At 63.0% G+C, this 56,805-nt stretch carries 53 protein-coding genes and 1 riboswitch (2 of these 54 cut by a window edge); of the genes, 28 read left to right on the top strand and 25 right to left on the bottom strand.

Going from position 1 to position 56,805, the window contains the following annotated elements; genetic code table 11:
* From MRBLMU1_RS04620 to MRBLMU1_RS04600, 5 genes are all read right to left on the bottom strand, one after another.
* Nucleotides 1-193: the 5' portion of a GTPase-associated system all-helical protein GASH gene (locus MRBLMU1_RS04620; RefSeq protein ID WP_363497688.1), read on the bottom strand. It extends 914 nt beyond the left edge of the window; the window shows 193 of its 1,107 coding nt (coding positions 1-193); its start codon is at nt 191-193; the stop codon falls past the left edge of the window.
* A 7-nt stretch (nt 194-200) separates the two neighbouring features.
* The gene (locus MRBLMU1_RS04615) at nt 201-1,496 is read right to left on the bottom strand and encodes a metallophosphoesterase (RefSeq protein ID WP_363497686.1); all 1,296 of its coding nucleotides are present in this window, start codon (nt 1,494-1,496) and stop codon (nt 201-203) included.
* A gap of 237 nt (nt 1,497-1,733) precedes the next feature.
* Nucleotides 1,734-1,976, bottom strand: a complete 243-nt coding sequence (locus MRBLMU1_RS04610) for a hypothetical protein (protein WP_363497683.1) — start codon at nt 1,974-1,976, stop codon at nt 1,734-1,736.
* 51 nt (nt 1,977-2,027) lie between these two features.
* Complete coding sequence (locus tag MRBLMU1_RS04605) at nt 2,028-2,624, bottom strand: DUF6088 family protein (protein ID WP_363497680.1); 597 nt, start codon at nt 2,622-2,624, stop codon at nt 2,028-2,030.
* A gap of 162 nt (nt 2,625-2,786) precedes the next feature.
* A complete protein-coding gene (locus tag MRBLMU1_RS04600) occupies nt 2,787-3,686 on the bottom strand; it encodes a LysR family transcriptional regulator (protein WP_363497677.1) in 900 nt (299 codons plus the stop codon).
* A 116-nt stretch (nt 3,687-3,802) separates the two neighbouring features.
* Here MRBLMU1_RS04600 and MRBLMU1_RS04595 point away from each other — a divergent pair, with 116 nt between their 5' ends.
* The 4 genes from MRBLMU1_RS04595 (at nt 3,803) to MRBLMU1_RS04580 (ending at nt 7,613) form a co-directional block, all read left to right on the top strand.
* Complete coding sequence (locus MRBLMU1_RS04595; protein ID WP_363497674.1) at nt 3,803-4,348, top strand: carboxymuconolactone decarboxylase family protein; 546 nt, start codon at nt 3,803-3,805, stop codon at nt 4,346-4,348.
* A gap of 29 nt (nt 4,349-4,377) precedes the next feature.
* On the top strand, nt 4,378-5,349 hold the full coding sequence (locus MRBLMU1_RS04590; RefSeq protein ID WP_363497672.1) for an alpha/beta fold hydrolase: 972 nt from the start codon (nt 4,378-4,380) through the stop codon (nt 5,347-5,349).
* A 23-nt stretch (nt 5,350-5,372) separates the two neighbouring features.
* Nucleotides 5,373-6,932 carry a 2Fe-2S iron-sulfur cluster-binding protein gene (locus MRBLMU1_RS04585; RefSeq protein ID WP_363497670.1) on the top strand — a complete coding sequence of 520 codons (1,560 nt, stop codon included), beginning with the start codon at nt 5,373-5,375 and terminating at the stop codon, nt 6,930-6,932.
* Nucleotides 6,933-7,013: 81 nt separating this feature from the next.
* Nucleotides 7,014-7,613 carry a flavin reductase family protein gene (locus tag MRBLMU1_RS04580; RefSeq protein WP_363497667.1) on the top strand — a complete coding sequence of 200 codons (600 nt, stop codon included), beginning with the start codon at nt 7,014-7,016 and terminating at the stop codon, nt 7,611-7,613.
* Nucleotides 7,614-7,662: 49 nt separating this feature from the next.
* Here MRBLMU1_RS04580 and MRBLMU1_RS04575 read toward each other — a convergent pair whose 3' ends face one another.
* A complete protein-coding gene (locus MRBLMU1_RS04575; protein ID WP_363497825.1) occupies nt 7,663-8,397 on the bottom strand; it encodes a metallophosphoesterase family protein in 735 nt (244 codons plus the stop codon).
* Nucleotides 8,397-8,963 carry a cysteine hydrolase family protein gene (locus MRBLMU1_RS04570; RefSeq protein ID WP_363497665.1) on the bottom strand — a complete coding sequence of 189 codons (567 nt, stop codon included), beginning with the start codon at nt 8,961-8,963 and terminating at the stop codon, nt 8,397-8,399. The genes MRBLMU1_RS04575 and MRBLMU1_RS04570 overlap by 1 nt, the downstream gene beginning before the upstream one ends.
* Nucleotides 8,964-9,133: 170 nt before the next feature.
* Between MRBLMU1_RS04570 and MRBLMU1_RS04565 the strand changes: the two genes are divergently transcribed.
* The 3 genes from MRBLMU1_RS04565 to MRBLMU1_RS04555 all read left to right on the top strand — a co-directional run bounded on the left by MRBLMU1_RS04565 (nt 9,134) and on the right by MRBLMU1_RS04555 (nt 11,000).
* The gene (locus MRBLMU1_RS04565) at nt 9,134-9,943 is read left to right on the top strand and encodes an AraC family transcriptional regulator (RefSeq protein ID WP_363497662.1); all 810 of its coding nucleotides are present in this window, start codon (nt 9,134-9,136) and stop codon (nt 9,941-9,943) included.
* A gap of 79 nt (nt 9,944-10,022) precedes the next feature.
* Entirely contained in the window at nt 10,023-10,415 is a 393-nt protein-coding gene (locus tag MRBLMU1_RS04560; RefSeq protein ID WP_363497659.1) for a cupin domain-containing protein, read from the top strand.
* 12 nt (nt 10,416-10,427) lie between these two features.
* Nucleotides 10,428-11,000 (top strand): hypothetical protein, encoded by a 573-nt coding sequence (locus MRBLMU1_RS04555; RefSeq protein ID WP_363497657.1) that lies wholly within the window; start codon nt 10,428-10,430, stop codon nt 10,998-11,000.
* 54 nt (nt 11,001-11,054) lie between these two features.
* Here the strand turns inward: MRBLMU1_RS04555 and MRBLMU1_RS04550 are convergent, their stop codons facing one another.
* Together MRBLMU1_RS04550 and MRBLMU1_RS04545 are read right to left on the bottom strand one after the other, a co-directional pair.
* On the bottom strand, nt 11,055-11,534 hold the full coding sequence (locus MRBLMU1_RS04550) for an FxDxF family PEP-CTERM protein (RefSeq protein ID WP_363497654.1): 480 nt from the start codon (nt 11,532-11,534) through the stop codon (nt 11,055-11,057).
* 312 nt (nt 11,535-11,846) lie between these two features.
* Nucleotides 11,847-12,449 (bottom strand): PEP-CTERM sorting domain-containing protein, encoded by a 603-nt coding sequence (locus MRBLMU1_RS04545; protein WP_363497651.1) that lies wholly within the window; start codon nt 12,447-12,449, stop codon nt 11,847-11,849.
* A 353-nt stretch (nt 12,450-12,802) separates the two neighbouring features.
* On the opposite strand from MRBLMU1_RS04545, the gene MRBLMU1_RS04540 reads away from it, so the two are divergent.
* Nucleotides 12,803-14,074, top strand: a complete 1,272-nt coding sequence (locus MRBLMU1_RS04540) for an O-acetylhomoserine aminocarboxypropyltransferase/cysteine synthase family protein (RefSeq protein WP_363497648.1) — start codon at nt 12,803-12,805, stop codon at nt 14,072-14,074.
* Between the two features lie 10 nt (nt 14,075-14,084).
* Here MRBLMU1_RS04540 and MRBLMU1_RS04535 read toward each other — a convergent pair whose 3' ends face one another.
* From MRBLMU1_RS04535 to ompA, 5 genes are all read right to left on the bottom strand, one after another.
* Nucleotides 14,085-15,200, bottom strand: a complete 1,116-nt coding sequence (locus MRBLMU1_RS04535; protein ID WP_363497645.1) for a hypothetical protein — start codon at nt 15,198-15,200, stop codon at nt 14,085-14,087.
* Nucleotides 15,201-15,359: 159 nt separating this feature from the next.
* Nucleotides 15,360-16,397: a hypothetical protein gene (locus MRBLMU1_RS04530; RefSeq protein WP_363497642.1), complete on the bottom strand. Its 1,038-nt coding sequence runs from the start codon at nt 16,395-16,397 to the stop codon at nt 15,360-15,362.
* Nucleotides 16,398-16,708: 311 nt separating this feature from the next.
* On the bottom strand, nt 16,709-17,404 hold the full coding sequence (locus MRBLMU1_RS04525) for an HAD family hydrolase (RefSeq protein WP_363497639.1): 696 nt from the start codon (nt 17,402-17,404) through the stop codon (nt 16,709-16,711).
* 10 nt (nt 17,405-17,414) lie between these two features.
* Nucleotides 17,415-18,110, bottom strand: coding sequence for a bifunctional 2-polyprenyl-6-hydroxyphenol methylase/3-demethylubiquinol 3-O-methyltransferase UbiG (gene ubiG, locus MRBLMU1_RS04520; protein ID WP_363497636.1), 696 nt, complete (start codon nt 18,108-18,110; stop codon nt 17,415-17,417).
* A gap of 139 nt (nt 18,111-18,249) precedes the next feature.
* Nucleotides 18,250-18,963 carry an outer membrane protein OmpA gene (gene ompA / locus MRBLMU1_RS04515; protein ID WP_363497633.1) on the bottom strand — a complete coding sequence of 238 codons (714 nt, stop codon included), beginning with the start codon at nt 18,961-18,963 and terminating at the stop codon, nt 18,250-18,252.
* Nucleotides 18,964-19,415: 452 nt separating this feature from the next.
* Here ompA and gyrA point away from each other — a divergent pair, with 452 nt between their 5' ends.
* The 15 genes from gyrA to MRBLMU1_RS04440 all read left to right on the top strand — a co-directional run bounded on the left by gyrA (nt 19,416) and on the right by MRBLMU1_RS04440 (nt 35,962).
* Nucleotides 19,416-22,109: a DNA gyrase subunit A gene (gene gyrA / locus MRBLMU1_RS04510; RefSeq protein WP_363497631.1), complete on the top strand. Its 2,694-nt coding sequence runs from the start codon at nt 19,416-19,418 to the stop codon at nt 22,107-22,109.
* A 115-nt stretch (nt 22,110-22,224) separates the two neighbouring features.
* On the top strand, nt 22,225-22,788 hold the full coding sequence (locus MRBLMU1_RS04505; protein ID WP_363497628.1) for a DUF2059 domain-containing protein: 564 nt from the start codon (nt 22,225-22,227) through the stop codon (nt 22,786-22,788).
* 17 nt (nt 22,789-22,805) lie between these two features.
* On the top strand, nt 22,806-23,927 hold the full coding sequence (gene serC, locus MRBLMU1_RS04500) for a 3-phosphoserine/phosphohydroxythreonine transaminase (protein ID WP_363497625.1): 1,122 nt from the start codon (nt 22,806-22,808) through the stop codon (nt 23,925-23,927).
* Nucleotides 23,924-24,997 carry a prephenate dehydratase gene (pheA, locus tag MRBLMU1_RS04495; RefSeq protein WP_363497622.1) on the top strand — a complete coding sequence of 358 codons (1,074 nt, stop codon included), beginning with the start codon at nt 23,924-23,926 and terminating at the stop codon, nt 24,995-24,997. Before serC ends, pheA begins: the two co-directional genes overlap by 4 nt.
* A 26-nt stretch (nt 24,998-25,023) precedes the next feature.
* Nucleotides 25,024-26,133 (top strand): histidinol-phosphate transaminase, encoded by a 1,110-nt coding sequence (gene hisC / locus MRBLMU1_RS04490; protein ID WP_363497619.1) that lies wholly within the window; start codon nt 25,024-25,026, stop codon nt 26,131-26,133.
* A 17-nt stretch (nt 26,134-26,150) separates the two neighbouring features.
* A complete protein-coding gene (locus MRBLMU1_RS04485) occupies nt 26,151-27,065 on the top strand; it encodes a prephenate dehydrogenase (RefSeq protein ID WP_363497616.1) in 915 nt (304 codons plus the stop codon).
* Nucleotides 27,066-27,085: 20 nt separating this feature from the next.
* Entirely contained in the window at nt 27,086-28,399 is a 1,314-nt protein-coding gene (aroA, locus tag MRBLMU1_RS04480; RefSeq protein ID WP_363497613.1) for a 3-phosphoshikimate 1-carboxyvinyltransferase, read from the top strand.
* A gap of 15 nt (nt 28,400-28,414) precedes the next feature.
* Nucleotides 28,415-29,089: a (d)CMP kinase gene (gene cmk / locus MRBLMU1_RS04475; RefSeq protein ID WP_315216964.1), complete on the top strand. Its 675-nt coding sequence runs from the start codon at nt 28,415-28,417 to the stop codon at nt 29,087-29,089.
* A 126-nt stretch (nt 29,090-29,215) separates the two neighbouring features.
* Entirely contained in the window at nt 29,216-30,895 is a 1,680-nt protein-coding gene (rpsA, locus tag MRBLMU1_RS04470; RefSeq protein ID WP_020705490.1) for a 30S ribosomal protein S1, read from the top strand.
* 10 nt (nt 30,896-30,905) lie between these two features.
* Entirely contained in the window at nt 30,906-31,211 is a 306-nt protein-coding gene (locus MRBLMU1_RS04465; RefSeq protein WP_008446215.1) for an integration host factor subunit beta, read from the top strand.
* 127 nt (nt 31,212-31,338) lie between these two features.
* Nucleotides 31,339-31,641 (top strand): LapA family protein, encoded by a 303-nt coding sequence (locus MRBLMU1_RS04460; RefSeq protein ID WP_209726392.1) that lies wholly within the window; start codon nt 31,339-31,341, stop codon nt 31,639-31,641.
* Nucleotides 31,642-31,668: 27 nt separating this feature from the next.
* Nucleotides 31,669-32,844, top strand: coding sequence for a lipopolysaccharide assembly protein LapB (gene lapB, locus MRBLMU1_RS04455; protein ID WP_363497604.1), 1,176 nt, complete (start codon nt 31,669-31,671; stop codon nt 32,842-32,844).
* A 248-nt stretch (nt 32,845-33,092) separates the two neighbouring features.
* Nucleotides 33,093-34,046, top strand: coding sequence for a D-glycero-beta-D-manno-heptose-7-phosphate kinase (rfaE1, locus tag MRBLMU1_RS04450; RefSeq protein ID WP_363497601.1), 954 nt, complete (start codon nt 33,093-33,095; stop codon nt 34,044-34,046).
* Between the two features lie 148 nt (nt 34,047-34,194).
* On the top strand, nt 34,195-34,545 hold the full coding sequence (locus MRBLMU1_RS04445; protein ID WP_363497598.1) for a ComEA family DNA-binding protein: 351 nt from the start codon (nt 34,195-34,197) through the stop codon (nt 34,543-34,545).
* A 94-nt stretch (nt 34,546-34,639) separates the two neighbouring features.
* Nucleotides 34,640-35,962 carry an MBL fold metallo-hydrolase gene (locus tag MRBLMU1_RS04440; protein ID WP_363497595.1) on the top strand — a complete coding sequence of 441 codons (1,323 nt, stop codon included), beginning with the start codon at nt 34,640-34,642 and terminating at the stop codon, nt 35,960-35,962.
* Here MRBLMU1_RS04440 and MRBLMU1_RS04435 read toward each other — a convergent pair.
* Both MRBLMU1_RS04435 and MRBLMU1_RS04430 read right to left on the bottom strand, forming a co-directional pair.
* Entirely contained in the window at nt 35,959-37,134 is a 1,176-nt protein-coding gene (locus MRBLMU1_RS04435; RefSeq protein WP_363497592.1) for a patatin-like phospholipase family protein, read from the bottom strand. The two genes, MRBLMU1_RS04440 and MRBLMU1_RS04435, sit on opposite strands and share 4 nt — an antisense overlap.
* Complete coding sequence (locus tag MRBLMU1_RS04430; RefSeq protein ID WP_363497589.1) at nt 37,127-37,693, bottom strand: carboxymuconolactone decarboxylase family protein; 567 nt, start codon at nt 37,691-37,693, stop codon at nt 37,127-37,129. Before MRBLMU1_RS04430 ends, MRBLMU1_RS04435 begins: the two co-directional genes overlap by 8 nt.
* A 130-nt stretch (nt 37,694-37,823) precedes the next feature.
* Here MRBLMU1_RS04430 and MRBLMU1_RS04425 point away from each other — a divergent pair, with 130 nt between their 5' ends.
* A complete protein-coding gene (locus MRBLMU1_RS04425; RefSeq protein WP_363497586.1) occupies nt 37,824-38,774 on the top strand; it encodes a polysaccharide deacetylase family protein in 951 nt (316 codons plus the stop codon).
* 3 nt (nt 38,775-38,777) lie between these two features.
* Here MRBLMU1_RS04425 and MRBLMU1_RS04420 read toward each other — a convergent pair whose 3' ends face one another.
* A complete protein-coding gene (locus tag MRBLMU1_RS04420) occupies nt 38,778-40,538 on the bottom strand; it encodes an FAD-dependent oxidoreductase (protein WP_363497583.1) in 1,761 nt (586 codons plus the stop codon).
* 203 nt (nt 40,539-40,741) lie between these two features.
* Between MRBLMU1_RS04420 and cysM the strand changes: the two genes are divergently transcribed.
* The gene (cysM, locus tag MRBLMU1_RS04415; RefSeq protein ID WP_363497580.1) at nt 40,742-41,644 is read left to right on the top strand and encodes a cysteine synthase CysM; all 903 of its coding nucleotides are present in this window, start codon (nt 40,742-40,744) and stop codon (nt 41,642-41,644) included.
* A 92-nt stretch (nt 41,645-41,736) separates the two neighbouring features.
* Here cysM and MRBLMU1_RS04410 read toward each other — a convergent pair whose 3' ends face one another.
* From MRBLMU1_RS04410 to MRBLMU1_RS04390, 5 genes are all read right to left on the bottom strand, one after another.
* The gene (locus MRBLMU1_RS04410; RefSeq protein WP_090315555.1) at nt 41,737-42,075 is read right to left on the bottom strand and encodes a hypothetical protein; all 339 of its coding nucleotides are present in this window, start codon (nt 42,073-42,075) and stop codon (nt 41,737-41,739) included.
* 481 nt (nt 42,076-42,556) lie between these two features.
* Entirely contained in the window at nt 42,557-43,696 is a 1,140-nt protein-coding gene (gene mltB / locus MRBLMU1_RS04405) for a lytic murein transglycosylase B (protein ID WP_363497577.1), read from the bottom strand.
* Nucleotides 43,693-45,726 (bottom strand): transglutaminase TgpA family protein, encoded by a 2,034-nt coding sequence (locus tag MRBLMU1_RS04400; RefSeq protein WP_363497574.1) that lies wholly within the window; start codon nt 45,724-45,726, stop codon nt 43,693-43,695. The genes mltB and MRBLMU1_RS04400 overlap by 4 nt, the downstream gene beginning before the upstream one ends.
* The gene (locus MRBLMU1_RS04395) at nt 45,723-46,718 is read right to left on the bottom strand and encodes a DUF58 domain-containing protein (RefSeq protein WP_363497571.1); all 996 of its coding nucleotides are present in this window, start codon (nt 46,716-46,718) and stop codon (nt 45,723-45,725) included. The genes MRBLMU1_RS04400 and MRBLMU1_RS04395 overlap by 4 nt, the downstream gene beginning before the upstream one ends.
* The gene (locus tag MRBLMU1_RS04390) at nt 46,718-47,638 is read right to left on the bottom strand and encodes an AAA family ATPase (protein WP_363497569.1); all 921 of its coding nucleotides are present in this window, start codon (nt 47,636-47,638) and stop codon (nt 46,718-46,720) included. The genes MRBLMU1_RS04395 and MRBLMU1_RS04390 overlap by 1 nt, the downstream gene beginning before the upstream one ends.
* Nucleotides 47,639-47,781: 143 nt before the next feature.
* On the opposite strand from MRBLMU1_RS04390, the gene MRBLMU1_RS04385 reads away from it, so the two are divergent.
* On the top strand, nt 47,782-48,708 hold the full coding sequence (locus MRBLMU1_RS04385; RefSeq protein WP_363497566.1) for a histone deacetylase family protein: 927 nt from the start codon (nt 47,782-47,784) through the stop codon (nt 48,706-48,708).
* A 33-nt stretch (nt 48,709-48,741) separates the two neighbouring features.
* On the opposite strand, the gene MRBLMU1_RS04380 is transcribed toward MRBLMU1_RS04385, so the two are convergent.
* Nucleotides 48,742-50,754, bottom strand: a complete 2,013-nt coding sequence (locus MRBLMU1_RS04380; protein ID WP_363497563.1) for an alpha/beta hydrolase family protein — start codon at nt 50,752-50,754, stop codon at nt 48,742-48,744.
* A gap of 231 nt (nt 50,755-50,985) precedes the next feature.
* Nucleotides 50,986-52,971, bottom strand: a complete 1,986-nt coding sequence (locus MRBLMU1_RS04375; RefSeq protein WP_363497560.1) for an OPT family oligopeptide transporter — start codon at nt 52,969-52,971, stop codon at nt 50,986-50,988.
* 130 nt (nt 52,972-53,101) lie between these two features.
* On the opposite strand from MRBLMU1_RS04375, the gene ylqF reads away from it, so the two are divergent.
* On the top strand, nt 53,102-54,052 hold the full coding sequence (gene ylqF / locus MRBLMU1_RS04370; RefSeq protein WP_363497557.1) for a ribosome biogenesis GTPase YlqF: 951 nt from the start codon (nt 53,102-53,104) through the stop codon (nt 54,050-54,052).
* 93 nt (nt 54,053-54,145) lie between these two features.
* Here the strand turns inward: ylqF and MRBLMU1_RS04365 are convergent, their stop codons facing one another.
* Complete coding sequence (locus MRBLMU1_RS04365) at nt 54,146-54,952, bottom strand: DODA-type extradiol aromatic ring-opening family dioxygenase (protein WP_363497554.1); 807 nt, start codon at nt 54,950-54,952, stop codon at nt 54,146-54,148.
* A gap of 217 nt (nt 54,953-55,169) precedes the next feature.
* A riboswitch (cobalamin riboswitch) is annotated at nt 55,170-55,363 on the top strand.
* Nucleotides 55,364-55,446: 83 nt separating this feature from the next.
* Between MRBLMU1_RS04365 and MRBLMU1_RS04360 the strand changes: the two genes are divergently transcribed.
* A protein-coding gene (locus tag MRBLMU1_RS04360) for a TonB-dependent receptor (protein WP_363497552.1) crosses the window boundary here: on the top strand, nt 55,447-56,805 show its 5' portion. The gene runs 627 nt beyond the window's last position; only the first 1,359 of its 1,986 coding nucleotides appear in the window; the start codon lies at nt 55,447-55,449; its stop codon lies off the right edge, out of view.

Below are 56,805 nucleotides of genomic sequence, written 5' to 3'. Positions count from 1 at the left end.
CTTCAAAAAACCAGTCCAGGTCGCCATCTGGCACTGCCAAATCGTAGCACACCAAAAGCAATGACATAGCTTGCGGGTAGTCTAATTCTGGTTGAATCTTTTCAATAAAACTGTTTCTTGTTTCGACATCCTGAACAGAAGTAGTCAATTCAAGCTTTTTGTATAACGCTCCGATATAGGCTTTATCTGCCACAGGACCCTCACTTTTCATTCAATAATTGGGAGATTCTATTTTGACTTTTGGCAAAAATCAATGCTCTCTTGATTTGCATAAACTGTGGAAAACCTTTATCTTCCTCCCTCAGCAATCCAAGATTTCGAACAATATCGTATTGCTCAGAAAACTGCATATCGTAGAATTCAGACAATATTTCAGACTCTGATTTTTGAACTTGTGCAGCAACACTTATATTTGTATTTATTGAAGAGTTTATCTGAGTTGCTTTAGGCAACGGCGAAACAAAAGGTTCCGGAACATTATCAACACTTGGCGGCGACCATTTTTCTAAATTTTTCGTATATTCGTGAGAACCATCTTGTCCCTTGCCCTTATAATCTTTGAACTGAGAAGGGTTTTGCTCCTGCCACTCGCGGGAAAATATTTTTACCAACATTTTCCTTGTGGAATTATCATTTGTAACTGAAATTCTTATAAAATTAAACCCAGGAAGCCAGTCACCTTCGTCGCGAACAGGGTTGACAGCACCGGCATACATAACTATTGAACTTCCGCTCTGACTTATCCGAGCTTTATGCTCATGGCCGTATAATTGAATTGCTGCGCGGTCATCTAATTCGTTTACCATCTCACTGCCATCTAACAACCAAGAGGGCGGGTGATGTGCAAACACCAAATATTCGATGCCGTCTTCTCGTTTGAGGTTCCAAGCCGCTCGGCCTATGTATAACTGCCCTTTGACGTCTTGCTGTCCGCACAGTGTAGTAGAATTCAGCCCTCTAATTCTGAGTTTCGAACCATCATCTAGCAACAAATCATGATGCCAAGAATAATTTTCCTTGGTTGCATAAAATGAACAATTATACTGCTGAGAAAAATCATTGTAGTTTTCTAGTGCCCGATAGAACAAATCTCTTGTTGCTTCAACGCCTAAACGACGCAAGAGTTCAGATTCCCGTTTTACATTGGTGGGACTTGCGCGAATTGCCGAGTGTCCATCCTCAATCAGAGGCTGTGCCTTTAATACAGAACGGTCTATATCGTGATTGCCGGGGCATACAATTATTTTGGCGTCGTGCGAGTTTGTACGGGAAAGTATTTCTTTCAACCATTCTTTAGCCAGCGAAAATTCGTCTTTCCTTCCAGCGAAAGCTATGTCACCAGAAACAATAATCGCGTCCAACTTCCCCCATTCCGCCACTTTTTTTTCTAAATCACGAATCATTTCGTCACGCATTTGCTCGTTTGGGTCATGTCCAATCTGATTGGGGCTAACCTTGAAATGGATATCTGATATATGTGCTATGTTGGTCGGCATGTGCTTAATAGGTAGTTTTGAAATTGTGATGTCCCGTCCGGCCAGACAATCGGTTACTTCTGCTGACTGCCAAGGAACTAACACTGGAATCTTAGCAACATTTTCATAGTTTAAGGTGTCTTGACAGTAGATTTATCACTTTTTAATCGTTTTCGTGGCAGATGGCGGCCGCGCTGGCCGTGGAGGTGGTGGCTAACGCATGGAATTCGCCTCTGCGGATTGCATTTTTGCCTGCGCTCATTGGACAGCTACCGTGCCGCCGATGCAAAATATGAGCACAAACGCGGGCGCATGAAATACAATTTCCACATGCCAGCCGATCCCCATCCCGCCCAGTCCACGCATGAAGATGCGCCCGCGCTGACGCCTGCGCAGCTGGTCGATTTGGTCGGCAAGCTGGAACGCGACAACGTCAATTTGTGCCGTCAGATGGCATGGTTCCAGCGCCAGATATTTGGTCAGAAAAGCGAGAAGCGCCATCCTGAACCGGAAGGTGTTCCTTTGGCAATTTCAAAAAAACTCTTGCATGGCTCAATCCTTGTCCTGCGCTATCCGTCGCATGACATCTGCAATCCATACGGGGGCCAGCGATGCATCGGCCAGCAGCACGGCCTTGTCCTCGGCGGTCAATCTGGCTCTGAGCTTAGCGACTACCTGGTCATCGATATGCGCCTGCTTGAAATGTCGCAATGCCTGGATCACCAGACCGCTGATGCGACCGGCCGTTGCCATATTGCGAGGTGTCGTGTGCTTCAGCAGAATGCTCTGATTGCCGATATGCACGGTGCGCGAGACGCCATCGGTCAGGAAGGCCAGCTTCATCGGCACTTGCTCCGTGAGTCCTAATAGATTTGCGGCGTAGGCGCCAGACGGTTGCAGGCGTAAACTCCCTTTGCCGGCAATCGCCTTCGCGATATCGTCGGCCGACGGTAATAGCGGTCCCAGAATCGCGTGCGTGCGTGGGACGTCGTACAGTCCTCTGGCCACTCTTCGAAGTGTCCCAGTGGCTGTTAAACGCGAGAGCACCTTATCGACGGCCGCACGGCTACCCAAGTGGAGAAAATCAACCGGGCTAAAGACTTTTCCCGCTTCGCTCGCCGCTAACTCGGCGCGGATAGCCGCGTCCACGCTGCCTCGAGAAGGCGGCGTTTGCTGAGCGGTTCGGCTTCGGCCGGAGGAGGGGGCATTGGTACGCATGTCAGAAAATATAGAACGTTTTTCTGACAAGGCAATCCTAACGTTAGGATTTCTGGGGTTTGGCGAGTGCAGCGGATGCGCGACACGCCAACCTTAGTTGAAGGCACCCTCGGCCCGCAACATCGCCACCGCGAGGTCTATAAAAGCCCGCACCTTGGGCGTTGACCGGCGTCCCTCGTGGTGGACGACATTTACCGGCACCGGCGCCGACTCGTACTGCGTCAGCACCGTCTTGAGCCTCCCGGCCGCCAGATGCGGCGCCACCATATAGGAAATCACCCGCGTCAGTCCAAATCCCCGCACCACGGCCGCGATGGCGGCGTCATTGCTGGTACTGACGAGGCGCGGACGCACGCGCACGACCAGCGGCTGACGCTCGGACTCAAAGCGCCACTCGGGCGAGGCGGTCAAGGCGCTGGCCAGGACGATGTCGTGCTCGCCGAGCTCCTCCGGCGTGAGCGGTATGCCGCGCGTCTCAAGGTAGGCCGGCGACGCACACACGACCTGCCGCACCTGGCCCACCCGTACCGCCTGATAGCTCGAATCGGGTAGCTGGCCAATACGAATCGCCACGTCGACCCCTTCTTCCATCATGTTGACCACGCGGTCGACAAAGCGGCATTCCACCTCGGTATCCGGATAGCGGCGCAGATACTCGGTCACCACCGGCGTCACATACATATCCCCGAACAGCACCGATGAAGTGATCACCAGCTTGCCGCGCGGCTCGCCATGCGTGCCGGCCGCCGCCTGCTCGGAATCGGCCACGTCGGCCAGGATGCGCCGGCAGTCGGCCGCGTAACGCGCGCCCACGTCGGTGACGCGCACGATCCGCGTGGTTCTGGTCAACAGGCGCACGCCCATCGTTTCCTCCAGCTCCGTCACCGCGCGTGTCACCACCGGCGGCGAGATCCGCAGCTTGCGCGCGGCGGGCGCGAAGCCGCCTTCATCGACCACGGCCAGGAAAATCGACATCGTGTACAGCCGATCCATATTATTCCTCTTTCAGGAATGGTTCATTGTAATTTGTCCATATTCTCATTATCCGGCAAAAGATTCAAACTGCAAGCGCTGAACAACACTTCGCTACCCACCCAAGGAGAAATGCCATGAGCCGCATCACCATCATCGATAGCAGCAACGCCAACGCCGAACAACAAGCCCTGCTCGACGCCATTCAAGGCCAGCTCGGCATGGTGCCGAACTTCCTCAAAGTATTCGCCAACTCGCCCGTCGCCCTGCGCGCCTTCCTGGGCTTGTACGGCGTGGCCAACGACGGCAGCCTGGACCATCAAACCCGCGAGCGCATCGCCCTGGCGCTGGCCCAGCAAAACGGTTGCGAGTACTGCGTCTCGGCGCACACCGCCATCGGCCGTAAAAGCGGGCTGACCGGCGACGAGATCAGCGCCGCCCGCCACGGCACCAGCGAAGACGCGCAAGCGGCCATCGCCGTCAAGTTCGCTACCAGCCTGATGGAGAAGAAGGGCGATGTGAGCGCCATCGAGATCGCCCAAGTGCGCAGCGCCGGCTTCACCGATGCCGACATCGTGGAAATCATCACCCACGTCGGCATGAACTTCCTGACCAACATCCTCGGCAAGGCCAGCAAAGTCGAGATCGATTTCCCGCAAGTCGAACTGAACTTGGCCGCCTGATTCCACCTTCCCACTTAAGGAGCATCACCATGAACTCTTCCTCTTCCGTCTGGGCCCGCCTGGCCGTCACCGCCGGCTTCGTCGCCATCACCGCCAGCGCCGCCGCTGCGCCTGCCGCCCCCGCCGCCTCGACCGCCGTGAGCTATCACACGGCCAGCATCGACGGCGTAAAAGTGTTTTACCGCGAGGCCGGCCCGAAAAACGCGCCGACCCTGTTGCTGCTGCACGGTTTCCCGACCTCGTCGCAGATGTTCCGCAACCTGATTCCGCAACTGGCCGACCGCTACCATGTCATCGCGCCGGACTATCCGGGCTACGGCCAGAGCGACCAGCCGCCGATGGACAAGTTCACCTACAGCTTCGATAACCAGGCCAAGGTGATCGAGAAATTAACCAGCCAGCTCGGCCTGACGAAATACGCGCTGTACGTGCAGGACTACGGCGCGCCGATCGGCTACCGCCTGGCCGCCGCCCATCCGGAAAAGATCACGGCGATCGTGGTGCAAAACGGTAACGCCTACGACGAAGGCCTGGACAACGAGTTCTGGCAGCCGGTCAAGGAGTACTGGAAAGACAAAACGGAAGCCAAGGCCGCCAAGCTGCGTCCGCTGCTGGAGATCGGCGGCACCAAATGGCAATACACCGAAGGCTTCCGCAATCCGGACGCGCGCGTGAGCCCGGACGCCTGGATGCTCGACCAAGCCTATCTGGATCGCCCGGGCAACAAGGACATTCAGATTGAAATGTTCTACAGCTATGGGACCAATCCGCCGCGTTATCCAGAATGGCAAGCCTATTTCCGCAAACACCAGCCGCCAATGCTGATCGTCTGGGGCAAGGGCGACAAGATCTTCCCGGCGGCGGGGGCAACGCCCTACCTGCGCGACCTGCCGAAAGCCGAGCTGCACCTGCTGGACACCGGCCACTTCGCCCTCGAAGAAGAAGGCGACAAGATCGCGAAGCTGATGCGCGAGTTCCTCGGCCGCAAAGTGAAACCTTAATCCACCTTTTTTCAGGAGCCATCATGGGCCGCGCATTTTCCGACATCACCTTTACCCCGAACGTGCGCGCCATGCAGGAACGCATGGGCAGCCGCGAGCAGTACGAAGGCTTCGACGTGATGACCAACCGGGCCGACCGCTTGGGCCGCATGGAGATCGAGTTCATCGCCCAGGCCGACCATTTTTACCAGGCCACGGTGAGCGAGACCGGCTGGCCATACGTGCAGCATCGCGGCGGCCCGGCCGGCTTCCTGAAAATCCTCGATCCGAAGACCGTCGCCTTCGCTGACTTTCGCGGCAACGTGCAATACCTCAGCGTGGGCAACCTGCAAAAGGACGACCGTATTTCCATCATCGTGATGGATTACGCCAATCAGATGCGGCTGAAGCTCATCGGCCGCGTGCGGCTGGTGGAGGCCGCCGACGATGCGGAGCTGATCGAACGGCTGCGCACGCCCGGTTATGCGGCGCGCATCGAACGCGCTTTCGTGATCACCATCGAAGGCTACGACTGGAACTGCCCGCAACACATCACGCCGCGCTTTACCGAGAGCGAAATCAACACCATGACGGCGCCGCTGCACGGCCAGGTCAAGCGCCTCAAGGAGCAGCTGGCCGCGAGCACCGCCAGGCAGCCTTTGAGCGAACTCGGCGATGGCCCGCTGGCGCTGGTGATCAGCGGGGTGCGCCAGCTAACGCCACGGGTGCGCGCCTATGAACTGAAAATCGCCGACGGCGGCAGCTTGCCGGCGGTCCAGGCCGGCGCCCACATCGACGTGCCGGTATTGCTTGCCGACGGCAGCGCCGCCACGCGCAGCTATTCGATCGCCTCCGATCCCGCCCGGCCCGGCGTCTACGAGATCGCCGTTCTGCGAGAGGAAGAGGGCAAGGGCGGCTCGGCCAGCGTGCATGAGGAATACCACCTTGGCATGCTGCTGCGCTGCTCGCTGCCGCGCAACGATTTCGCTTTGCCCGCCGACGGCCCGGTGGTGCTGATCGCCGGCGGCATCGGCATCACGCCGATCAAGGCGATGGCCCATACGCTGATCGCCGAGCAACGCGACTTCGTGCTGCACTATGCCGTGCGGTCGCGCAGGGAGGCGCCGTTCCTCGACCAGCTCGAACGCGAGCTGGGCCAGCGCCTGGTCGTGTACGCCACCGACGAAGGCCGGCGCCTGCCGCTCGACACGGTCATGGCCGGCGGGGGCGTCACCATCGCCTGTGGTCCGGCGCGCCTGCTCGACGATGTGACCGAAACCGGCAAGCGCCTGGGCGTGCGCGTGCTGATCGAACGCTTCGCCGCCGACGCGGGCGCCGTCAACCGGCCCGTCGTCGTGACCTTGAAGCGCAGCCGCAAGGTGATCGAAGTGCCGGCCAGCGCTAGCATTCTCGAAGCGGTGGAAGCGGCAGGCGTCGATGCGCCTTCCTCCTGCCGGGTCGGCAACTGCGGCACCTGCCGCGTCAAGGTGCTGGCCGGCACGCCGGAACACCGTGACAACGCGCTCAGCGACGAAGAGCGCATCGACCACATGTGCATCTGCGTCTCGCGCGCCAGTGGCGACACGCTCGAACTCGACCTGTAAGGAGCCGATGCGCGCCGAGCGGTCGGGTGCGGAAAGCCGATCCGATGCATAATCTCCCGTCGAGTATTATCGGGAGTAAAAATGAACGAACATATGGTGGCGGTGGAGCTGGAGAAGGCGTACCGCTTGCTCAATCACGGTCCGACGGTGCTGGTGTCTGCTACGCACGACGGTGTCGACAATGTCATGGCGGCGGCCTGGTCCTGCGCGCTGGATTTCTCGCCGCCCAAGGTGACGCTGGTGTTGGATAAGGCGACCAGCACGCGCGGCTTGGTGGAGGGCAGCGGCTACTTCGCGTTGCAGGTGCCCAATTTGGGCCAGGTCCAGCTGACCTACGACGTTGGCAATCTCAGCCTGGCCGATGCGCCGGACAAACTGAAAAAATTCGGGGTCGAGTTGTTTCGCGTTGGTGAGCAGGACACGCCGCTGGTCTCCGGCTGCTCGGCCTGGCTCATCTGCAAGGTGATCCCCGAGCCGCACATCCAGCAGACTTACGACTTGTTCATCGGCGAAGTGGTGGCGGCCTGGGCCGACGACCGCGTGTTCCGCAACGGCCACTGGGAATTCGACAAGGCCGATCCGAGCCTGCGCAGCCTGCATTACATTGCCGGTGGACAGTTCTACGCGATCGGGGAGTCGGCGCTTGCCGATACCGGCAAAGCGAGCGATCCGGAAGCATAACCCGCCAGGAACTCAATGTCGGAAAGACCTTTGGCTTTGCAGCCGATGATTACTGCGAGGAGCGTGGCATATAGCCAGTCAACAACGCACACTCCCAGTCGAGCCGTCCGCGCGACTTTGCCAGCGCCGCCATCTCCGCGTGCCTGTAGGGGACGGCGAAAAGGCTCGAACGCCACTGTCCATCGATATGTTCCACGATGCCATACCGGGCATCCGGCGATCCGGACTCGATCACATGGGGATACGGCTGATCATCGGCATAGGCCGGCTGGCCCACGCTGCCCGGGTTGACGATCAACTGCCCGCGTGCGCTACGGACGCTGCGCGGCACATGGGTGTGGCCGCACACTACAAGACCTGCATCGACCCCGCCCAGGCGCGCCTCGATCTCCGCCACGGTGGCCGCCGCGTCGACGGTTTGCAGCAGGCCGGTCACATCGCTGGTTGGCGTGCCATGACATGCCAGCACATCCGGTGTGATCTGCCGTACCGGCAGCAAGCCCGCGATCCATTCCAGCTCTTTCGAGGTCAGCTGCGAGTGGGCATACGTATCGCTGGCGCCCGAACCCGCATGCAGCGTCAAAATCTGGCGCTCATGATTGCCCGCCAGATGTATCCAATCCTGCGCCATCAAAAACCGCGCCGTCTCCAACGGCAGCAGCGGCCCGGACAGGCTGTCGCCGATGTTGACGACCAGATCCGTCCCACGCCGCTTGATGTCCGCGACGACGGCTTCAAGCGCCGGCAAATTGCCGTGGATATCTGAGACGAGGGCGATGCGCATCATGCGGCCTTTGCAAACGCGTCGAGCACATCGCGGGTATGGACGATGGCCGCGTATTCGCCGTCCAGATTGGACAGGGCCATGGCGTGCACGTCCTCGGCGCTCCTTGGCACGTCCGCGTAGTCGACTTTGGCGAACGCGAAACACGCATCCGCAACGACATGTGTGGCGAAACCGAGGTTGCCCGCCGTCCGCGCGCTGGCCTCCACCGAGTTGTTGGTGCTCACGCCGACGATGACCAGTTCACTGATGCCGCGCACGCGCAGCCATCGCTCCAGCCCGGTGTTGATGAAGGCATCGGGTACATTTTTCTCGATCACATAGGCGTCCGGCGACGGCGCGAACCGCTCCTGAAACTCGACCCCGATTTGACCCGGCCAGAACGGCGAGCCTATCGTTCTCGAGATGTGGCGGACATGGACAACCGTGGAACCGGCGGCCCGCCACGCGCGCAGCAAGGCCGAGATGTTTTGTTCCGCCTCGGGATTGTTGCGCGTGCCGGCCGCCGGATCGGCCATGCCTTTTTGCATATCGATGATGACCAGTGCCGCTGTATTTACTTGCATGGTTTGGCTCCAGATGGGTGTGTAGCGCATCGCCCTATGGGGTGAAGCGGATATGCCGATTGTATCCCGAGCATCGTTGTCACGACATCCGGACAGGGTAGAATTCCAGCTTCCACCCCACCCGACGATGGAAACAGGATGAACGTCGCCACTCTCTCGAACCCCGCGCCGTGAGCAAGACCAAGCCTGCCGGCGACTGGATCGTGCGCGCGCCGCCAACGGGGCGCATGGAGCGTATAGAGGCGTTCTTCTCTGGCCATGGCTACGAGCCGCACCGCCACGACACGTATGCGATCGGCCGCACCCTGGCCGGGGTGCAAAGTTTCCATTACAGGGGCGGGCGGCGCCACAGCGTGCCCGGCGCCACCATCGTGTTGCACCCGGACGAGGTGCACGATGGCGAGGCGGGGACCGACGCCGGCTTCCGCTACCGCATGATGTATATCGAACCGGCGCTGATCCAGCAAATCCTCGGCGGCCGGGCGCTGCCGTTCATTCAGCACGGCATCAGTGCAGATCCCCGGCTGTACGCGGCCAGCGAACTGTTGCTGCGCAGCCTGGACGCGCCGCTCGACGCGCTCGAGGAGGACGACGCGCTGTTCGACCTGGCCCACGCGCTGAGCGCGGTGTCGGCGCCGCCGCGTTCAAACCAGCCGTTCGACTACCGCGCCGCCGAGCTCGCGCGCGAGTTCATTCACGGGTCCCTGGAGCGCAGCGTCACGCTGGAGGAGTTGGAGCGCCACAGCGGGCGCGACCGCTGGAGCTTGTCGCGCGATTTCCGGTTGTTGTTCGGCACCTCGCCGTATCGCTACCTGACCATGCGCCGCCTCGACCTGGTGCGCTCGCTGCTGCTTCAGGGCCAGTCGCTGGTGGGTGCCGCCTTGCTCGCCGGCTTTACCGACCAAAGCCATATGACCCGCCATTTCGGCAAGACCTACGGCTTGTCGCCGGCCCGCTGGCTGAAGATGCGCGCCGGCTGACGTCCGCACAATCGTACAAGAAACGACGTCCCGTTTTGGGTACGCTGGGCACTCCTCAATCAGCAACAGGACGAACCCAATGAATACCGAGCAGACGGCGGCGCACGCCATCCACACCATTAATTTCGCGAAGAAATTCAGTTTATTTACCGAGCAGTGGGCACCCAAGGTGGTCGCGGAAATGAACGACTATCAATTCAAGATAGTCAGGCTGCAGGGGGATTTCATCTGGCACGCCCATGCCTCCACCGATGAAACCTTTATCGTGCTGGAAGGGTTGTTGCGCATCGATTTTCGCGACGGCCACGTGCTGGTGTCGCAGGGCGAAATGGTGGTGGTGCCCAAGGGAGTCGAGCACAAGCCGTTCGCCGAAGGTGAAGTAAAACTGCTGTTGATCGAGCCGCGTGGCGTGCTCAACACTGGCGAAGAACAAGCCAGCGAGCTCACCGCCGTCAACGACGTGTGGATCTAGCCAGCCGCGCCGATGGTTGCAGAAACCAACAGCATTGCCTTGCCATATACCCGTGTATATTATCGATCGGACATTGCGGCGAAACGTGCGTCCAAACCTAACCGGGTGATCACAATGAAAAATAAACTAATAGTGTTGTCCGCATTGATGGCAAGCCTGTTCGCATTGACCGCCCACGCCGCGCCGGATTGCGTCGGCGTCAAGGCGCCATTCTTCCAGAAGGCGAAAGACATCAAATGGGTGTGGAACCCGGCACTGAAAGCCGAGGAAAACATGGTCTGCGGCGACGCCACGACACCGGGTAAACCCTTCATTCAAATGCTGAAGTTTCCGCCGAATTATGTTGGCGACCGCCACAACCATCCGATCGACCGGGTGGTGATACTCCAAAGCGGCAAATGGACATCGACCACCTACGACGGTCCCAACGGCGCGGCCGAGGCGCACGTCATGGATAAACCGAACGATTACTATTACGAGTCGGCCAATTACGACCACAGTTTTAAAACCGGCAGCAAAGGCGCGATTATCACGGTATTGGGTTGGGACGGTCCCAACAAGCGCAACGACCCGAATAACAAATGAAAAAGGCCCGGTGCGCTAGCACCGGGCCTTTGGTTTCATGCGGCTAAGCGCGGATTACTTTTGCTTGCGGCGGCGGGCGACCACGCCCATCAGGCCCAGGCCGGCGAGCATCATCGCGTAGGTTTCCGCTTCCGGAACCGGCGTCACAGCGGTGCCGGTCGAGTACAAGGTGGCGTTCGACAGGGACTCGAACTTGGTGGTGAAGCTGTCCAGACCGGCGCCGGCGTCAAAGCGGTAGAAGGCGGTGACGTTGTTCGACTTTGTGCCGAAGGCGTCTTTTACATTGCCGAAGTGGATGCCGACGATGGTGTCGCCGTACAGTTGTTGGGTGAAGTTGATCGTGGTGCCGGTCAGGCCGGAGAGCATCGAGGTCGTTGGCACGGCCGACGTCAGGTTCACGCCCCATACTGCCAGATTCAAGTTGATCTCGGCGAGGCTAGGGTTGTTGCCGTTCAGGTTGCCATCGATGAAGCCGATGCAGCTGGCGCCGGGCACGTCGATATCGGAACCGGAACAGAGTGCCGTCGCTGCCATTGCGTTGCCTGCGAACATCATCGTTGCCAGTGCGGCGGCGGTTGAAAGTTTTTTAAAGTTCATAATTATTATCCCCAGAATTGAAATGCTGCGGTAGTAAATTGCACGCAGGAAACAGTTTTTTGGGTTTCTTTGAGCAATTCGATATGATGTGTTGAAGCATATCATGACTTGCTGTTTAAAAGACATGTTCATTTCTATTTCGCTAAATATCATTTCCACAATGAAACTTGTGTTGTAACCGCGCGAATCGGCAATAAAAAAGCCCGGTGCGCTAGCACCGGGCCTGGGTTCGTACGCCTAAGCGTCGGATTATTTTTGCTTGCGGCGGCGGGCGATTACGCCCATCAGGCCCAGGCCGGCGAGCATCATCGCGTAGGTTTCCGCTTCCGGAACGGCCGTCACGGACGCCTTGCCGGTCGAGTACAGCGTCGCGTTCGACAGCGAACTGAAGGCGGTGGTGAAGCTGTCCACACCGGCGGCGTGGCCGGCGTCGAAGCGGTAGAAGGCGGTGACGTTGTTCAGCTTGTTACCCTGCACATCGATCACATTGCCGTAGTGGATGCCGACGATGGTGTCGCCATACAGTTGTTGGGCAAAGTTGATGGTGTTGCCGGTCAGGCCGGAGAGCATCGACGTCGATGCCACCGGTGCCGTCAGATGCACGCCCCACACGCCCAGGTTGTCGTTGATTTCGGTCAGGCTCGGCTTGTTGCCGTTCAGGTTGCCGCTGATGAAGCCGATGCAACTGGCGCCGGTCACGGAAATGCTGGCGCCGGCGCATGAGGTGGATGGCGCCGGAAGGGTGATCACAGGGGTGGTGGTCGCTGGCGTGGTGGCCACAGGCGTGGCGCTGCCGCCGTTACCTTTGCCATTGCCGTTATTGCCCTTGCCGTTACCGCCGGCGGCTGCCATGGCGGCGCCTCCGGACATCAAGAGGACCAACGCTGCGGCGGTAGAAAAAGTCGTCAATTTCATGTCAAATTATCCCAAAAAATAGTGAATGATTACGGTGTGGTTGCGCGCCGGAAACAATTGGTTGGGTTTCTTTGAGCAAGGGTCGTGCGATGTGCCAAAGCATATCACGGTTAGCTGCTTTAAAGATACTTTAATTGCTACATGACAAAACAATGTGGCGTGAAATGAACCTTTGCCGCGCGCCCCGTCTGTGGCAAACATGCAAAATATGCATTTATAAATGCGGAATGATTCGTGGGCGTGGCACTCTATTCAACTTAGGCTTGCACGGTCATTAATACGGAGGAGCGATGAAACTGGAAACCCTTGCCGTCCACGGCGGCTACAAACCGGACCCCACCACGCGCGCGGTGGCGGTGCCTATCTACCAAACCGTCGCCTACGCGTTCGACGACACCCAGCACGGCGCCGACCTGTTCGACCTCAAGGTGCCCGGCAACATCTACACGCGTATCATGAATCCGACCCAGGACGTGCTCGAGCAGCGCATCGCCGCGCTCGAGGGCGGGGTGGCGGCGCTGGCGCTGGCCTCCGGGCAGGCCGCCGTCACCTACGCGATCCAGACCATTGCCGAGGCGGGCGACAACATCGTCTCGGCCGCCACCTTGTACGGCGGCACCTATAATCTGTTCGCGCACACCTTGCCGCAGTTCGGCATCAGCACCCGCTTCGCCGACGCGCGCGACCCGGCCTCGTTCGAGGGCTTGATCGACGAGCGCACCAAGGCCGTGTTCATCGAGTCGATCGGCAACCCGCTGGGCAACATCACCGACATCGAACAGATCGGCGCGATCGCCCACAAGCACGGCGTGCCGCTGATCGTCGATAACACCGTGGCCACGCCGTATCTGCTGCGTCCGTTCGAACACGGCGCCGACATCGTCATCCACTCGCTGACCAAGTATTTGGGCGGGCACGGCAATTCGATCGGCGGCGCCATCGTCGACTCCGGCAAATTCCCGTGGGCCGAGCACAAGCAGCGGTTCAAGCGGCTCAACGAGCCGGACGTGTCCTACCACGGCGTGGTCTACACCGAGGCGCTGGGGCCGGCCGCCTACATCGGCCGCGCGCGTGTGGTCCCGCTGCGCAACACCGGCGCGGCGATCTCGCCGTTCAACGCGTTCTTGATACTGCAGGGGATAGAGACCTTGGCGCTGCGCATGGAGCGCATCGTCGACAATGCGCGCGCGGTGGCCGAATTCCTCGGCGGCCACGCCAAGGTCAAGTGGGTCAATTATGCCGGGCTGGAGCAGCATCGCGACCATGCGCTGGCGCTCAAGTACCTGGGCGGCAGGCCGTCCGGCGTGCTCACCTTCGGCGTCGAAGGCGGCGTCGAGGGCGGGGCGCGCTTCCAGGACGCGCTGCAATTGTTCACGCGCCTGGTCAACATCGGCGACGCCAAATCGCTGGCCTGCCATCCGGCCTCGACCACGCACCGCCAGCTCAACGAGGAGGAATTGGCCAAGGCCGGCGTAACGGTCGACACGGTGCGCCTGTCGATCGGCATCGAGCACATCGACGATCTGCTGGCCGATCTGGAGCAGGCGCTGGCGGCCGTGTAAGCGCCGGGCCTTATTTCTTGTCCGGCTTGGCCTTGTCGGGTACGCGCGTGACGATCACCTCGCCGTCGACGACGGTGCAATCGATCACGTGGCTGCGCGAGACCGCCGCGTGCTGGGAGAACAGGTCGTGGTAGGGGCCTGTCTCTTCCAGGCGCAGGTCGATGCGGAAGCTCTGCAGGTGGTTGGCGGCGTGCACTTCGCGCACCCGCTGCTTGCGCACCTCCGCCTCCTTGTCGCTGCGGCCGTGCATTTGCGGGCCCTCGAAGTAGCGGATCAGCGCGCATTCGATGAGGTCGATGCGGTCCTTGAGCAGCAGATCGGCCGCGATCGCGTTCTGGTTGACCGGCATGTCGACCGGATCGCCGTCGTCGGACAACACCTCGACGTTCATGCGCTGTATCAGCAGCAACATGTCGTTGTCGTCGTTGTTGATCTGGTGGATTTTTTGTATCGCCGCCAGGCGACCGCGCGCCAGCCGGCCGGCCGCGTCCTTGGTTTGGCCGACGTATTGCACCTTGCTCTGGAAGCGCAGGTCGTTCTCGTATTGTTGCAGCACGTCGTGGATCGACAGCGCCTCGATCAGGCCGCCCCAGTTGAGCGTGATGAAGCGGTCGGTCATGACCACGGACGGCTTCTTGAGCGTGGCCGCGAACGGCACCGTCAGCTCGATGGTGATGCTGTCGCGCTTTTCCTCGGCGCCGATGACGATCGGCACCGTCAGCTTGAGGGAGAAGAAACCCCAGCTGGTCTTGCCGTTGATATCGAAGCGCACGCGCGGACGGTTGACGGCGAAATAAATCAGCCGCTTTTCCATCGTCGCTTCCAGGTCGAACTGGATGCGGCGCAGCTGGCGTCCGACCGGATCGCGGATGTCGGGCCGCTCGGGGAAGCCGGCCACCAGGTCGTACCAGTGATATTTTGCGTCGGCGACAGTGACCACCCAGGTTTGCGGCGCCGCCCCGCGCTGGGGCAGCAGCGGCAGCAGGTCGTCCAGTGGTTCGGCCGGCGGCGCCAGCAGATCGTGGAATGGCTCCGGCGATTCGGCAAACAGTTCGCCTATGCCCAGTTCTTCGGGGCTGGGATCGGGATAGTCGTCGGCGATTAGGGTCGGGTAATCGCTCGTCATGATGCGCACTCCAGGGTCTCGTTTGATTGGTCGTTTATTGGGACTTTTATTGACTACAGTATAGACCTTCCTTGTGATATTTCCACTTGGCAATGCCGGAAAGCGGCTAATTAGTCACACATTCTCACACTCCGCGGGGAACCCGGGCGTTTCGGCATGCTAGCGTTTGCCATCCGGCGCCGGCGGCACGGGCAGCGCGGCGACCCTGGCCTCGCCGTCGGCGATGAAGCAGCTCAGCAGATGGGACGGCGCCGGCGCCACCTGGTCCGAGCACAGCTTGTCGTAGTTGCCGGCCTCGGGCAGTTCGAGGTCGATGGTGAATTGCACCAGGTTGTTCGCCTGCTGCACCTCGGCCAGCCGCGCCCGGCCCAGCTTGCGTTGCTCCTGGGTGAGTCCGCGCGCGCCGGCGTCCTCGAAATGGCGGATCAGCGCCGCCTCGACGATGTCCATGCGTTCGGCCCGCAGCGCCTCGGCCGCGCGGGGATGGGCGTTGCAGGGCAGGTCGGCGGCGTCGCCGTCGGCGCAGATCACGTGCACGTTCAAGCTTTGCACCAGCAGCAGGGTGTCGTAATCGTCGCCGAGGCGCGCATGCAGTTTTTGCAGCGCCGGCAGCCTGGCCCTGGACAGGCGCGCATCCGGGTCGCGGGTCTGGCCGACGTGGATCACGCGGCACGGCGCGGCCAGATGGTTGGGGTAGGTCTGCAGGATGTCGTGGATCGAGAACGCCTCGATCAGGCCGCCCCAGTTGAAGGTGACGAAGGTCGGCGTCATCGTAACGGTCGGCTTTTTCAGCGTGGCGGCGAACGGCACTTTAAGTTCGATGGTCAGGCTGTCCCTGGCTTGCTCGCCGCCGACCAGCAGCGGCAAGGTCAGCTTGAGCGAGAAGAATCCCCATTGCACCGCGACGGCCGTATCGAAGCGCACGCGCGGCCGGGTGACGGCGAAGAACAGATGGTGTTTTTCGGCCACCGCCTCCAGTTCGAACTGCATGCGGCGCTGGTAGCGGCCGACGGGGTCGCGGATGTCCGGGCGTTCGGGGAAGCCGGCGATCAGGTCGTACCAGTGGTAGCGGGCGTCGGCCACGGTGACCATCCAGCTTTGCGGGGCGTGGGTGTGCTCCGGCAGGTCCGGGTTGAAATCGGCGAACTGTTCGGGGTAGGGCTGCGGGGATGGGGCAGCCTGTTCAGGGTTGATCATGATGGCCTGACGAAGAGTGGAGAAGTGTCCGCTGCTCCTGTTTCCATCACACCACGGTTGATCTAATGGAAATAAGTATTTCTACGCAGTAATTCGGAGACTATACCTGTCAGGCGTTTTGAGCAACAAGTTTATTTAGATGGATTCATGGGGCATACCGAAGCGTACGAATTGCCTCGGCGGCACGCCGTGATCGGCCATGCATGCGCCGCCGGGACGCGTGCATGGCCGATTACGCTGCGCTAATCCGCCCTACGTGTTTTAGATTTGATCAGCGTTATCCGGGCCGTGCGATCATTGGCCCCTTGGCGTCACGCCGCCAATTGCGCCTTGTCCGCCACGGCCGAGCGCATCAACGCCAGCAACTGCTCCGGCGTATCGAGCACCAGGTCGGCCTGCCAGCCGTGCGGCTCGACCGGGCCGCAATAGCCCCAGCCGCAGCCGATGCTCGGCATGCCGGCGGCCTGGCCGGCCTGGATGTCCCGCAGGTCGTCGCCAACATACCAGCACTGCTGCGGCGGCAGGCCCAGGCGCGTGGCCGCTTCCAGCAACGGCGCCGGATGCGGCTTGGCGTGCGCGGTCGTGTCGCCGGAAATGATGCAGGCCGCGTGTCCCAGCCCGATCTGCGGCAGCAGCGGATCGGTGAAGCGCGCCGGCTTGTTGGTGACGATGCCCCACTGCAGCCCAGCCTCCTCGATGCCGGCCAATAGCTCGACGACGCCCGGGAACAGCGTGCTGTGCACCGCCATCGCCGCCTCGTAGTTGTCGAAGAACCCTTCGCGCAATTCGACAAAGCCGTCGTCGCCCGGCTTCAGGCCGAAGGCGGCGCCGATCATGCCGCGCGCGCCGGCCGAAGCGGTCGGGCGCAATAGTTCATAGGCGGTCGGTTCCAGCCCGCGCACCGTGCGCAGCAGGTTGACGGCGGCCGCCAGGTCGGGCGCGGTGTCGGCCAGGGTGCCGTCCAGGTCGAACAGGATGGCGCGCGGCGCCGGGAGTGCGGTAGTCATAGGCAGGCGATCAGAGCGGACGGGTGGTGGCGACCAGATAATTGACGCTGGTGTCTTCGTTCAGGGAATAAATCTTGGTCAGCGGATTGTAGCCCATGCCCTTGAAACCCTTGAGATCGAGGCCGGCGCTGCGGACGAATTGCGACAGTTCGGACGGCGTGATGAATTTATCGTAGTCGTGGGTGCCGCGCGGCAGCATGCGCAGCACGTATTCGGCGCCGATGATGGCAAACAGATAAGCCTTAGGATTGCGGTTCAGGGTCGAGAAGAACACATGGCCGCCCGGTTTGACCAGGGTGGCGGCGGCGCGCACGATGGCCGCCGGGTCCGGCACGTGCTCGAGCATCTCCATGCAGGTGACGACGTCGAATTGGCCCGGCTCCTGGGCCGCCATCTCCTCGGCGGCGATCAGCTTGTAGCGCACCTGCACGCCCGACTCCAGGCTGTGCAGGTCGGCCACCTTGAGCGCTTTTTCGGACAGGTCGATGCCGGTCACGGTGGCGCCTTTGCGCGCCATCGACTCGCTCAGGATGCCGCCGCCGCAGCCGATGTCGATGACGTTCTTGCCGGCCAGCGGCACGCGCGCGTTGATCCATTCCAGGCGCAGCGGGTTGATCTCGTGCAGCGGGCGGAACTCCGAGGTCGGGTCCCACCAGCGATGGGCCAGGTCGGAGAATTTCTGTAGTTCTAATGGATCGGCGTTCATGGGCTCGGTGTTCCGTGGGAAAAGTATTCGCTATTCTAAAGCAGCGGGCATAAAAAAACCCCGCCGGGGCGGGGTTTCTGTGCGGCGCGGGCACCGTAGCGTTAATTTCTTAACGCAGCGGTGCGGGCATCTGCCTGTATTACTTGCTGGTGCCGACGACTTCGATCTCTACGCGACGGTTTTTAGCGCGGCCTTCTGCAGTTTTGTTGTCTGCGACTGGCTGTTTCTCGCCTTTGCCTTCGGTGTACACGCGGTTGGCGTCGACGCCTTTGGAGATGATGTAGGCTTTGACGGCTTCAGCGCGACGGATCGACAGCTTCTGGTTGTACTCATCCGAACCGACCGAGTCGGTGTGACCGACGGCGATGATGACTTCCAGGTTGATCGAGCTCAGTTTCGAGGTCACGTCGTCCAGCTTGGCTTTGCCTTCTGGCTTCAGCACGGCTTTGTCGAAATCGAAGAACGCGTCAGCGGCGAAGCTCACTTTTTGCGCGGTCGGCACTGGCACTGGCGCTGGGGCCGGGGTCGGTGCGGTTGGCGCAGGAGCGGCTGGCGGTGGTGGCGGCGGTGCTACGCATTTGCCGTTTTCCAGTTTTTCTGGCTCAACGCACAGTGGCAGGTCGCAACCTGGCACGGCATCGGCCGGGGTCCAGTAGCCGGTGCGCCAGCACAGGCCGAACGGGTCACGGGCGATCACGCCGCGCGAATCCTGAACGTAGGCGCTCTTAGGAGTAGCAGCCTTGATGTCTTGGGTGACGGGAGCGTACGGTGGAGCGGTAGGGGTAGGGGTCTGGGCGATTGCCGAGCCGGCGAAAGCTGCCGACACGGCCAACATCGAAATAAGTTTTTTCATATTTTTCTTCCTTTCGGGGGTGATATCCGCAGAAAAACTGCGCGACGTATATTACGTGGGCCGAATTCTACCACGCAGGGGCGTCACGCTTGTCTCCCGATTGCGAAACGAGCAATTAACTTCTGAACCATTTTGCCACAAGCGATCCGGGGGCGTGAAAAGGGGCCAACATGGCGCCGATTCGCGTCCGACCAAAATGTTGTTTTGTTGCAACGTGATTGTCGATAATAATTGAGTAATGTGTCATCAATATTACATGGTGTTACAACGCGTGAGGCAGCGCACACAAGGCATGGACACCGGGCTGGCGGCCAATTTGTGCTAGTTGCGCGGCCCGCATGCTAAAATCGCACGCTTGCCCTTCCAATTAGGATAGGGAGGGCAGGAGTGCAGTAAGTGCGGCATACATTGCTTAAAAGATAACCCACAGTCAAAGATCAGTCGACCCGCCAATGGATCAATTCGCAAAAGAAACAATCCCTATTTCCCTCGAAGAAGAGATGCGCAAGAGCTACCTCGATTACGCGATGAGCGTGATCGTGGGCCGCGCCTTGCCTGACGTGCGCGACGGCTTGAAGCCGGTGCACCGCCGGGTTCTGTTCGCGATGCATGAAATGAACAACGTGTGGAACCGTCCGTACGTCAAGTGCGCCCGCGTGGTCGGCGAGACGATGGGTAAGTACCACCCGCACGGCGACGCCTCGATTTACGACACGCTGGTCCGCATGGCGCAGGACTTCTCGCTGCGTTACATGCTGGTCGACGGCCAGGGTAACTTCGGTTCCGTCGACGGCGACGGCGCGGCGGCGATGCGATACACCGAGTGCCGCCTCGACAAGATTTCCGCCGAACTGCTGGCCGACATCGACAAGGACACCGTCGACTTCCAGCCCAACTACGACGGCAAGGAAAAAGAGCCGACCGTCCTGCCGACCCGCATCCCCAACCTGCTGATCAACGGCTCGTCCGGTATCGCGGTCGGCATGGCGACCAACATCCCGCCGCACAACTTGCACGAAGTGATCGCCGGCGCGCTGCACGTGCTGCGCAACCCGACCTGCACCATCGACGAGCTGATCGAGCTGATCCCGGCGCCGGACTTCCCGACCGGCGGCACCATCTATGGCGTCTCGGGCGTGCGCGACGGTTATCGCACCGGCCGCGGCCGTGTGGTGATGCGCGCCAAGACCCACTATGAAGAGTACGGCAAGGACGGCGGCCGCACGGCCATCATCGTCGACGAGCTGCCGTACCAGGTGAACAAGAAGTCGCTGCTCGAGCGTATCGCCGAGAACGTGCGCGACAAGAAGCTTGAGGGCATTTCCGACATCCGCGACGAGTCCGACAAGTCGGGCATGCGCGTGGTGATCGAGCTGAAACGCGGCGAAGTGCCGGAAGTGGTGTTGAATAACCTGTACAAGCAGACCCAGTTGCAGGACACCTTCGGCATGAACATGGTGGCGCTGGTCGACGGCCAGCCGCGCCTGCTGAACCTGAAAGAGATGCTGCAGTGCTTCCTGTCGCATCGCCGCGAAGTGGTCACGCGCCGCACCGTGTTCGAACTGCGCAAGGCGCGCGAACGCGGCCACGTGCTGGAAGGCCTGGCGGTCGCGCTGGCCAACATCGACGACTTCATCGCCATCATCAAGGCGGCGCCGACGCCGCCGGTCGCGAAAGCGGGCCTGATGGACCGTTCGTGGGATTCGTCGCTGGTGCGCGAGATGCTGGCCCGTACCGGCGAAGGCGACACCATCGGCGGCATCGACGCCTTCCGTCCGGAGCACCTGCCGAAGCACTACGGCATGCAGGCCGACGGCATGTACAAACTGTCCGACGACCAGGCGCAAGAGATTCTGCAAATGCGCCTGCAGCGCCTGACCGGCCTGGAACAGGACAAGATCGTCAACGAATACAAAGACGTGATGGCCGAAATCGCCGACCTGCTGGACATCCTGGCCAAGCCGGAGCGCGTGACCACCATCATCACCGACGAGATGACCCACGTGGTCAACGAATTCGGCGACCGCGCCAAGGATCCGCGCCGTTCGAACATCGAGCATAACGCCACCGATCTGGGCACCGAAGACCTGATCACGCCGCAGGACATGGTGGTGACGCTGTCGCACACCGGTTACATGAAGGCGCAGCCGATCACCGAATACCGCGCGCAGAAGCGCGGTGGACGCGGCAAGCAGGCCATGGCGACCAAAGAGGAAGACTGGATCGACCAGCTGTTTATCGCCAACACGCACGATTACATCCTGTGCTTCTCCAACCGTGGCCGCATGTACTGGCTCAAGGTGTGGGAAGTGCCGCAAGGCTCGCGCAACTCGCGCGGCAAGCCGATCGTCAACATGTTCCCGTTGGCCGACAACGAGAAGATCACCGTCATCCTGCCGCTGTCGGGCGAGAACCGGACCTTCCCCGAAGACCACTACGTCTTCATGTCGACCAGCCTCGGCACCGTGAAGAAGACGCCGCTGAAGGACTTCAGCAATCCACGCAAGGCCGGCATCATCGCGGTCGACCTGGACGAGGGCGACTTCCTGATCGGCGCCGCGCTGACCGACGGCGAGCACGATGTGATGCTGTTCTCCGACGCCGGCAAGGCGGTGCGCTTCGACGAGAACGACGTGCGTCCGATGGGCCGCAACGCCCGTGGCGTGCGCGGTATGAACCTGGACGAAGGCCAGCGCGTGATCGCGCTGCTGGTGGCGGAAAACGAGCAGCAGTCGGTGCTGACGGCGACCGAGAACGGCTTTGGCAAGCGTACCCCGATCATCGAGTACACCCGCCACGGCCGCGGCACCAAGGGCATGATCGCGATCCAGACCTCCGAGCGTAACGGCAAGGTGGTGGCGGCGACCCTGGTCACGCCGACCGACGAGATCATGCTGATCACCACCGGCGGTGTGCTGATCCGCACCCGGGTGGCGGAAATCCGCGAAATGGGCCGCGCCACGCAGGGCGTGACCCTGATCGCGGTGGAAGATGGCACCAAGCTGTCCGGCCTGCAGCGCGTGGTCGAAACCGACATCGACGAAGTCGAGCTGGAACCTGGTCCCGACGGCAAGCCTGCCGACGTGCCGGTAGCCGACGCTCCGGCGGCGGACGATACTTCTGCGGACGACAATCCGGCGGAATAAGCGCAGCAAACAAGCCCCGGTCGCAGTGTCGGACCGGGGCCGGCGGGGCCAGGGTTTATTTCGCGGATTAGTGCGACAATAAGACTGGCCCCGTTGTCATTTCAAGAGAGAATTCATGAAGAAAATCGTAGCAGCCGTCGTTTCCGCCTTCGCCCTGGTCGGCACCGCACCGTCGTTCGCGCAAACTTCAGCGCCGGCGCCAGCCGCCGCCATCGATCCGGCAACGCTGGCAGCCTCGCAAGAGCTGTTCGAGGCGATGAACCACCGGGCCATGATGACCGGGATGATGCAGCAGATGTCGCAGGGGATCGCGCAGTCGATGCGCGCCGGCGCCGAGGCGGGCATCAACAACAATCCGAAGCTAACCGCCGATCAGAAAAAGCAGGCGCTGGACAAGATGGAAAAGGAACTGCCGGGCGTCGTCAGTGCCATGCAGGGCGTGATGAACGATCCAGGGTTGATCGACGAGATCCTGGCCGAGACGGTGCCGATCTACGCGCGCACCTTCAGCGCCGATGAGCTGAAACAGATGACCGCTTTCTACCGTACGCCGGTCGGCGCCAAAATGCTCGCTTCGACGCCGCAGTTGATGGCGCAAGGGATGCAGGTCGGACAGCAGGTGGTCGCGCGCCGTATCGGACCGCTGATGCAGAAAATGCAGCAAGAAAGCAAACAGTAACCAACAAAGGATCCACAGTGACTCACATCTATAACTTCTCCGCCGGCCCGGCCGTGCTGCCGAAGGAAGTGCTGGCGCAAGCCGCCGCCGAAATGCTGGACTGGCATGGCAGCGGCATGTCGGTGATGGAGATGAGCCACCGCGGACCGGAGTTTATCTCGATTTACAAGGCGGCCGAGCGCGACCTGCGCGAGCTGCTGGCAGTACCGGACAATTACAAAATCTTGTTCATGCAGGGCGGGGGCTTGTCCCAGAACGCCATCATTCCGTTGAATCTGGTCGGCCACAAGCCACAACCAGCAACCATCGATTTCATACATACCGGTTCGTGGTCGGGCAAATCCATCAAGGAAGCGGCCAAATACGCCAACGTCAATATCGCCGCCTCGTCGGCCACCGGCGTGCCGCCGCAGTCGGAGTGGAAGCTCACCCCCGGCGCGGCCTACGTCCACATGTGCACCAACGAGACCATCGACGGCATCGAGTTCGACTTCGACACCGGCCTGCCGGCGGCGCAACCCGACGTGCTGATGGTGGCCGACATGTCGTCGCACATCCTGTCGCGCCGCATCGACGTCTCGAAGTACGGCCTCATTTTCGCCGGCGCGCAAAAGAACATCGGCCCGGCCGGCGTGACCATCGTCATCGTGCGCGAGGATTTGCTGGGCAAGGCGCTGCCGGTGTGCCCGTCGGCGTTCGACTTCAAGCTGGTCGCCGACAACGACTCGATGTACAACACGCCGCCCACCTACGGCATCTACATCGCCGGCCTGGTGTTCCAGTGGCTGAAGAAGAACGGCGGCGTCGCCGCGATGGAAAAGGTCAATATCGCCAAGGCGGAGCTGCTGTACAAGGCGCTCGACGTCGACGATTTTTACCAGACCAGGGTGGCCAGGGAAAGCCGCTCGCGCATGAACATTCCGTTCTACCTGAAGGACGAAAGCCAGAACGAAGCCTTCCTGGCCGGCGCCAAGGCGCGCGGCCTGCTGCAGCTCAAGGGCCACAAGTCCGTCGGCGGCATGCGCGCATCGATCTATAACGCGATGCCTATCGAGGGCGTACAGGCGCTCGTGGATTATTTGAACGAATTCGCCGGACGCAAAGCCAATATCGCCAGCAACGACTTGAAAACGCCATGACAGACAAACTCAAACCACTGCGCGAACAAATCGACGCCATCGACGCGCAAATCCTCGACCTGCTGAACCGCCGCGCCAAGGTGGCGCAGGAAGTCGGCCACGTCAAAGCCGAAACCAACGCCCCGGTGTTCCGCCCCGAGCGCGAAGCCCAGGTGCTGCGCGGCGTGGCCGACCGCAATCCCGGCCCGATGGGCAACACGGAGATGCAAACCATCTTCCGCGAGATCATGTCCGCTTGCCGCTCGCTGGAAAAACGCGTCACCGTCGCCTTCCTCGGTCCGGCCGGCACCTACAGCGAACAAGCGGTCTACCAGCAGTTCGGCACCGCCGTCGATGTGCTGGCTTGCTCGTCGATCGACGAGGTGTTCCGCGCCACCGAGGCCGGTACCGCCGAATTCGGCGTGGTCCCGGTCGAGAATTCGACCGAGGGCGCGATCGGCCGCACGCTCGACCTGCTGCTGCAAACACCGCTGACGATCAGCGGCGAGGTGGCCATCGCCGTGCGTCACAGCCTGCTGACCGGCAGCGGCAACATGGACGGCGTGACCGCCATCTGCGCCCACGCGCAGGCGCTGGCCCAGTGCCAGATCTGGCTGAACAATAACTATCCGGACGTCGAACGCCGCGCCGTCTCGTCCAACGCCGAAGCGGCCCGCATGGCGCGCGACGACCACTCGATCGCCGCCATCGCCGGCGAGCGCGCCGGCGTGCGCTATAGCCTCGGCACAGTCAAGGCGAATATCCAGGACGATCCGCACAACCGCACGCGCTTCGCCGTCATCGGCCATTTGCAAACCGGCCCGTCGGGCAAGGACCGCACCTCGATGGCCTTGGCCGCGCCGCACCGCGCCGGTTCGGTGTATCGCCTGCTTGGATCGCTGGCGCAGAACAACGTGTCGATGACCCGCTTCGAATCGCGCCCGGCCCGCAACGGCAACTGGGAATACTATTTCTACGTCGACGTCGAAGGCCACATCCAGAACGAATCCGTGGCCAAGGCGCTGGACGAGTTGCAGAGCAACGCCGCTTTCTTTAAGGTGCTGGGATCGTATCCCGTAAGCCTGACTTAATCTAAAACATAGAATAGAGACAGAACATGACCAAGAACTACGGACCAGAATACGTTAGAGCCATCGCCCCTTACCAGGCCGGCAAACCGATCGCCGAAGTGGCGCGCGAATTCGGCCTCGATGAAGCCTCGATCGTCAAACTGGCGTCGAACGAAAACCCGTTCGGCGTGCCGGAATCGGCGGTGCAGGCGATGACCGCCGCCGCCACCGATCTGGGACGCTACCCGGACGCCAACGGCTTCGAGCTGAAAGCGGCGCTGTCCAAGCGCTATGACGTGCCGGCCGACTGGATCACGCTGGGCAACGGCTCCAACGATATCCTGGAGATCGCCGCCCACGCCTTCGTCGAGCGCGGCCAGGCCATCGTCTACTCGCAGTACTCGTTCGCCGTGTACGCGCTGGCGACGCAGGGCGTCGGCGCGCGCCATATCGTGGTGCCGGCCAAGGCCTACGGCCACGACCTGCCGGCCATGCTGGCGGCCATCGACGCCGACACGCGCCTGGTCTTCATCGCCAACCCGAACAACCCGACCGGCACCTTCATCCCGGCCGCCGACATCCAGGCCTTCCTGGACAAGGTGCCGGGCAATGTGGTCGTGGTGCTGGACGAGGCATACAACGAATTCCTGGCCGAGGAAAACCAGTTCGAATCGGCCGAATGGGTCAAGAAGTATCCGAACCTGCTGGTGTCGCGCACGTTCTCCAAGGCCTATGGCCTTGCGGGTCTGCGCGTCGGTTTCGGCATCGCCCAGCCGGCGCTGACGGACCTGATGAACCGCATCCGCCAGCCGTTCAACGTCAACTCGATGGCGCAAGCGGCCGCCATCGCGGCGCTGAACGACAAGGACTTCCTCAAGCGCAGCGCGGCCAACAACGCCGCCGGCTATCAGCAATTCACCGAGGCGTTCAATCAGCTGGGACTGGAGTTCGTGCCGTCGTACGGTAACTTCGTGCTGGTCAAGGTCGGCAACGATCCGGCGGCCGGCGCGCGCGTCAACCTGTCGTTGCTGAAGCAGGGCGTCATCGTGCGCCCGGTCGGCAACTACGGGCTGCCGGAGTGGCTGCGCGTTTCCATCGGCCTGCCGCAGGAGAACGCGGTGCTGATCGCCGCGCTGACCAAGGCGCTGGCGGAGTGACAGGGGAGGATAACTTCGTGTTGAACAAGGTCGTCATTTTTGGCGTAGGCCTGATCGGCGGGTCGTTCGCGCGCTCGCTGAAGAAGGCCGGCGCCGTCGGCAGCGTGGTCGGCATGGGCCGCTCGGCGGCCTCGCTGGAGCGCGCCAAAGAGCTGGGCATCATCGATGTCATCGGCGCGACCGGCGACGAGGGCATGGCCGAGGCATTGCAAGGCGCCGACCTGGTGCTGCTGGCCGCGCCGGTGGCGCAGACCGAGGCGATCCTGTCGGCCATCGCGCCGCACCTGCAAGCGGGCACCGTCGTTACCGACGCCGGCAGCACCAAGTCCGACGTGGTGGCGGCCGCGCGCCGCGCGTTGGGCGGCAAGGTGGCGCAGTTCGTGCCGGGTCATCCCATCGCCGGCCGCGAAACCAACGGTCCCGAGGCTGCCATCGACGATCTGTATGTCGGCAAGAAGGTGGTGTTGACGGCGCTGGACGAAAACGCGGCGGAGGATGTCGAACGCGTGGCCGCCGCCTGGCGCGCCTGCCATGCCGTCATCCATCGTTTGACGCCTGAAGAACATGACAAGGTGTTCGCCGCCGTGAGCCATTTGCCGCATTTGCTGGCGTATGCCCTGGTGGACGACATCGCCAACAAGCCGCATGCGGATTTACTGTTCCAGTATGCGGCCAGCGGTTTTCGCGATTTCACAAGGATCGCCGGATCGTCGCCGGAAATGTGGCGTGACATCAGCCTGGCCAACCAGTCGGCGCTGCTGACGGAGCTGGACGCCTATCTGGCACAATTGACGGGACTGCGCGCCCGTCTGGCCGCCGGTGACGGCGCCGCGCTGGAGAGCGTGTACGGCAACGCCCAGCGTGCCCGCCACCAGTGGATTACCGCGATCGAGGCGGCCGAAGCGCCGCCTTCAAAAGATAAAGCTGAATAGACAGCAGAACAAGGAACAGTATGACCCACGAATATATCGACCTGGCGACGGTCGCGCATGTGGAGGGCGCGGTGCGCCTGCCAGGCTCGAAGTCGATCTCCAACCGCATCCTGCTGCTGGCGGCGCTTTCGCAAGGCGACGTCGCCATCGTCGACCTGCTGGCCTCCGACGACACGGCCGTCATGCTGGCGGCCCTGCGCTCGCTGGGCGTGCAGTGGACCGAGGAAAAAACCGCCACCGGCACCATCCACCACGTCAAGGGCGTGGCCGGCGTGCTGCCGAATAAATCGGCCGATCTGTTCATGGGCAACGCCGGCACGGCGATCCGTCCGCTGACCGCCGCGCTGGCCGTCATCGGCGGCGACTATAAGCTGCACGGCGTGCCGCGCATGCACGAGCGCCCGATCGGCGACCTGGTCGACGCCCTGAACGCCGCCGGCACCGACGTCGAATACACCGGCAACCCGGGCTTCCCGCCGCTGCACATCAAGCAGGGCAAGATCCACGCGCAACGCCTGTCGGTGCGCGGCAACGTGTCGAGCCAGTTCCTGACCGCGCTGCTGATGGTGGCGCCGCTGATGGCCACCGAGCACGCCATCACCATCGACGTCGAAGGTGAACTGATCTCCAAGCCCTACATCGAGATCACCTTGAACCTGGTGCGCCGCTTCGGCGTCAAGGTCGAGCAGGACGGCTGGAGCTCGTTCACCGTGCAGCCGGGCCAGGTCTACCAGTCGCCCGGCACCATCCACGTCGAGGGCGACGCTTCGTCGGCGTCGTACTTCCTGGCGGCCGGCGCCATCGCCGGCGGTCCCGTGCGCGTCGAAGGCGTGGGCCGCGATAGTATTCAGGGTGACGTGCGTTTCGTCGCGGCGCTGGAGCAGATGGGCGCGCAGATCACCATGGGCGACAACTGGATCGAGGCCAGGTCGAATGGCGTGCTCAAGGCCATCGACGCCGACTTCAACCACATTCCCGACGCCGCCATGACGATCGCGGTGGCGGCGCTGTACGCCGACGGCACCAGCACCTTGCGCAACATCGCCAGCTGGCGCGTGAAGGAGACCGACCGCATCGCGGCCATGGCGACCGAATTGCGCAAGGTCGGCGCCATCGTCGAGGAGGGCCCGGATTACATCAAGGTGACGCCGCCGTCCGTGATCACGGCCGCCACCATCGACACCTACGACGACCACCGCATGGCGATGTGCTTCTCGCTGGTGTCGCTGGACGGGGCCGCGCGCAAGGGCAACGTCATGCGCATCAACGATCCCAAGTGCGTCGGCAAGACCTTCCCCGAATACTTCGCGGCGTTTGCCGCGATTGCAAAATAAGTAGATTAAAAAACAATGGTCACATCCCAAATCCCAGTCATCACCATCGACGGCCCGACCGCATCCGGCAAGGGCACCGTCGCGCACCGCGTTGCCGATAAGCTCGGCTTCCATTACCTGGATTCGGGCGCCCTGTACCGCTTGACGGCGCTGTCGGCCCTGCGCCGTGGCACCGACCTGAACGACGAACACGCGCTGGCCAAGCTGGCCGAGCACCTGCAATGCAGTTTCCAGGGCGGCGATATCATTTTGTCGCAGGAAAACGTCACCGACGCCATCCGTGCGGAAGAGGTGGGCAACACCGCTTCAAAAATTGCAACATTCCCGACCGTGCGCCACGCGCTGGTGGGGCTGCAACTGGGGTTCCGCAAGGCGCCGGGCGTGGTGGCGGACGGGCGCGACATGGGCTCGGTGATCTTCCCGCACGCGGTGTTGAAGGTGTTTTTGACGGCGTCTGTCGCGGCACGGGCCGATCGCCGTTATAAGCAATTGATTGGCAAGGGAATTTCTGCTAATATGGAAGACCTACTGATGGATTTGCAGGCGCGGGACGACCGGGATACCCACCGGGCCATCGCGCCGCTGGTGCCAGCGGAAGGGGCGCATGTGCTGGATACATCCAATATGACCGCTGATCAAGCGGTCGAACAGGTGTTGCAGTGGTATGCGGCAGTGGGCAAGCCCCACTGAAATTGTAGCAAAGGCGGGTCCGGCAGGCCGAGTAAGTACTTACTTGCGGGACTTTGATCAACCTTAACCCAACTGAAGTCGCATATCGCGAGCCTTGTTGGCAACCTGGAAGTCACAATGTCTAATATGGAAAGTTTTGCAGCCCTCTTCGAAGAATCCCTGTCGCGTCAAGACATGCGTTCGGGCGAAGTGATCTCGGCTGAAGTCGTTCGTCTGGATCACAACTTCGTGATCGTCAACGCCGGCCTGAAATCGGAAGCATTCATCCCAGTTGAAGAATTCAAAAACGACCACGGCGAACTGGAAGTCAAAGTAGGCGACTTCGTTTCCGTGGCGATCGAGTCGCTCGAAAACGGTTTCGGCGACACCATCCTGTCGCGCGACAAAGCCAAGCGTCTGGCTTCGTGGCTGGCACTGGAAAAAGCGATGGAATCGGGCGAAATCGTCGTCGGTACCGTCAACGGTAAAGTCAAGGGCGGCCTGACCGTTCTGACCAACGGCATCCGCGCGTTCCTGCCGGGTTCGCTGGTCGACACCCGTCCAGTCAAGGACACCACCCCGTTCGAAGGCAAGACCCTCGAATTCAAAGTGATCAAGCTGGATCGCAAGCGTAACAACGTGGTTCTGTCCCGCCGCGCCGTCATCGAAGCTTCGATGGGCGAAGAGCGTCAGAAACTGATGGAAACGCTGAAAGAAGGCACGGTCGTGACCGGCGTCGTCAAAAACATCACCGACTACGGCGCGTTCGTGGATCTGGGCGGTATCGACGGCCTGCTGCACATCACCGACCTGGCATGGCGTCGTGTGCGTCACCCATCGGAAGTGCTGACCGTTGGCCAGGAAATCACCGCCAAAGTCCTGAAATACGATCAAGAGAAAAACCGTGTTTCGCTGGGCGTGAAGCAACTGGGCGACGACCCATGGACCGGTCTGTCCCGTCGTTACCCACAAAGCACCCGTCTGTTCGGTAAAGTCACCAACCTCACCGACTACGGCGCGTTCGTTGAAGTCGAGCAGGGTATCGAAGGCCTGGTCCACGTGTCGGAAATGGACTGGACCAACAAGAACGTCGCTCCAAACAAAGTTGTCCAACTGGGCGACGAAGTTGAAGTCATGGTTCTGGAAATCGACGAAGAGCGTCGCCGTATTTCGCTGGGCATGAAGCAGTGCAAAGCGAACCCATGGGATGACTTCGGCGTGACCCACAAGAAGGGCGACAAAGTCCGTGGCGCGATCAAATCGATCACCGACTTCGGCGTGTTCATCGGCCTGGCCGGCAACATCGACGGCCTGGTACACCTGTCGGACCTGTCCTGGACCGAAACCGGCGAAGAAGCTGTTCGCCGCTTCAAGAAAGGCGACGAGCTGGAAGCCATCGTTCTGGCCATCGACGTCGAGCGCGAGCGCGTTTCCCTGGGCGTCAAGCAACTGGAAGGCGACCCGTTCAACAACTTCGCAGCCATGAACGATAAGGGCGCGCTGGTTACCGGCACCGTGAAATCGGTCGAGCCTAAAGGCGCCGTGATCCAACTGTCCGAAGAAGTCGAAGGCTACCTGCGCGCTTCCGAAATCTCCCGCGACCGCGTGGAAGATGCCGGTACGCACCTGAAGGTTGGCGACTCCGTCGAAGCCCTGGTCATCAACATCGACCGCAAAGCGCGTTCGATCCAGCTGTCGATCAAAGCGAAAGACAACGTCGAGACCCAGGAAGCGATGCAGAAAATGGCCGCTACCGACAACAACGCAGCTTCGGGCACCACCAGCCTGGGCGCGCTGTTGAAAGCCAAGTTCGATAACAAGAACTAAGAACTAGTCGATGACTAAGTCCGAGTTGATCAACCGCCTGGCTGAGCGTTATTCTCAGCTGGTGGCCAAAGATGCGGAGTACGCCGTCAAGACCATTCTGGATGCGATGACCAACGCCCTGGCGACCGGTCAGCGCATCGAGATCCGCGGTTTTGGCAGCTTCGCTCTGAATAGCCGGCCACCGCGTATCGGACGTAATCCGAAGTCGGGCGACAAAGTGATGGTGCCCGAAAAACGGGTACCGCACTTCAAGCCGGGCAAGCAATTGCGCGAGCGGGTCGACGCGATGGTCGGGCAACCGATCATCGAGGACTGAAGCGTCTGATGGTTTGACAAGAAAGCGGCGTCCTCGGATGCCGCTTTTTTTTATGCACTTTTTTTGAAGTATTCGGTGACTAGTGCCATACTGGCGCTCTTAGAAATCCAGAACAGGAACCAGGCTGATGAAATTCTTATCCACCCTCATTGGAATCGTCCTATTCGTCTTGTTTTTTGGCTTCGCCCTGAAGAATACGCAGGAAGTCGATCTGCACTTTTTCCTCCACTATGACCTGCGCGGCCCCCTGGTGCTGATGCTGCTCGGCTTCTTCGTCGCCGGCGCCGTCCTGGGCGTGCTCGCGCTCACGCCGACCGTGTTCCGCCACCGCCGCGAAACGAACAAACACAAAACCACCATCACGACGCTGCAATCTTCGGCGCAGCAGGTCAACGCGCAGCCGCAGCCCGATGGCGTCACCACACAATAAGCACCACTATCAACGACAAGAACAAGCATGGAATTTGAACTCTGGATGTTATTGGGCATCCCGCTCTTCTTCGGCATGGGATGGATCGCCGCACGCGTCGACATCCGCCAGCTGGTGTCCGAATCGCGCACGCTGCCGCGCGGCTATTTCAAGGGCCTGAACTTCCTGCTCAACGACCAGCCGGACAAGGCGGTCGACGCCTTCATCGAGATCGTGCGCATGGACCCGGAAACGGCCGACATGCACTTCGCCCTCGGTAACCTGTTCCGCCGTCGTGGCGAGACCGAACGCGCCATCCGCGTCCACCAGAATTTGCTGTCGCGTCCCGACCTGCCGCAGGAGCAGAAGGAGCACGCCGAATATGAACTGGGCATGGACTACCTGAAGGCCGGCCTGCTGGACCGCGCCGAGGAAACCTTCAATCGCCTGATCCACAGCCAGTACGCGGTGCCGGCGCGGCGCGCGCTGCTGGAGATTTTCCAGCGCGAGAAGGAGTGGCCGCGCGCCATCGAGGCGGCCATCGGACTGCAGGAATCGGGCGCCGGTTCGCGCCAGAAGGAAATCGCGCAGTTCTACTGCGAGCTGGCGCAGGACGCGCTGGTGCACCTGCATCCCGAGGACGCGCTGCCGCTGCTGGAGAAGTCGCTGCAGGCCGACCGCGTCAACGTGCGCGCCACCTTGTTGATCGGCGACGCGCAGTTGGCCAAGGACGATATCGAGGGCGCGTTGATGACATGGCGCCGCGTCGAACAAATCAGCGTGCCGCACACCGCGCTGGTGGCGCAGCGCATGATGGACGGCTACCGCAAGGTCGGCCGCCCGCTCGAAGGCGTCAACCTGATCAAATCCTACCTGGAGCAGGCATCGTCGATCGATCTGCTGGAGGTGGTGTATAAAGCGGTGCTGGAGCTCGACGGCCTCGATGCCGCCAAGGACCTGGTGGTCGATGAGCTGCGCCGCACGCCGACGTTGCTGGGGCTGGACAAGCTGCTGGAAGCGCGCCTGGTCGATGCGCCGGCGAGCGTGGTGTCGGAGCTGTCGATGGTGAAGAACCTGGTGCACGGCTACACGCAGAAGCTGGCGCGTTACCAGTGCAGCCATTGCGGCTTCAAGGCGCGCCAGTTCTACTGGCAGTGCCCTGGATGCAGCCGGTGGGAAACCTACCCACCGCGCCGCACTGAAGAACTGAACGTAATGAACTAAGGCTGCTGGTTCATGTATTAACGGATGCATGGGTGCACGGGTGCGTGGGTCCACGGATCACGGATGCGCGGGTGCACGAATCCACGGATACACGTAGGGCGGATTAGGCGGAACGCCGTAATCGGCCATCCATGAGCCGCCGACGGAGCATGCATGGCCGATTACGCTACGCTAATCCGCCCTACGTGATTCAGATAGCGCATGCAGATAGTGCATCAAGACGAGCTTAATTAACAAACGAGGACCATGTGAGTACTTCCGTCACCGCTTTTCAATCCCCCGCACTGGACAAGGTGCGCATCCTGGTCGTCGGCGACGTCATGCTCGACCGTTACTGGTTCGGTGACGTCAGCCGCATCTCGCCGGAGGCGCCGGTCCCCATCGTGCGCATCGAAAAGCGCGAAGCGCGCCTGGGCGGCGCCGCCAACGTGGCGCGCAACGCCGCCGCGCTGGGCGCGCACGCCGGCTTGCTGGGCGTGGTCGGCGCCGACGAGGCGGGCACCGAAGTGGAGCAGCTGCTGCAAGGCGGCGGCATCCATAGCTACCTGAAACGCGACGACGCCATCTCCACCATCATCAAGCTGCGCGTGATCGGCCGCCAGCAGCAGATGGTGCGCATCGACTTCGAGGAAGCGCCGACCGACACCGTCCTGCGCGACAAACTGGTTCAGTTCAAGGCGCTGCTGGCCGACTACGACGTCATCATCCTGTCGGACTACGCCAAGGGCAGCCTGGTGAACGTGGCCGACATGATCGCCTCCGCGCGCGCGGCCGGCAAGGTGGTGATGGTCGATCCGAAGGGCGACGACTTCTCGCGCTACAGCGGCGCCACCGTGCTTACGCCGAACAAGTCGGAGATGAAGCGTATCGTCGGCAGCTGGAACAGCGAAGAGCAACTGACGGCCAAGGCGCAGCAACTGCGCGCGGAGCTGAAGCTGGACGCCTTGCTGCTGACACGTTCGGAAGAGGGCATGACCCTGTACACCGAGAACGACCAGTTCCACATGCCCGCGCAGGCGCGCGAAGTGTTCGATGTCTCGGGCGCGGGCGACACGGTCATCGCCACGATGGCGTGCATGCTCGGCGCGGGCGCGGGATGGAACGAAGCGGTGCAGACGGCCAACCGCGCCGGCGGCATTGTTGTGGGCAAGCTTGGCACGGCAACGGTCACCCGCGAAGAGCTGTTCGACGCGGGCGCCTGAGCGCCCGTTCATTCAATTAATCCATGGATACACGTGTGTGTTTGATGTACCTCATAAGTACTGCGTCAACCGTCACTCGGTCCTCTCCCGTTTAGGGTATTCAAGGCGCGATTTCCGCCCTTGCTAGAGACCAACCACGGAGACAGACATGTTCAAAAAACTAATGCTGGGTATTGCCGCGCTAGCCGCCACGATGAGCTTCGCGTTCGCACAAGTGGATGTCAACAAGGCCGATGCGGCCGCGCTCGATTCGATCAAGGGCATCGGCCCGGCCAAATCCACCGCCATTCTGGAAGAACGAAAAAAAGGCGAGTTCAAGGACTGGGCCGACTTTGAACAGCGCGTCAAGGGCGTCGGCGGCAAGAACGCCGCCAAGCTGTCCGAGGCCGGCCTGCAAGTGAACGGCAAATCGAAAGAGGGCGCTACGGCGGCCGCCAAACCGAAAGCCGACAAAGCCGCCGCCAAGGCCGCATCCACGCCAGCCGCAGCAGGCAAGTAAATCTGTCACACCAGCAAAAGCCCGCAGCCCGCGCTGCGGGCTTTTACGTTTTTATGTCTGGTAAGATAGCGCGACATTTTGATTGGAGCCGACCATGTCGCCGCTGAAGATTTCCAGGATACTCCACGCGGGCTATGTCTTCCAGCACGAAGGCACACAGATACTGTTCGATCCGATTTTCGAAAACCCGTTCAGCCGCAATTGCCACGCCTTTCCCGCCGTGCGCTTCGACCATGAACAGATTAAAAAGCTCACGCCGGACGCCGTCTTCATCTCGCACTTCCACGACGACCATTGTTCGATGGAGAGCCTGGACCTGCTGCCGCGCGCCACGCCGATCTATCTTTACTGCCTGTTCGACGAACTGTTCGCGATGATACGTGAGCTGGGCTTCACCGACGTTCGCGCGCTGGCGGTGGACGCGCCGGTGCTAGTCGGCGCGATTGAAGTCATTCCGCGCCGCGCGCTCGATGCCGATGTCGATTCGATGTTCCACATCCGCGCCGGCGGCTTGAACGTGCTGAACGTCGTCGATTCCTGGATGGACCCGGAGACGCTGGAACAGCTCAAAGCCTACGCGCCGTGGGACATGGTGCTGTGGCCCTTCCAGACCATGCGCGAGATCGACGTGATCGCGCCATCGCGCGCCGGGGGCGGCCGGCCGGAACTGCCGGAGGAGTGGCCGGAGCAACTGCGCGCGCTCAAGCCGCGCTACGTCGTCCCCAGCTCTTGCCAGTTCGTGCAGGAGCCATGGTCCTGGTACAACCACGCGCTGTTCCCGATCACCTACCGGCAGTTCGAGCGCGAGGTCGGCGCCTGGCTGCCGGATGCGCGTGTCGTCCGCCTCAATCCTTCCGTCGCGATGGCGTTGACGCCGCAAACGCTGACCCCGGCGGCGCCGCTGCCATGGGTGCTGCCGGTCGGCGAGCAGGACGTCGATTATCAATACGACGCCGACATCGCACCGCCGCCGACCTCCGACATCGCCGGCCATTTCGCGCCGCTGACGGAAGAACAAACCGCGCTGGTGCTGGACTACTGCGGCTCCGGGTTGCTCGATAAATACCGGGAGATGGAACTGCCGCCGGACAGTTATTTCGAGACGCCGTGCGTCTGGCAGTTGTCGGTCTACGACCACGCCGGCGGCGTGCGGCAATACCGCTACCGCATTCATGGCGACAGCATCGTTGCGGCGGGCGACGAGGAGGCGCCGACGTGGCGGACCGAAATCCCCATCGCCAAGCTATACGCGGGCCTGGCGCTGGGGGAGTCGCTGACGTCGATGTACATGCGAATCAGCGGCGCGCCGGCCGACGCCGACATCGTCGACGACCCGTTGATACGCTGCCTGTTCAACGACGCCTTCGGCGCCTACCAGGCCGCGCAACTGCGGCGCCTCAAAGAGCGGAACAGTTAGGCCGGCTTCGTCAGAAAGTCGAAGACGGCCGGGTTGGCGTCGATGGATGGCAACTTGAGGATTTCCTTATGCGTGAGCGTGTTGTCGGCATCCGTGTAGCCGGCCTGCCAATGCTCGTTCATCGTCCTGCGCGAAAACTCCACATCCTTGTACTGGCCCTCGTAGGTCGCCGAACGGTAGACCAGCTCAATGATGTTGTAGAGCGCCGGATCGCCCGCCGCCGCCAGCAACTGCGCTTGTGGACTGGCCGCCATGTCCGCCGGGATGATGGCCAGCAGTTCGCTCAGCGCCGTGTGCAGCTTCTTCACCCTGCGCAGGGAGTCGGTCGCCATGCGGGTACGGCTTGAATACTGGATCTCCTTCATGCGTGTGGCGACGCTGGCCATGTCGCGCGGCAGTTCGCCGCGCGCGCTCCATAAATCGACTTGCCAGACCAGCGTGTCGAGACCCGAGCTGTTGGACAGGACCCACTCCAGCGGCGTGTTCGACACCATGCCGCCGTCCCAGTATTTTTCGCCGTCGATCTCCACCGCATCGAAGGCCGGCGGCAGCGCGCCGCTGGCCATGATGTGTTCGACCCGTATGCGCTTGGTGGCGTTGTCGAAGTAGGCGAAGTTCCCGGTGCGGACGTTCACCGCGCCGACGCTAAGCCTTGTCTCGCGCGCGTTGATGCGATCGAAATCGACCAGGCGCTCGAGGGTGGCGCGCAACGGCGAGGTGTCGTAGAAACTGGTGGCCTGGCTGCCGCCGAATGGGAAGGACGGCATGCGCGGCTCGAAAAAACCCGGCACTCCCCGCACGAACGCGCTGCCCGCCGCGAGCTGGTTGACCCAGGCGCGCGCCGTGTCGACGAGCGTCAGGGCGCTCCAGTTGGCGCCGGGGGCGCAGGCGCCGCCATCGCTGACCAGTTCCCAGAATTCGCGCAGCCGCGCGACCCGGTCCTGCCGCGCGTTGCCGGCGATAATGGCGCTGTTGATCGCGCCGATCGAAATGCCCGACAGCCAATTCGGTTCGATGCCGCCTTCCAGCAGGCGTTCGTAGACGCCTGCCTGGTAGGCGCCCAGCGCGCCGCCCCCTTGCAGCACCAGGGCGACGCTGCCGAACTCCGATGGACCCACGCCGGCGGGCTTGAGCCGGCCGGCTGGCGATATGGTGGTATCGCGCCTATTCACGTTCGGGCACCGGCACGTTGAAGCCGTTCAGCGTGGTCGACACCAGCGCGTACAGGCCCACCAGGTAGATCAACTCGTTCGTGCCATGCTGGCCGAAGGTGTCGATCGCCAGCCGGTACAGCGGTTCCGGCAGCGTACCGCCGCGACTGAGCGCGTACGAGAAATCGAAGGCGACGTTCTCCTCCTTCGACAAATCGACCGGCTTCAGGTCCGCCACCAGCGCGGCCAAGCGCTCGGCCGACATGCCTTCCTTCTCGGCCACGGCGACGTGGGCATACAGTTCATAGGCGGCGTTGTAGCGGGCGCCGACGACCAGAATCGCGATCTGGCGCACGTTGTCCGGCAAGACGGCGTTGGCGGCCATGGCCAGGGTCAGGTCCCAGATCGCCTTGCCGATTCCCGGCTCGTGCAGCCAGGGATTCCAGGGGCCCATCAGGGCGCCGTCTTCGCGCTCGACCTTGAACGCGTTGAAGTTGCTGGCGATGCCTTTGCGCATGCTGTCGTACAGGTCTTTTTGTTCGGGGTTCAGTTCGCTCGGGGGGATGAGTGGAAGTCGCATTTTGTCCTCGGATGGTTGAAGTATGATGTCGAGGAAACAAATGGAGCACTGAGGCCTTGCGTGTTACCTCGGCTTTCATTCTGGCATGGATGAGTTCGGCGTTCGATTAAATCGCCCTTAAGGAGAAGATATGTTGGTAACACTTGGTCGCCGTATTTGCTTAACCGCCATGGCCGCGATGATGGCGCTCGCGGGGATGGGCACCGGCGTGGCGCAGGCGCAATCGGTGGCCTTCACCTTCGACGACGGCCCGCGGCTGGAGCAGACGCCGTTGATGTCGCCGCAGCAGCGCAACCAGGCGATGCTCGACGCGCTGGCCGCGCACAAGGTGTCGGCGGCGCTGTTCGTCACCTGCGACTTCGGCGCGACCAAGCCGGCCGGCTATGCGCTGGCGAAGGCGTGGGGCGATGCCGGCCATGCGTTGGGCAACCACACGATGACGCACCTGGACTTGAACGCGGCCAAGGTGACGCTGGCGCAGTACCGGCGGGAGATCCTCGATTGCGACCGCATCACGTCCACCTTGCCGGGGTATCAAAAGTGGTTCCGCTTTACCTTCCTGCGGGAAGGGAATACGCCGGAGAAGCGCGACGGCATGCGCAGCTTCCTCAAGGAGCAGGGCTATCGCAATGGGTACGTGAGCCTGGACACCAGCGACTGGCGCCTGGACGCGAAGCTGGACGAGGTCCTGCGGGCCAATCCCAAGGCGGATATCGAGCCGATCAGGCAGGCGTACCTGGCGCACGTCAAGCAGCGTGCGATCGCCTATCGCGATTTGTCGCGCAAGCTGGAGGGACGGGATATTCCGCAGGTGCTGCTACAGCATCACAACCTGATTAACGCACTGTGGTTGAAGGATGTGATCCAGCAGTTCGTCGATATGGGCTGGACGATCGTCACGCCGGCGCAGGCGTTCGCCGATCCGGTGTATCAGTTGCAGCCGGAGCGCGCGGTGCCGGGACAAAGCCTGCTGCTGTCGATCGCCCGCACGCGCGGCATGGGCAAGTTCGAGGGGTGGGAGCGGATCGTGGACGACGGCGATTTCGAGATCGAGCAGTTGGAGAAGGCCGGCGTCCGGTAATCGCTATCGCTTGTCGGCGGGTAAATTTGCCAAGAACGCGTGGATCTGCGACACCACCGCCGCGCCTTCGCCCACCGCCGCCGCGACCCGCTTGGTCGAGCTGGCGCGGACGTCGCCGATGGCGAACACGCCCGGCACGCTGGTCTCGAGCGCGGCGCGCGCCGGCATCTCGCGCGGGTACACCCCTTTTTCGAAGTTGGCCTTGCACTGCGATTTGGTGACGTCGAAGCCGGTGCGGATGAAACCGTGGCCGTCGACATCGACGCCGCAGTCCTCCAGCCAGCCGGTGTTCGGGTCGGCGCCGATGAACAGGAACACGCGGCAGACATCGTAATCGCATTCCTCTTCGCTTTTCGAATTCCGGACACGCACCTGCTTCAGTCCATCCTCGTCGCCTTCCAGCGCGACGATCTCCGAATGCGTGTGCAGCTCGATGTTCGGCGTGGCCTGGATACGTTCGATCAGATAGCTCGACATCGTCGACGACAGGCTGTCCTTGCGGATCAGCATATGGACCTTGGAGGCGTGTCCCGACAGGAACACCGCCGCCTGGCCGGCCGAGTTGCCGCCGCCGACCAGCACGATCTCCTCGGTCTTGCACAGCTTGGCCTCGATCGGCGACGCCCAGTAATAAATCCCCTTGCCCTCGAACTGCTTGAGGTTGGCCAGCGACGGCCGGCGGTAGCGCGCGCCGCATGACAGCACCACGGTCTTGGCCTGCAGGCGCTGCAGGCTGCCGCACATTTCCACCTGCAGCGGATAGGTGTCGCAGATCAGCCGGCCGGCGGGGGCGGGGATGGCGATCTCGACGCCGAACTTCTGCGCCTGCACGTAGGCGCGGCCGGCCAGCGCGCGGCCGGAAACGCCGGTCGGGAAGCCGAGATAGTTTTCGATGCGGGCGCTGGCCGCCGCCTGGCCGCCGAAGGCGCGGGTCTCCAGCGCCAGCACCGACAGACCTTCGGACGCGGCGTACACCGCCGTCGCCAGTCCCGAGGGGCCGGCGCCGACGACGATCACGTCCCACACCTTGTCGGCCGGCAGGTCCGGCAGCATGCCGAGGCAGCGGCCGATGTCGACCACGGTCGGGTTTTTCTTCACCACGCCATCCGGGCACACCACCAGCGGCAGTTCGTCCGGCGTCGGCTGGTAGTGGGCCAGCAGCTCGGTCGCTTGCTGGTCCACCTCCGGATCGAGCACGCTGTACGGATGGCCGTTGGCGGCCAGGAAGCTTTGCAGCGTGTGGATGCGGCCGTGGCCGCGCGGGCCGACGATGACCGGGCCGCCCGAGTTCTGTTCGATCAGGCCGACGCGGCGCAGGATCAGCGCGCGCACGATGCGCTCGCCCAGGTCGGCGTGCGCGACCAGCAGCGCGCGCAGCGATTCGGGCGGAATCACCAGCACTTCGACGTCGCCGACGGCGTCGGCGTTGCCCAGCGCCGGACGCCCCGACAGTTGCGCCACTTCGCCGGAGAATTGGCCGGGCGTGTGCGTGGTGATATACGAGGTGTTGCCCAGGCCGTCGAAGCGGGTGATCGCGACGCCGCCCTTGAGCACCAGCAGCATGCCGTAGCTGCTCTTGCCCGCCTCGGCGATTTTTTCGCCGTCGCTGAAGTGGCGCACGTGGCCGAAGCGCAGCATGTGCTTGATGTCGTTGTCGGACAAGGTCGGAAACATCTGGTGGCGGCGGCTCTCCAGGTCGGCCGGCAGCGCCGCCGGTGTTTCAGGGGTGGCGTCGGGCAGCATTTCAAGCGGTGAGGTGGACATGGCGGTCGTGTCGTGTAAGAGTGGGGTGGCGCGCGCGTGGTGCGATGCAGCGATGACGCAAGTCTAGCGCATGCGGCGCCTCCAGTCCAAAGACTTCCGGCACTTTACCTCCTCAGGCAGGGGACGGCCATCCCTTGCCATACGCGCAACGGCAACTCGGATTAAAATGCATGTTTTAGCGAAACCACTGAAGATTGAACACGATGGCTTACAAGACTCTGGAAGATACGATCGGCAATACACCGCTGGTGCAGCTGACCCGCCTGCCCGGCGCGGACGCGGTCGCGCGCAACAATATTATTCTCGGCAAGCTCGAAGGCAATAACCCGGCCGGTTCCGTCAAGGACCGCGCCGCCATGTCGATGCTCAAGCGCGCCGAGGAGCGCGGCGACATCAAACCGGGCGACACGCTGATCGAAGCGACCAGCGGCAACACCGGCATCGCGCTGGCGATGGCGGCGGCGTTGCGCGGCTACAAGATGTTGTTGCTGATGCCGGAGAACCTGAGCGTCGAGCGTCGCCAGAGCATGGCCGCCTACGGCGCGCAGATCATGCTCACGCCCAAGACCGGCGGCATGGAATACGCGCGCGACATGGCCGAGCAACTGCAAAAGGACGGCAAGGGCGTCATCCTTGACCAGTTCGGCAACCAGGACAACGCGCGCGCGCACTACGAGGGCACCGGCCCGGAAATCTGGCGCGACACCGACGGCCGCGTCACCCATTTCGTCAGCGCCATGGGCACCACCGGCACCATCATGGGCGTGTCGCGTTATCTGAAGGAACAGAATCCCGACGTGCAGATCATCGGCGCCGAGCCGGAAGAGGGCTCGTCGATTCCCGGCATCCGCAAATGGCCGGAAGCCTACTTGCCGAAAATCTACGACCGCACGCGCGTGGACAAGGTCGAGGCGGTGTCGCAGGCGTCGGCCGAACGCATGGCGCGCCGGATGGCGGCGGAGGAAGGTATCTTTTGCGGTATTTCGGCGGCGGGCGCCTGCGAGATCGCGTTGCGCGTTTCGCAGACGGTCGAGAACGCGACCATCGTGTTCATCGTGTGCGACCGGGGCGATCGCTATCTGTCCACCGGCGTGTTTCCGGCGTAAAACCTAGCGCGTAAAAAGACGCATCCCTCGCCCCTGCAAGAGGGGGGAGGGACACAAGGGTAAAACGGAGCAGGTCAGTGCCGGGGTAAAACTTAACCCTGGCCCTGGCCTGGTTCGCCTTCCTTTGGTTTGAACTGCTTATCGCTGATGCGGAACTTGTTGCGGCGGTCGCCCATCAAGTAACGCAGGTCGCGAATGCTCAGATCGCTTACTTCGTGCATGCGGATCAGCAGCGAAGCGCCCACTGGCAGGCGGTGGTGGCGAATTTTGCTGATCACTGGCGGTGCGACTTCCAACGCGCGCGACAGAGCCGCGTCGTTTTTCAAACGCAGGTTTTCGATCAGGGTATCGAGCAGGCGGTTGGGATTGTATTGCAGCAGGTCATCGCCATCCGCATCGTTGTTCATATCTATGCCGACTTGGTTTGTCATGATTTCGTCTTTTCCTTCTGTAAAGTTGTCCTGCAAAGTACAACACTCGGAGCTCGCTTTGCTGCGTTAATGTTCATCCTTACCAAGGAACGAATTTACACACGGACCGATTCCGGGATAACAAGTTTCATAATATATACACAATTATACAACATCTCGCAATGTAATACCCGACAGCAATAGAAAAAAATTGCAAAGTCGGGTATTGTTGTCCCGATGCAACATTGTGTGAGAATTATACACCGACTCCTGTGCTACGCTATGGTGCACGCTATTATTTAGCAACTAAAGTTAATTATAAGGCAATTCCGTTGTATAGATGCTTATGATTTGATGCTTTAGAAGCCAGTTTGGATGAATAATTTCCAAGTGTCAACTAAACAATACCGCGTGCAAGTGGGACGAACAACAGCCGTTACGGTTGCTTACATCCCTCATCGCCGTCCTTACACGCGCCCGCGCGCATTGCCGTGCGCCGTTTCTACTGTCCGCCGCGCGCCAGCCGCACCGCGCGGCCCAGCTCGATGACCGACATCGCATAGAAATAGCTGCGGTTGTATTGCGTAATTGCAAAGAAATTACTGTTGGCCAACCAGTATTCGGTTGGGTCGGCGCCGTTTTGCAGATCCACCAGACCATAGGTTTGTTGCTCCGGCACCGGTACAGTGGTGGTGACCCCCGCCGCTATCAAGTCCTGCGGCGCATATTTTGCCGTCAGGCCCTGGTGCAGCATCGGTTCCCACGCCTTGTTGGGCGACACGGCGGCCGCGTACACCAGCGGTCCGCCTTGTTCGCGCTCCCAGCCGTGTGCCGCGAGGAAGGCGGCCACGCTGCCGATGGCGTCGGTGCTGGAGCCGAGCAGGTCGATGTGGCCGCTGCCGTCGAAGTCGACCGCATATTTGATCAGGCTGCTCGGCATGAACTGCGGCATGCCCATGGCGCCGGCGAACGAGCCGCGCAGCGACAACGGGTCGATGCCGTCGCGGCGCGCGAACACCAGCGTGGACTCGAGCTCGCCGCGGAAGAATTCCATGCGGGCGGCGCGCTGCGGCGCCTCCGGATAGGAGAAGGCCAGCGTGGTCAGCGCGTCGACGACGCGGAACCGGCCGGTGACGCGGCCGTACACGGTCTCGACACCGATGATGCCGACCAGGATCTCGGCCGGGATGCCGTACAGCGCCTCGGCGCGGTTGAGCGCGTCGGCGTTTTCGTTCCAGAACTTGACGCCGCCGTCGACCCGCACCGGCTCGATCGTCAGCGTACGGTAGGCGTTCCAGTTTTTCGGCTTGCCCGGTGGCGCCGGCTTGACCAGCTGCACGGCGGCGTCGACATAGCGCACCTGCGTCATCAAGGTGTCCAGTTCCTTGCGGTCGAAGCCGTTGCGGGTGGCGACGTCGTCGAGGAAGGCGCGCACCTCCTTCCATTCGCCGAAGTTGACGTATTCGCCGACGTAATCGATGGCGGGTACGGTTTTCTTTTTGACGGGCGGGGCTTTTTTCTTCTTGGCTTTTTGTTGCATGCTGGGCGGCAGCGTGTAGCCGTAGCGGTCGACCTGGGCGTGGCTGGCGCCGCTGGCGGCCAGCAGCGCGGCGGCCAGCAGGGGGGTAATCAATGTCTTCATCGGCATAAAGGTAGCAGTGTTTTCAGCGTCTTGAGCGACGCCGTTCGTTGTTCGGCCCCGGCGCCGCCGTATTTCAGCGCGCCGTACAGGGTTAAAAATGTCTCCATCGCCGCGTGTTTTTCCGCGCTGGCGGGCATGTCCCGCAGACGGGCAGCATAGCTGAGCGGGCCTTCATCGGGGCGCCGCGCATAACCGTGACGCGCCTGCAGCCGGCAAAAGGCCTGGTACAGTCCGTCGAGCGGCGCGGCCGGCCGGCGTTGCCGCCGCCAGTGCAGCAGCCAGGCCAGCGCGCAGACCGATGCCGCACCGACCGCGCTGCGCCAATTGCCGAACACGGAACCTAGTTCCGCAAGGAAACTTCGCTGCCTCTCTGGATTGTAATCCAGGACCCATTGATTCCAAGAATTATTCAGCGCGGCATAGCGGAATCTGAGTTGCGCCAGCCACGAATCGGGGTCGTTTTGCAGTTCGATGAACTGGCCGAAGCCGAAAGCGGACGGCGCCGGCAGCGCCCGCGCCAGGTTGCGGGCGATGCGCTCGGGCGCGACGGCGCCGGTGGGATCGACGCGGCGCCAGCCCTGCGACGGGATCCAGATCTCGGCCCAGGCGTGGGCGTCGGACTGGCGCACCGTCAGGTAGCCGTCGAGCGGATTCATCTCGCCGCCCTGGTAGCCGGTGACCACGCGCGCCGGCACGCCCATGGCGCGCATCAGCACCACGTAGGCGCCGGAATAGTGCTCGCAGAAGCCGGCCTTGCTGGTGAACAGGAAGTCGTCGACCATGTCGCGCCCGGCCAGCGGCGGCTGCAAGGTGTAGTGGAAGGTGTCGCTGCGGAACATCGACAGCACCTGCTGCGATAATTGGCGCGCGTCCGCCGACTGCGCGGCCCGCTTGAGCCGTTGCGCCAACGCCAGCGTGCGCGGGTTGAAGCCGTCCGGCAGCTCCAGCCAGCGCGCCAGGTTGCGCGGCTCTTCATCGGCTTGCAATTGAAAATCGACATAGGCGCTGGCGGCGTAGCGCACCCGGCGCGCCAACGGTTCCATCGTGAACTGCTCCATTTCATCCGACTCGCGCACGTTGAAGCCCGGCACGCTGAAACGCGGGCCGGTCAGCTCCAGCAGCGCCAGCCAGCGTTTGCCGGTCGGTTCCATCGTCACCTCGTGGTGGATCGCCTGGCCGCGCACGCTGATGGCGATGTCCGTTCTTTGCGCGCCGCGCCGGCGCGGCACGCGGGTCCAGGTGCGGCCGTCGTAGTCGCCCAGCACGATGCTGCGCCAGTACAGCTGGTTTTGCGGCGGCACCCGGTCGAGGAAGCGCACGCGGAAGGCGACGTCGTCCGATTGCGCCAGCGACGACAGCGTCCCCGGCGCCATGCTGTCGGAGATGCCGCTGCGGCCGCTGTGGGCGTCGCCCGGCATGCCCCACAGCGGCCCCTGGATGCGCGGAAAGCCGATGAACATCAGCAGCGCCAGCGGCGCCGCCAGCAGGAACAGCTTGGCCGAGGTGCGCAGCCGCCGCGCCAGCGGCGGCACGGCGCCGGTGTACTGGAACGACTGCTGCGCCGTCAGCAGCACGATCAAGGTGGCGGTCATGAACAGCGCCGCCGCCATCGTCTGCGAATAGAAAAAGCTGGTCAGCAGCACGAAGAAGCTGAGGAAGATGACGACGAACAGGTCGCGCTTGGCGCGCATCTCCAGCAGCTTGAAGGCCAGCAGCAGGGTCAGCATGGCGACGCCGGCGTCGCGGCCCAGCAAGGTGCGGTAGGTCAGGTAGACGCCGGCCATCGCCGCCACCGCGACCGGCACCAGCAGCCACATCGGCGGCATGCGCTTGCCGCGCCAGGTGATGGCGGCGCGCCACAGCAAGGTGGCGCAGACGGCCGCGCTGACCCACGGCGGCAGGTGGGCGAAGTGCGGCGCCAGCACCATCACCGCGGCGACCAGCAGCAGCAGGGTGTCGGCCTTGTCGCGCGGCAGGGCCGCCAGGCGTCCCAGGCCCGCCGTCGGTCCGCGTCGCGGCGTATCGCTCATGCGCCGCCCTCCCGTCCGAACAGCGCCAGCGCGCGCAGGCAGGCGGCGCGGTGGGCGTCGCCCAGCGCCGGACCGTAGGCGTGCTGCGCCAGGCGGAACGTGTAGGGCAGGGCGCGCTGCTCCGCCTCCAGCACCCATTGCGTCATGCGCGACAGTTTCAATTCCAGGTCCAGTTGCAGCGGCAGGTCGGCGAAGTCCAGCGCCAGCTCGGCCACCGCGCCGCCCTCGAAATGCTTGGTCACCAGTTGCCCGCCGAGCGCCGGATCGTGGCGGGCGATCTGGCGCCAGGCCAGATGCCGCATCGGATCGCCCTGCTGGTAGCTGCGGATGCCGGCGAAATTGTCCAGTCCCACGGTGCCGTGGCCGTCCTCGCTGGCGGCGCCGCGCGACGGCAGCGGCTGGGCCGGCGATTCGGGTGCCGGATACACCAGCAGCCGCAAGTCCGGCTGCCAGTAGCTCCACGCCTTGAACAGGCCGAGCGGGAAGCGCGTCGTCAGCTGGATGCGCGGCGCGGCCAGCCAGCCGCGTTCGCGCGTCGGCGCCGACAGCACCACCACGCTGGCGCCGCCGGCCGCCACGTCCGTCACCTGGCGCGGCTCGCCGTGCGCCTGGAAGCCGAGCCGGATGGCGTAGCGATCGAGCCTGGTGGGGTTGGCCAGGTGCAGCTCGAACTGCGCCTCCTCGCCGGCGAACACCGGCTGCGCGCGGCCCGGCGCCAGCTTCAGGAGCGCAAGGTTGCGCGCCGTCAGGAACATGTCGGCCACCGCGCAGGCGCCGGTGAAGAAGGTCAGCGCGAAACCCAGGCCGAGGTTGTAATTGAGGGCGCCGATCAGCATGATCAACAGCAGCAAGGTGAAGGACAGGCCGGCGCGCGTGGGCACGATGAACACGCGGCGCGATGTCAGGGTGACCTCGCCCGGCTCGCTGCCGCGCAGCTGGAACAGCCATTTGTCACGGCCTTTGCGGTACAGCGCTTGCAGGCCGGAAGTCACTACAACGGCACCGATTTCTGCAACTGCAGCACCAGGTCGCGGCTGGCCAGCGCGACGCCGTGCGCCGCCTTGAGCGGACGCAGGCGGTGCGCGCAGACCGGCACCAGCACCGCCTGCACGTCCTCGGGCAGCACATGGTTGCGTCCCTCCAGCGCGGCCCAGGCGCGCGCCGCCTGCAACAGCGCGATGGCGGCGCGCGGGCTCATGCCCTCGGCGAACATGCCGTTCTGGCGCGAGGCGGCCGCCAGCGCCTGCACATAGTCGACCAGCGACGGCGACACGTGGATCTGCTTGAGCGATTGCTGGGCGGCGGCCAGCTCGGGCGGCGTCATCGCCGCCGGCAGCGTCTTGAGCAGCACGCGGCGGTCCTCGCCCATCAGCAGCGCGCGTTCGGCGGCGGCGTCCGGATAGCCCAGCGACAGGCACATGAGGAAGCGGTCCAACTGCGATTCCGGCAGCGGGAAGGTGCCGATCTGGTGGGTCGGATTCTGCGTGGCGATGACGAAGAACGGCAGCGGCAGCGGGCGCGTGACGCCGTCGGCGCTGACCTGGCGCTCCTCCATCGCCTCGAGCAGGCCCGATTGGGTCTTCGGCGTGGCGCGGTTGATCTCGTCGGCCAGCAGCACCTGGGTGAAGATCGGGCCGGGATGGAACACGAAGCCGTTCTTCTCGCGCTCGTAGATCGAGATGCCGTTGACGTCGGCCGGCAGCAGGTCGCTGGTGAACTGGATGCGGTTGAAGCGCAGCCCCAGCGAGATCGCCAGCGCGTGCGCCAAGGTGGTCTTGCCCACGCCCGGCACGTCCTCGACCAGCAGGTGGCCGCCGGCCAGCAGGCAGGTGAGTGCTTGACGTATCTGCAAGTCCTTGCCGACAATGATGTCTCCGACCTGGCGTGCCACCGCGTGCAATTTTGTGTACATGATATGTATGGTAGATTAGCGCCTGGGATCAGCAGAATCAGGAGCGGCGTTTGAACGATTCTATGCGAGAAACTGCGCAGCGGATATAGCGCGGTGACGCGGACCATTCGCAGAGCATGCGCCGCCCTGTAAAAACCATAGACATGACCACAGCCATTTACAGCCATCCCGATTGCCAGCGCCACGACATGGGCGACTGGCACCCCGAATCCCCGGCGCGCCTGCAAGCCATCGCGGACCAGCTGATCGGATCGCACATCAGCGACCTGCTGGAGCACCGCGAGGCGCCGCTGGTGGCGCTGGCCGACCTTGAGCGCAACCACAGCCGCAACGCCATCGCCATCGTGCGCGACAACGTGCCGGCGCCGGGCGGCACCTATCCGATCGACGGCGACACCTCGCTCAACGCCTGGAGCTGGCTGGCCGCCCAGCGCGCCGCCGGCGCCGCCGTGGCCGCGACCGACGCCGTCATCGATGGCGAGATCGATAACGCCTTCTGCTCGGTGCGCCCGCCCGGCCACCACGCGCGGCCGATCGAGCCGATGGGCTTCTGCCTGTTCAACAACGTCGCCGTGGCGGCCAAGCACGCGCTCGACGCGCGCGGCCTGGCGCGGGTGGCCATCGTCGACTTCGACGTCCACCACGGCAATGGCACCGAGGAGGCCTTCCTCAACGAGCCGCGCGCGCTGATGGTGAGCTTTTTCCAGCACCCGTTCTATCCGTACACCGAACCGGAGCCGATCACCGCCAACCTGGTCAACGTGCCGGTGCCGCTCGCCACCAAGGGCGACGCCGTGCGCAAGATCGTCACCGAGCAGTGGCTGCCGGCGCTGCACGCGTTCAAGCCGGAGATGATCTTCATCTCGGCCGGCTTCGACGCCCACCGCGAGGACGACATCGGCGGCATGGGACTGGTCGAGGCGGACTACGCGTGGATAACGGAACAGGTGATGGAGGTGGCGCGCCTGTACGGCAAAGGCCGCATCGTCAGCTGCCTGGAGGGCGGCTACAACCTGTCGGCGCTCGGGCGCAGCGTGGTCGCGCATGTGAAGGCGCTGGCCGAGATCTGATGCCGCCGGCCGGCGTTGCCCGGCCGGCTTCCCCTATTCCGCGCGCTTGAGGTGCTTGTCGAGGAAGGCTTCGACCTGCCGCCAGAAGGCGATATTGGTTTTCTCGTTGCGCCAGCCGTGGCCCTCGTCGTCGTAGATGAGGGACACGACGTTGGGGTTGTGCGCCTTGATGGCGTCGCGGAAGCGGCTGGCGTGGGCGAGCGGCACGCGGCGGTCGCCGGCGCCGTGCGCCATCAGCAGCGGTTGCTTGAGTTCGGCCGCGCGCAACAGCGGCGAATTGCGGCGGAACATCGCGGCGTCGGCCTCGCTGTCCGGGTCGCCGATCAAGGTGCGCATGCCGTAGCCGAGCTCCTCCTGCGACGCGTCCGACTCGCTCGACGTGAACATCAGCTTGATATCGGTCACGCCCGCCCACTCGACGCCGGCGCGGAAGATTTGCGGGTCCTTGATCAGTCCCATCAACGTGGCGTAGCCGCCGTAGCTGGCGCCCATGATGCCGATGCGCTTGGGATCGGCCCAGCCCTGCTTGACGGCCCACTGTGCGGCGTCGGCCAGATCGTCCTGCATCGCGCCGCCCCATTGCTTCCAGCCGGCCTCGAAGTGCGCCTGGCCGAAGCCGGTGCTGCCGCGAAACTCCGGCTGGATCACCACATAGCCGCGCGAAGCCAGGAAGGCCGCCTCCTGGTCCCACTCCCACGAGGCGCCGCGCACATGGGGCCCGCCGTGCACCAGCACCACCGCCGGGCGCGGCCCGGCCGCCTTGACGGCCGGCATGGTCACATAGGCGGGAATGGAACGGCCGTCGCGCGCCGTGTAGTGGTGGAAGCTGCGCGGCCCCATCTGCGCCGGCTTGAGGTCGGGATGCGTGCCGCCCAGGCCGATCACGGCGCCGGTGGCGCGGGTGTAGAGCACGTACTGGGGCGGCTGGCGGTCGGAGGCCGAACGGATCAGCAGCACGGGCGAGCCGAGGCAGTCGGCGCCGCACAGCACGGTGTTGATGGTCCCGGGCAGGGCGGCGTCGATCTTGGCCTGGTCGGCCTTCATGCGCCCGTTGAACCAGACCGTGGTGTCGGCGTCGGTTTCCAGATGGATGCCGATCAGCCGTTTGGTCGGGTAGTCGATCTCGGCCGTGCCGCGGAAATCGAAGCCCTCCGCCTCCACGGTGGGTTCCTTGTCCATCGCCATCGTCTTCAGGTCGTAGCGGAACAGCGCGGCATAGCCTTTGTGGGACGCTTGCACGTAGAGCGTGTCGGCGCCGTCGAAGAACAGCGGCGCGAAGCGCCGGTTCTCGTAACACAGGCCGTTGTCGATCTGGGTCCAGCTTGTCGCGTCCGGTTGGCGGTAGGAGGCGATGCAACGGCCCTTGACCTTCGACAGCACCACGCGCGGCACGGCGTTGGCGTCGGTGATCCAGCGGTCGCTGGCCTCGGGCTGGCCCCCCTCGAACGTGCTGCTCAGCTTGAGCGTGCGGGTGTTGAGCCGGTACAGGCGAGACGAGGCGGGGCCGAGGTCGGTGTGGTTCCAGCGGTATTTCTTCACCAGGATGTCGTCCGAGCCGTCGTTGGCGGCGCCGTGGAAGGCGTAGTCGGCGGTCAGGACGCGGCTGGTCAGCATCGAACCGGTCGGCGGCGCGTCGGTGTTGTGCGCCCAGTTGCCGTTGATCAGATGCCGGTGGTTGGCGCCGTCGCGGTCGATGGCGAACTCGTCCAGGTTGGTCTCGAAATTCAGGCGCATGTTTTTCAGCGTGAAGCCGATGCGGTTTTCGGAGATCCAATGGGTGGCGTGAAAGACGGCCGTCTCCGGATCGACCCGGCTGACGACCTTGACCTGTTTGAGGTCGGCGGTATCGCGGATCACCAGCGCCTGCGTGCCATCGGCCAGCATGGTAACCATCGCCACATAGCCGCCCTTGGGCGAGAGCGCGGCGTGGCTGACTTGACTGGTCTGGAAGAAGCCGGCGACGGCCGGCATGTCGTCGGCGGCGGCGTGGTGCAGCGCGGCCGCGCACAGTGCGGCGGCCAATAGGTAAAAACGGGAGCGTCGCATGCAATGACCAATGTCGTTAGGAATTTGGCAATCCTATTCGGTATGGACTTATTTGTCTATGCGCGGACGCAAGATCACCTTGCGGCAACTGTCCTTCTTGCGAAAAAACACCGGGGTCAGGTCCACCAATTCTACACGTCCTGGACCGTAGGGCGGGCGGTTTGCCCGCTACTGCTCAGCTTGTGTAGAAATGGTGGACCTGACCCCGGAGTTGCGGGTTGTTACTTTTTATCAGGCGTTGACGGCGTGGCCGTTTTTGGACGACCAGCGGTACAGGCCCACGACCACGAACGTGGCGACGATCAGCGAGATGATCATCGTGTGCGCTTCGCTCAGCGAGTTGTGGATGGCCAGCGGCTCGCCTTCGCCCGACAGCACGATCAGGCCGGCCAGCGCGACGTTGAACAAGCTCTCGCCGACGATGAAGCCGGACATGACCAGCACCGCGAGGCGCTTGGCCGTTTCGCCGCCGGCCGATTTGCCGCAGGCGCGCTCGAAGAAGTAGCCGGCCACCGCGCCCACCACCACCGGCGTGATCACCGAACTAGGCAGGTAGATCGCCAGGCCCACGCCCAGCGGCGGCAGGCTGTATTTGTCGTTGCTGGCTTTTTTCAGCACGAAGTTGATCGCCACCAGCACCAATCCCACCAGCACGCCGTAGCCGAGCAGGTTCCATTGCAGGTTGCCGCCGATGACGCCCTTGGCCAAGGTCGAGATCAACAGCGCCTGCGGCGCGGCCAGCGGCTGGTCCGAGATCGAGTCGAGGTTCGGCGCGCCGACGAAGCCGTTGGCGTGGTTGAGCAGCTCGAGCACCGGCGGCACCACGCAGGAACCGGCGAACACGCCGATCAACAGCGCGACCTGCTGCTTCCACGGCGTGGCGTCGACCAGTTGGCCGGTTTTCAGATCCTGCAGGTTGTCGTTGCCGATGACGGCCACCGCCAGCACCACGGTGGTGACGAACAGCGCGAAGGCGATCAGTGCCTGCGCCACTTCCGGACCCATGATGCTGCGGCCGACCATACCCACGCTCAGCGCCGCGCCCAGGATCGTCAAGATGGCGATGCCCGACACCGGCGAGTTGGAGGAGCCGATCAGGCCCGCCATGTAGCCGCACACGGCTGCGGCGAGGATGCCGGCGACCAGGATGTAGGCGATGCCGACGGCCACCAGCGGGAAGGCGATCGACGACAGCGGACCGCCCTGCAGGAAGCTGGTGAGCAGCCAGCCGGCCGGCACCATCGCCACCAGGGTGACCAGGCCGACGATGAAGATCGGCATATCCATCTCGGTGCGTTCCAGCACGGCGCCATCGAGCTTGGCGCGGCGCGCGGTCTCCATGGCCGATTTCAGGCCGCCGAAGATCGGCTTGGCCAGGCCGGCCAGGGTGATGATCGCGGCGATGCCGATCACGCCCGCGCCCATCATGCGCACTTCGGTTTTCCAGATGCCCAGCGCGTGGCCGGCGGCGTCGACGCCGGCGGCGGCCGGGGTCAGGGACGTCATCAGCGGCACCATGATGCCCCAGGCGATGACCAGGCCGGCGAGCATCGCCAGGCCGACCGTGATGCCCATCAGGTGGCCGGCGCCGATCAGCGCCAGCGAACCGGAGGCGCCGATGCCGGTGGCGCCGGCGCCCGTGCGGAAGTAGAACGACAATTCGCCGGCCATTACCTTGACGGCGGCGCCGGCGGCGAACAGCGCCGAGCTGACGGCGCCCAGCACCACCGCGCGCAGGCCGGCCTTGCCCTCGGCCGCGCCGGCGCGCGAGGCCGTGCCGACCTTGAGCACCTCGGCGGCGGCGACGCCCTCCGGATACGGCAGGTTCGATTGCGACACCAGCGCGCGGCGCAGCGGCACCGTGTACATCACGCCCAACACGCCGCCGATGGCGCAGGCACCGAAGGTCGGCCAGAACGGCACGTGCGCCCACCAGCCGATCATCAGCAGGCCTGGCAGCACGAAAATCACCGACGCCAGCGTGCCGGCGGCCGAGGCGATCGTCTGGACGATGTTGTTTTCCTGGATGGTGGCGTTCTTGAAGGCGCTCAAAAGCGCCATCGAGATCACCGCCGCCGGAATCGACGTGGCGAAGGTCAGGCCCACTTTCAGGCCCAGGTAGACCTGTGCCGCCGTGAATACCAGCGTAATCAGGATGCCCAGAATAATGCCGCGGAGGGTGATCTCCCTCGGGTTGGACGGTGCAGCTATGCTCATCTTCAGCACTCCGGTTGAAAAATATTGTTTATATGGTCAGAAAAACGGAAAAGCGACTCATGATATCCGAATCCCGTCCGGGTCAGCAGGTAAAATAGCGGATTGTCAGAACGATTTTGAAGGTCAGAGCATGTCGATACAATGGTACCCGGGGCACATGAACGCCGCCAAGAAGAAGGCGGCGGAGCAGATGGAGAACACCGATCTGGTGATCGAGGTGGTCGACGCGCGCCTGCCGGAGGCCAGCACCAATCCGATGGTGGAGGAGCTGCGCAAGTTCCGCCAGCGTCCGTGCCTGAAGATCCTCAACAAGATCGATCTGGCCGATCCCGCCGCCACGGCGGCGTGGGTAGCGTATTACAACGCGCAGGAGGGCGTGACGGCGTTCGCGATGACGACCAAGAAGCCGGCCGACGTCACGCGCGTGCCGGAACTGGCCAAGCAGCTGGCGCCGCACCGTGGCGTGCCGACCAAGCCGCTGCGCATCATGATCATGGGGATTCCCAACGTCGGCAAGTCGACCCTGATGAACGCGCTGCTCAAGCGCAAAGTGGCCAAGGTCGGCGACGAGCCGGCGGTGACCAAGCAGCAGCAGAAGCTTTATCTGGACAAGAACACCATCCTGGTCGACACGCCCGGCATGCTGTGGCCGAAGATCGCGCTGCCGAGCGACGGCTTGATGCTGGCCGCCAGCCACGCCATCGGTTCGAACGCGCTGATCGAGGAGGAGGTGGCGGTGTTCCTGGCCGACGAGATGCTGAAGTACTATCCGCAGCTGCTGGTGGCGCGCTACGGCTTCAAGGACATCGAAACGTTCGACGGCATCGCGGTGGTGGAGGGCGTGGCGGCCAAGCGCGGCTTCCGGCAGAAGGGCGGCGACCTGGATTTCGAGAAGGCGTCGCACACCTTCCTGGGCGACTACCGCAGCGGCACATTGGGCCGCATTTCGCTCGAGACGCCGGCGTCTCGCAAGGAGCGATTGGATGCATACGCGGTGGAGGCGACCGCCAAGGCGGCCGAAAAAGCCGCGATCGCCGAAGCCAAGGCCGCCGAATACGCCAAGGGCAAACGCGGGACGTAAACAACTTCGTTAGCACCCAACCCGCAGATCCGGGCAGGGGTCGTACCCCACTGGGTACGACCCCGCGTCCGCATCGCGGGTTGACTGTGCGGGTTACCCGAACTTGAAACTACTCACCGCCAGCGCCCCCATAAACGCATCCTCGTGATACGGCACCGCCGCCGGCTCGTCCTCGGCCGCGCCCAGCGCCACCATCAGCGGCAGCAGATGCTCCTCGCGCGGATGCGCCATGCGCGCCGCCGGCGCCTTCTCCCACTCGATCAATGCCGCCGTGCGCTCGGCCGGCGGCAGCGCCATGGCCGCGCGCAGCCAGCCGTCGAACTGATGCGACGCCGCCGCGCCCTGTGCGTTGAACGCCCGCAGATTGTGATAACTCAGGCCGCTGCCGACGATCAGCACACCTTCCTTGCGCAGCGGCGCCAATAGACGGCCCACCTCCAGATGCGTCTTCGGATCGAGTCCGTGCTTGAGCGACAGCTGCACGATCGGCACGTCGGCGTTCGGGTACACCGGGTACATGGCGCTGAAGGTGCCGTGGTCGAATCCACGCTGCTCGTCCAGCTGCGCGGGGTGTCCGCCGGCGTCGAGCAGTTGTTTGATGTGCGCCGCCAGTTCGGGCGCGCCCGGGGCGCTGTATTGCACCTCGTACGTGTGGGGCGGGAAGCCGCCGTAGTCGTACAGCATCGGCGGCTTGGCCGACGACGACAGCATGAAGTCGCGGCCTTCCCAGTGCGAGGTGACGACCAGCACCGCCTTCGGTGTCACGCCCAGTTGGCGCGGGATGTCGCGCAGCGAGGCGTCCAGCTTGGCGTACAGGTGGCCCACCTGGTCCATCATGAATGGCCAGGGACCGCCGCCGTGGGAGAGGAAGTAGGTGGGAAGGGTATGGGGGGTGCTCATGGTGGTGCTCCGGGTATGGTGTTGATATCCATACTATAGGGATGCGGGAGGCTGCGATCAATGCGCGAAATGTAGATAGGTCATATCTATTTCCTGAATCATGGAGGGGCTGGTGGCGGCTCATGGATGGCGGATTACGCCGTTCCGGCTAATCCGCCCTACGTGTCTCCGCGGTGTTCTTGGGCTCCGGGCCGGGGGAGGATGGGGGACCAACCGCGTATAATGCCCGGGTTCTGGTGCCTGCGCATGTGTTCACGTGCGCGGTTAAACGGGAAACACAGGGCCGCTTCCGCACTCCGCGAAGCGGCCAAGGTGTGCTGCCCCCGCAACGGTAACGCCCGCGCCTTGTCGAGATATGCTCCGACGACCGCGCCGGCCAGCCCGGATATCGGCCAGACAGGGGGGAGCGCGCGCCGTCGACCGGCGCGCGGCTTCCGTACACTTCCGACTTGCGGGGACGCAGGCGCGGATGTCTCTTTTGAAAACGATTTGCCATGAATTCCTTCGCGTTTGTTCCGCCTTCGGCGCCACGTTTGCTGGCCGCCGCCGTTTCCCTTTGCTTCATCGCCGCCGCCCTCGCGCCGGCCCCCTCCATCGCGCAAGATGCCGTCGGCGCGCAGGTCGCCCAAGTGCTGGCGCCGGTCGTTATTACCGGCTCCCGCTTCGACGCCGATCCGGCGCTGGCCCCGATCGGCGCCACGGTGATCTCGGCCGAGGACATCCGCCGCGCCGGCGTCAGCGACGTCAATTCGGCGATCCGCAAGATCGGCGGCGTCTATGGCCGTCAAAGCCTGAACGGCAGCCCGGATTTCGATCTCGATCTGCGCGGCTTCGGCACCAACAGCAGCCAGAATATGGTGATCGTCCTCGATGGCGTGCGCCTGTCGGAAAATGAGCTGAGCACCGCCATCCTGTCGACCATTCCGGTCGATACGGTGGACCGCATCGAAATCACGCGTGGCGGCGCCAGCGTGTTGTACGGCGACGGCGCCACCGGTGGCGTGATCAACATCGTCACCAAGAGCCCGGGCAAGAACACCCGACGTGGCAGCGTTTTCGTCGAAGGCGGCCGGTTCAACGCCGGCGAGGCGCGCGTGTCGGCGGCACAGGCCTGGGATGGCTTCGCGGCCGATGCGACCCTGGGCCACCAGCGCACCGACAACTATCGCGACAACAACGAATTCAAGCAAACGCAGTTCAGCGGCGGCGCGCAGTGGTTCAACAACCTGGGCCGCGTGGGCTTCCGCTATGAAGGCGCGCGCCAGGACATGCGCCTGCCAGGTTCGCTGACCGAGGCGCAATTCAACTCCAATCCGCGCCAGGCGGCCACGCCGAATGACCACGGCTCGCTCGACAGCGACCGCTTCACCCTCTTCAGCCAGTACCGCCTGGCCGGCTACGATCTGGCGGCCGACCTGTCGTACCGCAAAAAGACCGTCGATTCGGCTTACTTCTACACTGGCGGGTCGTCAGTCGGCACCAGCGACAGCAAGCAGATTCAGTTCTCGCCGCGCGTACGGCGTCTCGGCGAGATCGGCGGCATGCTCAATGAGGTGGTGGCCGGCGTGGACCTGAGCAAGTGGGAGCGCACCGCCGCCACCGCCGACGCCGAGCAGAGGTCGAAGGCGTTCTATTTGCGCGACGAACTGCGCTTCGACACCGCGCATCAGGGCCGGATTTCGGCGGGCGTGCGGCGCGAGATCTTCGACAAGAACTTTAGCAATCCGGATGGTTTCGCCACCACCGCCTACGACGTCGCACAGGGATTGAACGCCTGGGAACTGCAAGCGAGCTATATGCCGCTTACCGGCGTGACCGTGTTCGGAAAAGCGGGCCAAAGCTATCGGGTCGCC

The organism is Burkholderia sp. LMU1-1-1.1 (assembly GCF_040675865.1).
Lineage (GTDB): Bacteria > Pseudomonadota > Gammaproteobacteria > Burkholderiales > Burkholderiaceae_D > Rugamonas.
This window is presented reverse-complemented; position numbering and strand designations above follow the sequence as displayed.

Coding starts and splice junctions, on each gene's coding strand:
- MRBLMU1_RS04505 (WP_363497628.1), top strand. CDS start 22,225: ATGAAGAAAATCGTAGCAGCCGTCGTTTCCGCCTTCGCCCTGGTCGGC.
- lapB (WP_363497604.1), top strand. CDS start 31,669: ATGGAATTTGAACTCTGGATGTTATTGGGCATCCCGCTCTTCTTCGGC.
- MRBLMU1_RS04600 (WP_363497677.1), bottom strand. CDS start 3,686: ATGGATCGGCTGTACACGATGTCGATTTTCCTGGCCGTGGTCGATGAA.
- MRBLMU1_RS04560 (WP_363497659.1), top strand. CDS start 10,023: ATGAATACCGAGCAGACGGCGGCGCACGCCATCCACACCATTAATTTC.
- cmk (WP_315216964.1), top strand. CDS start 28,415: ATGGTCACATCCCAAATCCCAGTCATCACCATCGACGGCCCGACCGCA.
- MRBLMU1_RS04575 (WP_363497825.1), bottom strand. CDS start 8,397: ATGCGCATCGCCCTCGTCTCAGATATCCACGGCAATTTGCCGGCGCTT.
- gyrA (WP_363497631.1), top strand. CDS start 19,416: ATGGATCAATTCGCAAAAGAAACAATCCCTATTTCCCTCGAAGAAGAG.
- MRBLMU1_RS04365 (WP_363497554.1), bottom strand. CDS start 54,952: ATGAGCACCCCCCATACCCTTCCCACCTACTTCCTCTCCCACGGCGGC.
- MRBLMU1_RS04380 (WP_363497563.1), bottom strand. CDS start 50,754: ATGCGACGCTCCCGTTTTTACCTATTGGCCGCCGCACTGTGCGCGGCC.
- MRBLMU1_RS04585 (WP_363497670.1), top strand. CDS start 5,373: ATGGGCCGCGCATTTTCCGACATCACCTTTACCCCGAACGTGCGCGCC.
- cysM (WP_363497580.1), top strand. CDS start 40,742: ATGGCTTACAAGACTCTGGAAGATACGATCGGCAATACACCGCTGGTG.
- MRBLMU1_RS04420 (WP_363497583.1), bottom strand. CDS start 40,538: ATGTCCACCTCACCGCTTGAAATGCTGCCCGACGCCACCCCTGAAACA.
- MRBLMU1_RS04390 (WP_363497569.1), bottom strand. CDS start 47,638: ATGTACACAAAATTGCACGCGGTGGCACGCCAGGTCGGAGACATCATT.
- aroA (WP_363497613.1), top strand. CDS start 27,086: ATGACCCACGAATATATCGACCTGGCGACGGTCGCGCATGTGGAGGGC.
- MRBLMU1_RS04545 (WP_363497651.1), bottom strand. CDS start 12,449: ATGGCAGCCGCCGGCGGTAACGGCAAGGGCAATAACGGCAATGGCAAA.
- MRBLMU1_RS04555 (WP_363497657.1), top strand. CDS start 10,428: ATGGTTGCAGAAACCAACAGCATTGCCTTGCCATATACCCGTGTATAT.
- MRBLMU1_RS04375 (WP_363497560.1), bottom strand. CDS start 52,971: ATGAGCATAGCTGCACCGTCCAACCCGAGGGAGATCACCCTCCGCGGC.
- MRBLMU1_RS04410 (WP_090315555.1), bottom strand. CDS start 42,075: ATGACAAACCAAGTCGGCATAGATATGAACAACGATGCGGATGGCGAT.
- MRBLMU1_RS04460 (WP_209726392.1), top strand. CDS start 31,339: ATGAAATTCTTATCCACCCTCATTGGAATCGTCCTATTCGTCTTGTTT.
- MRBLMU1_RS04430 (WP_363497589.1), bottom strand. CDS start 37,693: ATGCGACTTCCACTCATCCCCCCGAGCGAACTGAACCCCGAACAAAAA.
- MRBLMU1_RS04590 (WP_363497672.1), top strand. CDS start 4,378: ATGAACTCTTCCTCTTCCGTCTGGGCCCGCCTGGCCGTCACCGCCGGC.
- MRBLMU1_RS04535 (WP_363497645.1), bottom strand. CDS start 15,200: ATGACGAGCGATTACCCGACCCTAATCGCCGACGACTATCCCGATCCC.
- MRBLMU1_RS04385 (WP_363497566.1), top strand. CDS start 47,782: ATGACCACAGCCATTTACAGCCATCCCGATTGCCAGCGCCACGACATG.
- pheA (WP_363497622.1), top strand. CDS start 23,924: ATGACAGACAAACTCAAACCACTGCGCGAACAAATCGACGCCATCGAC.
- rpsA (WP_020705490.1), top strand. CDS start 29,216: ATGGAAAGTTTTGCAGCCCTCTTCGAAGAATCCCTGTCGCGTCAAGAC.
- ompA (WP_363497633.1), bottom strand. CDS start 18,963: ATGAAAAAACTTATTTCGATGTTGGCCGTGTCGGCAGCTTTCGCCGGC.
- MRBLMU1_RS04610 (WP_363497683.1), bottom strand. CDS start 1,976: ATGGCGCTTCTCGCTTTTCTGACCAAATATCTGGCGCTGGAACCATGC.
- MRBLMU1_RS04530 (WP_363497642.1), bottom strand. CDS start 16,397: ATGATCAACCCTGAACAGGCTGCCCCATCCCCGCAGCCCTACCCCGAA.
- MRBLMU1_RS04425 (WP_363497586.1), top strand. CDS start 37,824: ATGTTGGTAACACTTGGTCGCCGTATTTGCTTAACCGCCATGGCCGCG.
- ubiG (WP_363497636.1), bottom strand. CDS start 18,110: ATGAACGCCGATCCATTAGAACTACAGAAATTCTCCGACCTGGCCCAT.
- MRBLMU1_RS04570 (WP_363497665.1), bottom strand. CDS start 8,963: ATGCAAGTAAATACAGCGGCACTGGTCATCATCGATATGCAAAAAGGC.
- hisC (WP_363497619.1), top strand. CDS start 25,024: ATGACCAAGAACTACGGACCAGAATACGTTAGAGCCATCGCCCCTTAC.
- MRBLMU1_RS04595 (WP_363497674.1), top strand. CDS start 3,803: ATGAGCCGCATCACCATCATCGATAGCAGCAACGCCAACGCCGAACAA.
- mltB (WP_363497577.1), bottom strand. CDS start 43,696: ATGAAGACATTGATTACCCCCCTGCTGGCCGCCGCGCTGCTGGCCGCC.
- MRBLMU1_RS04400 (WP_363497574.1), bottom strand. CDS start 45,726: ATGAGCGATACGCCGCGACGCGGACCGACGGCGGGCCTGGGACGCCTG.
- MRBLMU1_RS04580 (WP_363497667.1), top strand. CDS start 7,014: ATGAACGAACATATGGTGGCGGTGGAGCTGGAGAAGGCGTACCGCTTG.
- MRBLMU1_RS04440 (WP_363497595.1), top strand. CDS start 34,640: ATGTCGCCGCTGAAGATTTCCAGGATACTCCACGCGGGCTATGTCTTC.
- MRBLMU1_RS04550 (WP_363497654.1), bottom strand. CDS start 11,534: ATGGCAGCGACGGCACTCTGTTCCGGTTCCGATATCGACGTGCCCGGC.
- ylqF (WP_363497557.1), top strand. CDS start 53,102: ATGTCGATACAATGGTACCCGGGGCACATGAACGCCGCCAAGAAGAAG.
- MRBLMU1_RS04445 (WP_363497598.1), top strand. CDS start 34,195: ATGTTCAAAAAACTAATGCTGGGTATTGCCGCGCTAGCCGCCACGATG.
- MRBLMU1_RS04465 (WP_008446215.1), top strand. CDS start 30,906: ATGACTAAGTCCGAGTTGATCAACCGCCTGGCTGAGCGTTATTCTCAG.
- MRBLMU1_RS04615 (WP_363497686.1), bottom strand. CDS start 1,496: ATGCCGACCAACATAGCACATATATCAGATATCCATTTCAAGGTTAGC.
- MRBLMU1_RS04540 (WP_363497648.1), top strand. CDS start 12,803: ATGAAACTGGAAACCCTTGCCGTCCACGGCGGCTACAAACCGGACCCC.
- MRBLMU1_RS04525 (WP_363497639.1), bottom strand. CDS start 17,404: ATGACTACCGCACTCCCGGCGCCGCGCGCCATCCTGTTCGACCTGGAC.